Annotated in this window: 44 protein-coding genes and 1 pseudogene; 32 read left to right on the top strand and 13 right to left on the bottom strand. The window is 74.4% G+C overall.

The genetic code is table 11. The features are described from left to right. From ACF09K_RS33480 to ACF09K_RS33465, 4 genes are all read left to right on the top strand, one after another. The coding region (locus ACF09K_RS33480; protein ID WP_392249106.1) for an alpha-glucosidase C-terminal domain-containing protein at positions 1 to 336 on the top strand (336 nt) is incomplete at its 5' end. A 28-nt stretch (positions 337 to 364) separates the two neighbouring features. After that, entirely contained in the window at positions 365 to 1,726 is a 1,362-nt protein-coding gene (locus ACF09K_RS33475) for a maltokinase (RefSeq protein ID WP_392249105.1), read from the top strand. Positions 1,727 to 1,729: 3 nt separating this feature from the next. Beyond that, entirely contained in the window at positions 1,730 to 3,934 is a 2,205-nt protein-coding gene (gene glgB, locus ACF09K_RS33470) for a 1,4-alpha-glucan branching enzyme (protein WP_392249104.1), read from the top strand. Positions 3,935 to 3,990: 56 nt separating this feature from the next. Next, positions 3,991 to 5,079, top strand: a complete 1,089-nt coding sequence (locus ACF09K_RS33465) for a glutamate--cysteine ligase (RefSeq protein WP_392249103.1) — start codon at positions 3,991 to 3,993, stop codon at positions 5,077 to 5,079. Between the two features lie 58 nt (positions 5,080 to 5,137). Here ACF09K_RS33465 and ACF09K_RS33460 read toward each other — a convergent pair whose 3' ends face one another. After that, positions 5,138 to 5,371 carry a DUF6480 family protein gene (locus ACF09K_RS33460; RefSeq protein WP_392249102.1) on the bottom strand — a complete coding sequence of 78 codons (234 nt, stop codon included), beginning with the start codon at positions 5,369 to 5,371 and terminating at the stop codon, positions 5,138 to 5,140. A 171-nt stretch (positions 5,372 to 5,542) separates the two neighbouring features. On the opposite strand from ACF09K_RS33460, the gene ACF09K_RS33455 reads away from it, so the two are divergent. Both ACF09K_RS33455 and ACF09K_RS33450 read left to right on the top strand, forming a co-directional pair. Then, positions 5,543 to 7,447: an AMP-dependent synthetase/ligase gene (locus ACF09K_RS33455; RefSeq protein WP_392249101.1), complete on the top strand. Its 1,905-nt coding sequence runs from the start codon at positions 5,543 to 5,545 to the stop codon at positions 7,445 to 7,447. Positions 7,448 to 7,651: 204 nt separating this feature from the next. Then, the gene (locus ACF09K_RS33450) at positions 7,652 to 8,086 is read left to right on the top strand and encodes an ATP-binding protein (RefSeq protein ID WP_392249100.1); all 435 of its coding nucleotides are present in this window, start codon (positions 7,652 to 7,654) and stop codon (positions 8,084 to 8,086) included. A 53-nt stretch (positions 8,087 to 8,139) separates the two neighbouring features. On the opposite strand, the gene ACF09K_RS33445 is transcribed toward ACF09K_RS33450, so the two are convergent. Next, positions 8,140 to 8,529, bottom strand: a complete 390-nt coding sequence (locus ACF09K_RS33445; protein WP_392249099.1) for an ATP-binding protein — start codon at positions 8,527 to 8,529, stop codon at positions 8,140 to 8,142. A 92-nt stretch (positions 8,530 to 8,621) separates the two neighbouring features. Beyond that, positions 8,622 to 8,993 carry a PRC-barrel domain containing protein gene (locus ACF09K_RS33440; protein ID WP_392249098.1) on the bottom strand — a complete coding sequence of 124 codons (372 nt, stop codon included), beginning with the start codon at positions 8,991 to 8,993 and terminating at the stop codon, positions 8,622 to 8,624. Between the two features lie 656 nt (positions 8,994 to 9,649). Between ACF09K_RS33440 and ACF09K_RS33435 the strand changes: the two genes are divergently transcribed. The 10 genes from ACF09K_RS33435 (at position 9,650) to ACF09K_RS33390 (ending at position 25,975) form a co-directional block, all read left to right on the top strand. After that, positions 9,650 to 13,912 carry a HAMP domain-containing protein gene (locus ACF09K_RS33435; protein ID WP_392249097.1) on the top strand — a complete coding sequence of 1,421 codons (4,263 nt, stop codon included), beginning with the start codon at positions 9,650 to 9,652 and terminating at the stop codon, positions 13,910 to 13,912. Positions 13,913 to 13,970: 58 nt separating this feature from the next. Next, the gene (locus ACF09K_RS33430; RefSeq protein ID WP_392249111.1) at positions 13,971 to 16,625 is read left to right on the top strand and encodes a SpoIIE family protein phosphatase; all 2,655 of its coding nucleotides are present in this window, start codon (positions 13,971 to 13,973) and stop codon (positions 16,623 to 16,625) included. 207 nt (positions 16,626 to 16,832) lie between these two features. Next, complete coding sequence (locus ACF09K_RS33425; RefSeq protein WP_392249096.1) at positions 16,833 to 17,219, top strand: STAS domain-containing protein; 387 nt, start codon at positions 16,833 to 16,835, stop codon at positions 17,217 to 17,219. 232 nt (positions 17,220 to 17,451) lie between these two features. After that, a complete protein-coding gene (locus ACF09K_RS33420; protein ID WP_392249095.1) occupies positions 17,452 to 18,351 on the top strand; it encodes an STAS domain-containing protein in 900 nt (299 codons plus the stop codon). Beyond that, positions 18,348 to 18,764, top strand: coding sequence for an STAS domain-containing protein (locus tag ACF09K_RS33415; RefSeq protein WP_392249094.1), 417 nt, complete (start codon positions 18,348 to 18,350; stop codon positions 18,762 to 18,764). The genes ACF09K_RS33420 and ACF09K_RS33415 overlap by 4 nt, the downstream gene beginning before the upstream one ends. Further along, positions 18,761 to 19,204, top strand: coding sequence for an anti-sigma regulatory factor (locus tag ACF09K_RS33410; protein WP_392249093.1), 444 nt, complete (start codon positions 18,761 to 18,763; stop codon positions 19,202 to 19,204). Before ACF09K_RS33415 ends, ACF09K_RS33410 begins: the two co-directional genes overlap by 4 nt. Further along, positions 19,204 to 20,247, top strand: coding sequence for a SpoIIE family protein phosphatase (locus ACF09K_RS33405; RefSeq protein ID WP_392249092.1), 1,044 nt, complete (start codon positions 19,204 to 19,206; stop codon positions 20,245 to 20,247). Before ACF09K_RS33410 ends, ACF09K_RS33405 begins: the two co-directional genes overlap by 1 nt. Continuing rightward, positions 20,244 to 21,962 (top strand): PP2C family protein-serine/threonine phosphatase, encoded by a 1,719-nt coding sequence (locus ACF09K_RS33400; protein WP_392249091.1) that lies wholly within the window; start codon positions 20,244 to 20,246, stop codon positions 21,960 to 21,962. The genes ACF09K_RS33405 and ACF09K_RS33400 overlap by 4 nt, the downstream gene beginning before the upstream one ends. 337 nt (positions 21,963 to 22,299) lie before the next feature. Beyond that, positions 22,300 to 23,676, top strand: coding sequence for an NAD(P)/FAD-dependent oxidoreductase (locus ACF09K_RS33395; RefSeq protein ID WP_392249090.1), 1,377 nt, complete (start codon positions 22,300 to 22,302; stop codon positions 23,674 to 23,676). 88 nt (positions 23,677 to 23,764) lie between these two features. After that, positions 23,765 to 25,975, top strand: a complete 2,211-nt coding sequence (locus ACF09K_RS33390) for an FUSC family protein (RefSeq protein ID WP_392249110.1) — start codon at positions 23,765 to 23,767, stop codon at positions 25,973 to 25,975. A gap of 508 nt (positions 25,976 to 26,483) precedes the next feature. Here ACF09K_RS33390 and ACF09K_RS33385 read toward each other — a convergent pair. The 5 genes from ACF09K_RS33385 to ACF09K_RS33365 form a co-directional block, all read right to left on the bottom strand. Beyond that, on the bottom strand, positions 26,484 to 26,915 hold the full coding sequence (locus ACF09K_RS33385) for a hypothetical protein (RefSeq protein ID WP_392249089.1): 432 nt from the start codon (positions 26,913 to 26,915) through the stop codon (positions 26,484 to 26,486). Positions 26,916 to 26,943: 28 nt separating this feature from the next. Next, entirely contained in the window at positions 26,944 to 27,783 is an 840-nt protein-coding gene (locus ACF09K_RS33380; RefSeq protein WP_392249088.1) for a DUF1206 domain-containing protein, read from the bottom strand. A 296-nt stretch (positions 27,784 to 28,079) separates the two neighbouring features. Continuing rightward, positions 28,080 to 28,343 carry a DUF5133 domain-containing protein gene (locus ACF09K_RS33375; RefSeq protein ID WP_392249087.1) on the bottom strand — a complete coding sequence of 88 codons (264 nt, stop codon included), beginning with the start codon at positions 28,341 to 28,343 and terminating at the stop codon, positions 28,080 to 28,082. A 76-nt stretch (positions 28,344 to 28,419) separates the two neighbouring features. Continuing rightward, positions 28,420 to 29,259: a SigB/SigF/SigG family RNA polymerase sigma factor gene (locus tag ACF09K_RS33370; RefSeq protein WP_392249086.1), complete on the bottom strand. Its 840-nt coding sequence runs from the start codon at positions 29,257 to 29,259 to the stop codon at positions 28,420 to 28,422. A gap of 343 nt (positions 29,260 to 29,602) precedes the next feature. After that, on the bottom strand, positions 29,603 to 30,016 hold the full coding sequence (locus ACF09K_RS33365) for an ATP-binding protein (protein WP_392249109.1): 414 nt from the start codon (positions 30,014 to 30,016) through the stop codon (positions 29,603 to 29,605). Positions 30,017 to 30,434: 418 nt separating this feature from the next. Between ACF09K_RS33365 and ACF09K_RS33360 the strand changes: the two genes are divergently transcribed. The 3 genes from ACF09K_RS33360 (at position 30,435) to ACF09K_RS33350 (ending at position 32,948) form a co-directional block, all read left to right on the top strand. Continuing rightward, positions 30,435 to 30,656, top strand: coding sequence for a hypothetical protein (locus tag ACF09K_RS33360; RefSeq protein ID WP_392249085.1), 222 nt, complete (start codon positions 30,435 to 30,437; stop codon positions 30,654 to 30,656). Between the two features lie 73 nt (positions 30,657 to 30,729). Beyond that, positions 30,730 to 32,238, top strand: coding sequence for an aminotransferase class I/II-fold pyridoxal phosphate-dependent enzyme (locus tag ACF09K_RS33355; RefSeq protein WP_392249084.1), 1,509 nt, complete (start codon positions 30,730 to 30,732; stop codon positions 32,236 to 32,238). A gap of 254 nt (positions 32,239 to 32,492) precedes the next feature. Next, positions 32,493 to 32,948: a cyclic nucleotide-binding domain-containing protein gene (locus ACF09K_RS33350; protein ID WP_392249083.1), complete on the top strand. Its 456-nt coding sequence runs from the start codon at positions 32,493 to 32,495 to the stop codon at positions 32,946 to 32,948. Positions 32,949 to 33,107: 159 nt separating this feature from the next. Here the strand turns inward: ACF09K_RS33350 and ACF09K_RS33345 are convergent, their stop codons facing one another. Next, positions 33,108 to 33,722, bottom strand: coding sequence for a LysE/ArgO family amino acid transporter (locus ACF09K_RS33345; protein ID WP_392249082.1), 615 nt, complete (start codon positions 33,720 to 33,722; stop codon positions 33,108 to 33,110). Positions 33,723 to 33,791: 69 nt separating this feature from the next. On the opposite strand from ACF09K_RS33345, the gene ACF09K_RS33340 reads away from it, so the two are divergent. Next, complete coding sequence (locus ACF09K_RS33340) at positions 33,792 to 34,691, top strand: LysR family transcriptional regulator ArgP (protein WP_392249081.1); 900 nt, start codon at positions 33,792 to 33,794, stop codon at positions 34,689 to 34,691. A gap of 119 nt (positions 34,692 to 34,810) precedes the next feature. Continuing rightward, positions 34,811 to 35,059 (top strand): WhiB family transcriptional regulator, encoded by a 249-nt coding sequence (locus tag ACF09K_RS33335; protein ID WP_392249080.1) that lies wholly within the window; start codon positions 34,811 to 34,813, stop codon positions 35,057 to 35,059. A 311-nt stretch (positions 35,060 to 35,370) separates the two neighbouring features. Here ACF09K_RS33335 and ACF09K_RS33330 read toward each other — a convergent pair whose 3' ends face one another. After that, positions 35,371 to 36,768, bottom strand: a complete 1,398-nt coding sequence (locus ACF09K_RS33330; protein WP_392249079.1) for a M1 family metallopeptidase — start codon at positions 36,766 to 36,768, stop codon at positions 35,371 to 35,373. Positions 36,769 to 36,923: 155 nt separating this feature from the next. Between ACF09K_RS33330 and ACF09K_RS33325 the strand changes: the two genes are divergently transcribed. Further along, entirely contained in the window at positions 36,924 to 37,271 is a 348-nt protein-coding gene (locus ACF09K_RS33325) for a DUF488 domain-containing protein (protein ID WP_392249078.1), read from the top strand. Between the two features lie 235 nt (positions 37,272 to 37,506). Here the strand turns inward: ACF09K_RS33325 and ACF09K_RS33320 are convergent, their stop codons facing one another. Next, positions 37,507 to 39,186: an FAD-binding dehydrogenase gene (locus tag ACF09K_RS33320; protein ID WP_392249108.1), complete on the bottom strand. Its 1,680-nt coding sequence runs from the start codon at positions 39,184 to 39,186 to the stop codon at positions 37,507 to 37,509. Positions 39,187 to 39,311: 125 nt separating this feature from the next. Next, a pseudogene (locus tag ACF09K_RS33315) lies at positions 39,312 to 39,935 on the bottom strand (TetR/AcrR family transcriptional regulator); the annotation flags it as partial. Between the two features lie 230 nt (positions 39,936 to 40,165). On the opposite strand from ACF09K_RS33315, the gene ACF09K_RS33310 reads away from it, so the two are divergent. Both ACF09K_RS33310 and ACF09K_RS33305 read left to right on the top strand, forming a co-directional pair. Then, complete coding sequence (locus tag ACF09K_RS33310; protein ID WP_392249077.1) at positions 40,166 to 40,924, top strand: MBL fold metallo-hydrolase; 759 nt, start codon at positions 40,166 to 40,168, stop codon at positions 40,922 to 40,924. 9 nt (positions 40,925 to 40,933) lie between these two features. Next, positions 40,934 to 42,169, top strand: a complete 1,236-nt coding sequence (locus ACF09K_RS33305) for a DUF4032 domain-containing protein (protein ID WP_392249076.1) — start codon at positions 40,934 to 40,936, stop codon at positions 42,167 to 42,169. A gap of 34 nt (positions 42,170 to 42,203) precedes the next feature. Here the strand turns inward: ACF09K_RS33305 and ACF09K_RS33300 are convergent, their stop codons facing one another. Next, positions 42,204 to 43,076: a universal stress protein gene (locus tag ACF09K_RS33300; protein WP_392249075.1), complete on the bottom strand. Its 873-nt coding sequence runs from the start codon at positions 43,074 to 43,076 to the stop codon at positions 42,204 to 42,206. A 66-nt stretch (positions 43,077 to 43,142) separates the two neighbouring features. Here ACF09K_RS33300 and ACF09K_RS33295 point away from each other — a divergent pair, with 66 nt between their 5' ends. From ACF09K_RS33295 to ACF09K_RS33260, 8 genes are all read left to right on the top strand, one after another. Then, a complete protein-coding gene (locus ACF09K_RS33295; protein ID WP_392249074.1) occupies positions 43,143 to 43,496 on the top strand; it encodes a VOC family protein in 354 nt (117 codons plus the stop codon). Positions 43,497 to 43,724: 228 nt separating this feature from the next. Next, positions 43,725 to 45,401 carry an FAD-dependent oxidoreductase gene (locus ACF09K_RS33290; protein WP_392249073.1) on the top strand — a complete coding sequence of 559 codons (1,677 nt, stop codon included), beginning with the start codon at positions 43,725 to 43,727 and terminating at the stop codon, positions 45,399 to 45,401. A gap of 11 nt (positions 45,402 to 45,412) precedes the next feature. Next, positions 45,413 to 46,957, top strand: a complete 1,545-nt coding sequence (locus tag ACF09K_RS33285; RefSeq protein WP_392249107.1) for an ATP-binding protein — start codon at positions 45,413 to 45,415, stop codon at positions 46,955 to 46,957. Beyond that, positions 46,954 to 47,307 (top strand): UBP-type zinc finger domain-containing protein, encoded by a 354-nt coding sequence (locus tag ACF09K_RS33280; RefSeq protein WP_392249072.1) that lies wholly within the window; start codon positions 46,954 to 46,956, stop codon positions 47,305 to 47,307. Before ACF09K_RS33285 ends, ACF09K_RS33280 begins: the two co-directional genes overlap by 4 nt. Before the next feature lie 303 nt (positions 47,308 to 47,610). Then, complete coding sequence (locus ACF09K_RS33275; RefSeq protein ID WP_392249071.1) at positions 47,611 to 48,681, top strand: tetratricopeptide repeat protein; 1,071 nt, start codon at positions 47,611 to 47,613, stop codon at positions 48,679 to 48,681. Continuing rightward, on the top strand, positions 48,678 to 49,760 hold the full coding sequence (locus ACF09K_RS33270) for a polyprenyl synthetase family protein (RefSeq protein ID WP_392249070.1): 1,083 nt from the start codon (positions 48,678 to 48,680) through the stop codon (positions 49,758 to 49,760). Before ACF09K_RS33275 ends, ACF09K_RS33270 begins: the two co-directional genes overlap by 4 nt. Positions 49,761 to 49,851: 91 nt before the next feature. Next, positions 49,852 to 50,811 carry a threonine/serine dehydratase gene (locus tag ACF09K_RS33265; protein ID WP_392249069.1) on the top strand — a complete coding sequence of 320 codons (960 nt, stop codon included), beginning with the start codon at positions 49,852 to 49,854 and terminating at the stop codon, positions 50,809 to 50,811. Positions 50,812 to 51,029: 218 nt separating this feature from the next. Further along, positions 51,030 to 52,691, top strand: coding sequence for a protein kinase (locus ACF09K_RS33260; RefSeq protein ID WP_392249068.1), 1,662 nt, complete (start codon positions 51,030 to 51,032; stop codon positions 52,689 to 52,691). The last annotated feature ends 144 nt before the right edge of the window (positions 52,692 to 52,835 follow it).

Raw genomic sequence — 52,835 nt, 5'->3', positions numbered from 1 at the left:
ATGATCGAGATCCGCAAGCAGAACCCCGCCTTCGGCCTCGGCTCCTTCACCGAGCTGCCCTCCTCCAACCCGGCCGTCCTCGCCTTCCTGCGCGAGGCCCCACCGAACGGGGAAGAGGGGGACGACCTCGTCCTGTGCGTCCACAACTTCTCCCGCTTCGCCCAGCCCACCGAACTGGACCTGCGCAGCTTCGACGGGCGCCATCCCGTCGAACTGTTCGGCGGGGTCCGCTTCCCCGCGATCGGTGAACTGCCTTACCTGCTCACCCTCGCAGGGCACGGTTTCTACTGGTTCCGGCTCGCCCGAGCCGCATCCCGCGTCGGCCGGCGCCTGTGAGCGTGCGCCGAGGGAAGGACGCGTCACCATGCAGAAGACCGCATCTCTGAGCCCGGGCAGTGCCGTCGGCGTCCGCTCCACGGGGACCCTCGGGGCACTGCTGCGCGACTGGCTGCCCCGGCAGCGCTGGTTCGCGGGCAAGGACAGGCCCCTCAACGACCTGCGTCTGCTGTCCATGACGGAGCTGTATCCGGGCTGTCTGCACCTGCTGGTGCAGACCGGCCAGTCGGGGGTGCCCTCACCGGGCGGCACTCCCCCGCCGGGTGACTGCTACCAGCTGCTCCTGGGCATCCAGGAGCACCTGTCCCCGCGGCTCGGCCGGGCCCTGATCGGCAGGGTCGAGGAGGGGGCGCTGGCCGGGCTGACCGTGCACGACGCGTTGCAGGACCCCCGGTCGGCGCACCTGCTGCTGGAGCGGCTGCGGCATCCGGGACCGCTGGGGCCGCTGTCCTTCGAGTCCGACCCGTCGGCCCGGGTGCCGGCGGGGCTGGCGCCCCGGCTGCTGGAGGCCGAGCAGTCGAACACGTCGCTGGTCTACGGCGACGCGTTCATCCTGAAGGTGTTCCGGCGGATCCAGCCCGGGGTGAACCCGGACCTGGAGGTGCCGGTCGCGCTGGCGGGGCAGGGATGCGGCCGGGTGCCGGCGCCGGTGGCCTGGTACCGCACGACCCATCCGCAGGAGGCGACGCTCGGCGTCCTCCAGCCGTTCCTGCCCGACGCCTCCGACGGCTGGACGCTGGCCCTGGACGCGCTGGCCCGCAGGGAGGACTTCACCCGGCAGGCCCACGCGCTGGGCGGGGCCACCGCGGAGGTGCACCTCGCGCTGGCCGCGGCCTTCCCCGTCGGACCGCTCGGCGACAACGCGCGGACGGCGGCGGGGATGACCGAGCGGCTGGAGGCCGCCGCCCACCACGTACCGGCCCTGCGCCCCTACGTCCCCGGACTCACCAGCGCCTTCGGCGCCCTGGCCGCCTGCGATCCGGGCCCGTCGGCCCAGCGCATCCACGGCGACCTGCACCTGGGCCAGGTGCTGCACGCCGGACGGGAGTGGTTCGTCATCGACTTCGAGGGCGAACCGTCCCGGCCGCTCGCCGAGCGGCGCAGCGCGCACTCCCCGGTCCGGGACATCGCGGGCATGCTGCGCTCGTTCGACTACGCCGCCCGGCAGCGCCGTCCCTGGCGCCCCGAGTGGGCCCGCCGCTGCCGGGAGGCGTTCTGCGCCGGGTACGCGGAACGCGCCGGCTGGGACCCCCGCAAGAAGCACGCCCTGCTGCGTGCGTACGAAACCGACCGTGCCGTCTACGAGGTGCTGTACGAGGCACGGCACCGTCCCGACTGGCTACCCGTACCCATGGCGGCGATCGAACGACTCGCCGTCCGAGGAGGCTGACCGATGGCTCTGCGTGACTCTTCCCCGCCCGAGTCGGCCGGCCCCCGCCCGCCGGTCGCGCCCGCGCTCGACCCCGCCGACCGGGACCGCCTGCTGGCGGGCGCGCACCACGACCCGCACGCCCTGCTGGGCGCCCACCCGGTGCCCGGCGGCGTGCTGTTCCGGGCGCTGCGTCCCTTCGCGCGCTCGGTCGCCGTCCTGGTGGACGGCGCGCGCACCCCGCTGGTGTCGGAGGGCGACGACCTCTTCGCGGCCGTGCTGCCGCTGACGGAGATCCCCGCGTACACGCTGCTGGTGGCGTACGAGGGGGACGAGTGCGAGGTGCACGACCCCTACCGGTTCCTGCCGGCGCTGGGCGACCTCGATCTGCACCTGATCCGGGAGGGCCGGCACGAGCAGCTGTGGAAGGCGCTCGGTGCCGAGCCGATGACCCACCAGGGCGTCGCCGGCACCCGGTTCACCGTGTGGGCGCCGAACGCCCGGGGGGTGCGGGTCGCCGCGGACTTCACGTACTGGGACGGCACCGCCTTCCCGATGCGTTCCCTCGGGGCGTCCGGGGTGTGGGAGCTGTTCCTGCCCGGGGTCGGCGAGGGCACCCGGTACAAGTTCGAGATCACCTCGCGCCACGGGCACCGCTTCCTCAAGGCCGACCCGATGGCCCGGTGCGCGGAGGTGCCGCCGGACACCGCGTCGATCGTGCACGCCTCGCACCACGCCTGGGACGACGCCGAGTGGATGGCGCACCGGGGGGACGTGCCCGTCCACGTGGCGCCGTTCTCCGTGTACGAGGTGCACCTCCCCTCCTGGCGGCCGGGACTGACCTACCGGCAGCTGGCCGAGGAGCTGCCCGCCTACGTCAACGACCTGGGCTTCACGCACGTGGAGTTCATGCCGGTCGCCCAGCACCCGTTCTCCGGTTCCTGGGGCTACCAGATCACCGGCTTCTACGCCCCGGCCTCGCGGCTCGGCTCGCCCGACGACTTCAAGCACCTGGTCGACGCGCTGCACCGGGCCGGCATCGGCGTGATCGTGGACTGGGTGCCGGCGCACTTCCCCAAGGACGACTGGGCGCTGGCCCGCTTCGACGGGGACCCGCTGTACGAGCCCGGGAACGCGCAGCGGGCCGAGCACCCCGACTGGGGGACGTTCGAGTTCGACCTCGGGCGCACCGAGGTGCGCAACTTCCTGGTCGCCAACGCCGTGTACTGGTGCGAGGAGTTCCACATCGACGGGCTGCGGGTGGACGCCGTCGCCTCCATGCTCTACCTCGACTACTCGCGGGACTCCGGGCAGTGGACGCCGAACGTGTTCGGCGGCCGGGAGGACCTGGACGCGAAGGCGTTCCTCCAGGAGATGAACGCGACGGTCTACCGGCGCTGCCCGGGGGTCGTGACCATCGCGGAGGAGTCCACGGCCTGGGAGGGCGTGACCCGGCCGACCGACAGCGGCGGCCTCGGGTTCGGGCTGAAGTGGAACATGGGGTGGATGCACGACTCGCTGGAGTACATCGCCAAGGAGCCGGTGCACCGCAAGTACCACCACCACGAGATGACCTTCTCCATGGTGTACGCCTACAGCGAGAACTACGTGCTGCCCATCTCGCACGACGAGGTCGTGCACGGCAAGCAGGCGCTGGTGTCGAAGATGCCCGGCGACTGGTGGCAGCGGCGGGCCAACCACCGCGCCTACCTCGCCTTCATGTGGGCCCACCCGGGCAAGCAGCTCCTCTTCATGGGGCAGGAGTTCGCCCAGGGCGCGGAGTGGTCCGAGAGCCACGGCCCGGAGTGGTGGCTGCTCGACGAGGGCTACGGCCCCTCGGCCGACCACCGCGGGGTCCGGGACCTGGTCCGCGACCTCAACACGCGCTACCGCGCCACCCCGGCGCTGTGGCAGCGGGACACCGACCCGGGCGGCTTCCGCTGGGTGCTCTGCGACGCGGCCGAGGACAACGTCTTCGCGTTCCTGCGCCACGACGCCGAAGGCGTCCCCCTGCTCGCGGTCAGCAACTTCTCCCCCGTGGTGCGCCACGACTACCGGCTGGCCGTGCCGGACGACGTCCCCGTCTGGTACGAGGCCCTCAACACCGACGACGCGCGGTACGGCGGCAGCGACGTGCGCCTGCTCGACGGAGTGAAGCCGGAGAACGGGCGGATCGCCCTCACCCTGCCGCCCCTCGCGACGATGTGGTTGACGCCCACGCCCGTGTGAGCGGGGCCGGACGGGGCATCCGGTGCGTACCACCTGCCGGAGAAGGGCTGCATCACGTGCGCACCGTAGGAGTCGAGGAGGAACTCCTCCTCGTCGACCCGGAGACGGGAGAGCCGCAGGCGCTCTCCGCCGCTGTTCTCGCCCGGGCCACCCGGGACCGGGCGGAACAGGACGTCTTCGAGAAGGAACTCCACAACCAGATGCTGGAGTTCGCCACCCAACCGCAGTCGGGCATGGACGAGCTCGGCGAGGAGATCGTCCGCATCCGCGCGGAGGCCGCCCGGCACGCCGGGGAGATCGGGTGCGCCGTGGCGGCGCTCGCGACGTCGCCGCTGCCGGTGCGCCCCTCCGTCGGCATGAACCAGCGCTACCGGTGGATGGCGGAGCAGTACGGCATCGCCACCCGTGAGCAGCTCGTCTGCGGCTGCCACGTCCACGTGTCGGTGGAGTCGGACGAGGAGGGGGTCGCGGTCCTCGACCGGATCCGTCCGTGGCTGCCGGTGCTGCCGGCGCTGAGCGCCAACTCGCCGTTCTGGCAGGGCAACGAGACGGGGTACAGCAGCTATCGCAGCCGGGTGTGGCAGCGCTGGCCGTCGGCCGGTCCGACCGAGCTGTTCGGTTCGGCGGAGCGCTACCACCGGCGGGTGGCGGACATGGTGGCCACCGGAACCGTCCTCGACGAGGCGATGGTCTACTTCGACGCCCGGCTGTCGGCCCGCTACCCGACGGTGGAGGTCCGGGTCTCGGACGTCTGCCTGCGCGCGGACACCGCCGTGCTCGTCGCCGCCCTGGTGCGCGGGCTGGTCGAGACGGCGGCCCGCGAGTGGCGGGCGGGCGTGGAGCCGGTGGACCACGGTGTGAGCCTGCTCCGGCTGGCGGGCTGGCGGGCCGCGAAGTCAGGTCTCACCGGCGATCTGCTGCACCCCGCGACCATGCGGCCCGCGCCTCCCGAGGCGGTGGTGGGGGCCCTCGTCGATCACGTGTCCGAGGCACTGGCCGACCACGGGGACCTGGAACGGGTCCGCGCGGCCTGCGCGGACCTGCTGCGGCACGGCAACGGCGCGACGGTGCAGCGCGAACTGTGGGAGCGCACGGGCAGCCTGCGCGAGGTCGTCACCGGCTGCGTGCGGCACACCCAGGGCTGACCCGCGCGGACGGCACGGCCCGCGCGGGCCACGTGGACGGAGGACGGAGGACGGGGATTCAGAAGATGAGGATCAGGGCGTAGGCCAGGAAGAAGGCCGCGACGAGCACGGCGACGACGATGATCAGGGTGAGCGGGCCCTTGGCCCAGCCCGTGGGGGGATTGTGGGTCTCCCGGGGTCCGGCCTCGGGCATGCTGCTCTCCGCGGGCGGGGTCTCGCCCGGCGGAACGCCGCCACCCGGTTCGAGTCCGGTGCTGCGCTGCGGGTCGGGGTCCGGATTGATGTGGGTCATGTGTCCCGAGTCCCCGGACCGGCGGTCCGCCAACAGTCGGGCGCCGAGATCATCCGCGCGGAATAGTTGTGCGTTCCCGGCCACAACCGCTCCTGCCTGAGCTACATTCGACCCCCGTCGATGACAGTCCTCGTCGACGGAGTCACAGCCCGTACCCGTCAGGAGCAGCGCATGCGCGACGTCGCCCTCGCTCCCCCCGCCGCCTCGCCCCTGACCGGAGGGCTCGCCGACAGCGTTTTCGAGACAGCCGCCCGCACCCCGGCCCTGCCGGTGCTCGCGCGCCGGTCCGCCCGCTCCGGGCCGTGGGAGGAGGTGACGGCCGCGGAACTGCGGGACGAGGTCCTGGACCTGGCCAAGGGGCTCGTCGCCTCGGGGATGTCGCCGGGACACCGGGTGGCGGTCATGGTGCGCACCCGCTACGAGTGGACGGTGCTCGCCCACGCCCTGTGGGCGGTGGGCGCCGAGGTCGTCCCCCTCCATCCGACGTCCTCGCGCGACCAGGTCGAGTGGATCCTGCGGGACGCGGGCTGCGTGGGAGTGGTCGTCGAGGACGAGCAGAGCGTCATGACGGTCGGCTCGGTGTGCGCGGCGCTGCCGGCCCTGCGGCACGTCTGGCAGCTCGACGCCGGGGCGTTCGAGGACCTCGCGCGGCGCGGCGAGGTGATCCCGGGGACCACCGTGGACTCGCTGCGCCGGATCGTGCTGCCGGACTCCACCGCGGTGATCGCGTACACCTCCGGCACCTCGGGCCGCCCGCTGGGCTGCGCGCTCACCCACCGCAGCCTGGCCTCCCCCTGCGACACCCTGCTGGCCGGCTGGGGGAACACCGCGGCGCCGCCCGGGCAGCAGCCGTCCGTCCTCGCCTTCCTGCCGTTCTCCCACGTGTACGGGCTGATGATCCAGGGGCTGTGCCTGCGCGGCGGGATCCTGATGGGCCACGCACCGGACCTGGGCGGGGACGCCCTCTCCGAGGCCCTCCGCTCCTTCCGTCCGACCTACCTGTACGGCGTCCCGTCGGTCTTCGAGAAGATCTACAAGAACTTCCTGCGGGCGGCCCAGGAGGGGGGCCGCGGCGCGCTGTTCGAGCGGGCCGCGGGCACCGCCCGCGACTTCGCGGCGGCCGTCGAACGGCAGCGGCTCGGCCGGGGCCCGGGCCCCGGCCTCGACCTGCGGCTCCAGCACGCCCTGTACGAACGGACGGTGTACCGCAGGCTCCGCGCCGCCCTGGGCGGCCGCGTGCACCGGGCGACGTCGGGCGGTTCACCGCTCCACCGCGACCTGTCCCTCTTCTACGAGGGCATCGGCATCTACGTCCACGACGGGTACGGCCTGACGGAGACCGGCGGCGGGATCACCATGCAGCCGCTCGGCCGGGAGAAGTCGGGGACGGTCGGGCAGGCCCTGCCGGGCACGGAGATCCGGGTGGCCGACGACGGGGAGATCCTGGTGCGCGGCCCGTCGCTGTTCCAGGGCTACGTCAACGACGCCGCCGCCACCCGGGCCGCGTTCCGGCGCGGCTGGCTGGCCACCGGAGACCTCGGCCACGTGGACACCGAGGGCTATCTGACCATCACGGGCCGCAAGAAGGACGTGATCATCACCAGCAGCGGCAAGAGCGTGGCGCCGGCCGTGCTGGAGCAGCGGCTGCGACTGCACCCGCTCGTCCACCAGGCGGTGGTCGTCGGCGACAACCGGCCCTGCGTGGGGGCGCTGATCACGCTGGACCCGGAGTTCCTCGCGCACTGGCGCCGCAACCTGCCGCCGTACGGGGGTGACGGCTCCGGCCGGGAGGCGCGGGAGGAGAACGCGCTGCGGGAGGAGGTCGGGCGGGCGGTGGCCTCGGCCAACAACGCGGTGTCCCGCGCGGAGTCGATCCGGGTCTTCCGGGTCCTGCCGGAGCCCTTCGACCAGGCCAACGGGTTGCTGACGCCGTCGATGAAGCTGCGCCGCGACTCGATCGTGCAGCACTACGCGGCCGAGATCGAGGCGATGTACCAGGCCCGCACGCGGGTGCCGCGGGAGAACCCGGCGGCGGAGGTGCTGAGCTGGGACGACGCCGACAACGTGTTCCGCTGACGGGCCGCGGGCACCCGCCGCACGCCCGGCGCGCCGAGGGGGCCGCGGCGCACGCCCCGCGGCCCCGCGGTCACCGTGCGTGGCCGGGAGCCGCCGCCGGGCGCGGTGTGCGTAGGCCGCGCCGCCCAGGGAACCCTGTGGAGTGGCGACGAGAGAGCCGCACGAGAAAGGACGACGGTCCCGGACAGGGGGCCGCACGACGACATGGCAACCGAGCCCCGTGGCAACAACTCCCCGGCCTCCTGGGCGGTTCCGGGCCGCAGCGCCCGTTTCGCGGGTGACCCGCAGGACGTGACGGGCGCGCGCCTGGCGGCGGAGGACTTCCTCCGCGCCCTCGCCCGCGCGGCCCCGCCCGCGGCGCCGGAGTGCTGGCACGACATCGTGCTGATCGTCACGGAACTGGCCTCCAACGCCGTCCAGTACGCGCCGGGTCCTTTCTCCCTGCACCTGCGGCCCACCTTCGACGGGGTGCACGTGACGCTGCACGACACCAACCCCACGGCGCCGGCCCCGCGTCCCTTCCACCCCGACGCCGGGGGCGGCGGCATCGGCTGGCACCTGATCCACACGCTGTGCAGCCAGGTGAGCGTGGTCTCCGCGGACGAGGGAAAGGACGTACACGTCTTCCTGCCGTGGTGAGCGGGGCGGAGCCGCGGGCACGGATCCGGCCGCGGACCCGTCGGTCAGATCGGTCAGGGGGCCTCGGTCCCGACCGGGACGAACACGGTGACCGTCTTCCCGCCGCAGGGGCGGGGCCGGATGCTGATGTCGCGGGCCAGCCGGAGGATCAGCGGCCAGCCGTAGCCGCTGCCGTGATGGCCGGCGGGAAGGGTGCCGGGGCCGTACGCCGCCTCGGGTACGACGTCGCTGTGGTCGTGGACGGACAGCCGTACCCCGTCGCGTGCCGGGGTCGCCTCGAAGCCGGCCAGGCCGCCGCCGTGCCGGACGGCGTTGGCGACCAGCTCCGAGACGACGAGCAGCAGGTCGATGAGGTCGCGTTCCGCGGCCGGCCGGGCCGCCGCGTCCCAGGCGGCGTCGACCAGGCCGCGGACGTGGGCCCGTGCGGACGCTGCGGTGGTCACCCGGGCGGTCTGAGCCGCCCGGGTGGACAGGGATCCTTCTCCCCTCATGGCACGAACCTCACGACACGACTCTCACGGAAAGCGCGGCACGGTCACGCGGTCGTCGTCCCGTGCGGCATCAGCCGTCGATAGTAGTCGGCGACGGTCGCCAGGTAGTCGGGGTCCATGGTCTCGCTGTCGGTCCGGAAGCGCGGCGCCTCCTTGACCTCGTCCACGGTGCAGGCGACCGAGATCTTCCGTTCGGCCTCGTCGACGGACGTGACGACGCCCACCGGGACGACCGCGCTCCTCCCGAACAGCCAGACGCCGGTGTCGACGACCAGGTGCCACATGCCGTGGTGGCCGTCCTCCCGTTCGATGTGCCCCAGGGTGCCGTCGGTCCCGGTCACCCCGTACCCCGTGAGGTCCTGTCCTTCGACGTGCCCGCTGTCCGGCGGGTAGGACCAGATGGTGTCGATGGTCACGCTGCTCCCTTCTCGCGTTCCACAGCCCTGATACCCGGCCGTCGCGGCCGCATTCGGAGCGCTTCGCGCCCGCCCCGGCCCCCGACCCGTTCGTGCGGTGCAGCGCGGTGCGGGACGGCCCGGCGCGGTGCGGGGCGGCGCGGGACCGGACGGCATGGGCGCGGACACCATGGCGTATCCGTCGCGGCACGGGCGGGGGCAGCAGGGCGGCCCGTGACCGGCGGATCCCGCCCCTCGCGGTTCGCCGAGGAGCGGACGCGGGCCGGGACCGGCGGAGAACCGGGCACCTCCCGGATGCGCGTCTCCCGTCCGGCCAAGCCCCGTCGTGGCGCGGCTGCGGTTCGGCCCGCCGGATGCCGAGGCCGTCTGACGGGCCGTACCCGCGCGGCCCGCCCCGGACACGGAAAGCCAAGACGAGTACCCCGTTTCCGGCCGTGCATGCACGGTGCGCACCCGGTGAATCTTCTGTGTGCCCCGGCCGGCGCGATACTTTGTTCCGTCGCAGGCGGATGGGTTAGCCTGCGGCGTATTTATCTCTTCGCGTACATCCGTGAACTGCGGAAATGCACGCACGACCGGTGAGCGCCGTCTGCCTTGGGACGGCCCGGTTCCGAGCCCCCGTCCGGGGGCTCCTGGGGAGCGGAACGAGGGTACGCATGACCAGCAACGCCACCGAGGCGACCGAGGCACCGGGCGACCAGGAGCTGAGGCGCCTCCTGGCCGGCCTGACCGCCGTACGGGACGGGGACTTCGGCACCCGGCTGCCCGCCGACGGCGAAGGCCTCATGGGCGACATCGCGACCGTGTTCAACGGCATGGTCGACCAGCTCTCCGTCTTCACGTCCGAGGTCACGCGCGTCGCCCGCGAGGTCGGCACCGAGGGGACCCTCGGCGGCCAGGCCGAGGTGCCGGGGGTCTCGGGCACGTGGGCCGACCTCACGGACTCCGTGAACGCCATGGCGGGCAACCTGACGACCCAGGTCCGCGACATCGCCCAGGTGGCGACGGCGGTGGCCAAGGGCGACCTCTCGCAGAAGATCGACGTACCCGCCCGCGGCGAGATCCTCGAACTCAAGAACACCATCAACACGATGGTCGACCAGCTCTCCGCCTTCGCCGACGAGGTCACCCGCGTCGCCCGCGAGGTCGGCACCGAAGGACGCCTCGGCGGCCAGGCGCAGGTGCCCGGCGTGGCCGGTGTCTGGCGCGACCTCACCGACTCGGTCAACTTCATGGCCGGGAACCTGACCGCCCAGGTGCGCAACATCGCCCAGGTGACCACGGCGGTCGCCAAGGGCGACCTGTCGAAGAAGATCGACGTCGACGCCCGCGGCGAGATCCTCGAACTCAAGAACACCATCAACACGATGGTCGACCAGCTCTCCGCCTTCGCCGACGAGGTCACCCGCGTCGCCCGCGAGGTCGGCACCGAAGGACGCCTCGGCGGCCAGGCGGACGTCAAGGGCGTCAAGGGCACCTGGCGGGACCTCACCGACTCGGTCAACTTCATGGCGGGCAACCTGACCGCCCAGGTGCGCAACATCGCCCAGGTGGCCACCGCGGTGGCCAAGGGCGACCTGTCGAAGAAGATCGACGTCGACGCCCGCGGCGAGATCCTCGAACTCAAGAACACCATCAACACGATGGTCGACCAGCTCTCCGCCTTCGCCGACGAGGTCACCCGCGTCGCCCGCGAGGTCGGCACCGCGGGCAACCTCGGCGGCCAGGCCACGGTCCGGGGCGTCTCCGGCACCTGGAAGGACCTCACCGACAACGTCAACGTCATGGCGTCGAACCTGACGGGCCAGGTGCGTTCCATCGCGCAGGTGGCCACGGCGGTGGCGCGCGGCGACCTGTCGCAGAAGATCACCGTGGAGGCCAAGGGCGAGGTCGCCGCGCTGGCCGACGTCATCAACACCATGGTGGACACGCTGTCGGCCTTCGCCGACGAGGTCACCCGCGTCGCCCGCGAGGTCGGCACCGAGGGACGCCTCGGCGGCCAGGCGCACGTGCCGAACGTGGCGGGCACCTGGAAGGACCTCACCGACAACGTCAACTCCATGGCCAACAACCTCACCGGCCAGGTGCGCAACATCGCGCTGGTGACGACGGCGGTGGCCAAGGGCGACCTGTCGAAGAAGATCGACGTCGACGCCCGCGGCGAGATCCTCGAGCTCAAGACGACCATCAACACGATGGTCGACCAGCTCTCCGCCTTCGCCGACGAGGTCACCCGCGTCGCCCGCGAGGTCGGCACCGAGGGACGCCTCGGCGGCCAGGCCGAGGTGGAGGGCGTCTCCGGCACCTGGAAGCGCCTCACCGAGAACGTCAACGAGCTGGCCGGCAACCTCACCCGCCAGGTGCGGGCGATCGCCGAGGTGACGAGCGCCGTCGCCGAGGGCGACCTCACCCGCTCGATCACGGTCGAGGCCTCCGGCGAGGTCGCCGAGCTCAAGGACAACATCAACTCGATGGTGGGGTCCCTGCGCGAGACGACGCTCGCCAACCAGGAGCAGGACTGGCTCAAGACCAACCTCGCCCGGGTCTCCGGTCTCATGCAGGGGCACCGCGAGCTGCCCGTGGTGGCCGAGCTGATCATGGACGAGCTGGTGCCGCTGGTCTCCGCCCAGTACGGGGCCTTCTACCTCGCCGAGGAGGGCGCCAAGGGTCCGGAGCTGCGGCTGGTGGGCGCCTACGGCTACCCCGACGACGACTCCCGCCCGACCCGCATCCCGTTCGGCCGCTCGCTCGTCGGCCAGGCCGCGCGCAGCCGCCGTACGATCATGGTCGACGACCTGCCCGCCGGGTACGTCGTCGTCTCCTCCGGGCTCGGGCAGGTGGAGCCCAGTGCGCTGGTGCTGCTGCCGATCCTGTTCGAGGGGCAGGTGCTCGGGGTCATCGAGCTGGCGTCGGTCACCGCGTTCAAGCAGATCCACCGGGACTTCCTGGAACAGCTCAGGGAGACCATCGGCGTCAACGTCAACACGATCGTGGCCAACGCCCGCACCGACGAGCTGCTCGGCGAGTCCCAGCGGCTGACGGCCGAACTCCAGACGCGGTCCGCGGAGCTGCAGTCCCAGCAGGAGGAGCTGCAGCGCTCCAACGCCGAGCTGGAGGAGAAGGCCTCGCTGCTCGTGGCGCAGAACCGGGACATCGAGGCGAAGAACCTCCAGATCGAGCAGGCGCGGCAGGAGCTGGAGGCGCGCGCGCAGCAGCTGTCGCTGGCGTCGAAGTACAAGTCCGAGTTCCTGGCCAACATGAGCCACGAGCTGCGGACGCCGCTCAACAGCCTGCTGATCCTGGCCCAGCTGCTCGCGCAGAACCCCTCCCGCAACCTGACGCCGAAGCAGGTGGAGTACGCGGGCATCATCCACTCCGCGGGCTCGGACCTGCTCCAGCTGATCAACGACATCCTGGACCTGTCGAAGGTCGAGGCGGGGAAGATGGACGTGTCCCCGGAGCGGGTGCCGCTGCGGCAGCTCATCGAGTACGTCGAGGCGACGTTCCGGCCGATGACGACGCAGAAGAGCCTCGACTTCTCGATCAGCACGGCCGCCGGCGCTCCCGCGGACCTGCTGACGGACGACTCCCGGCTGCGCCAGGTGCTGCGCAACCTGCTGTCCAACGCGGTGAAGTTCACCGAACAGGGTGGTGTGGAGCTGCGTATCGAGCCGGTGTCCGCGGAGGAGGTGCCCGCGGGCGTGGTCAGCGGCGGCACGGTGGTGGCCTTCCGGGTGAAGGACACCGGCATCGGCATCCCCGAGCAGCAGCTCGAGACCATCTTCGGGGCCTTCCAGCAGGCCGACGGCACCACGAGCCGCAAGTACGGCGGCACCGGCCTCGGGCTGTCGATCACCCGGGAGATCGCCCACCTGCTCGGCGGTGCCGTGACGGTGGACAGCGCGCCCGGCAAGGGCAGTACGTTCACGCTGTACCTGCCGGTCGCCCGCGGGGACTTCCAGGAGGTGCTCGCCGGCGTCCGGCCGGCGGAGCGCGACGACGAGGACCCGGCGGACGCGCACCCGCTGGGCCTGCCCGCTCCGGCGGGGGCCGCCCGGCGGCCGCGCCGGCTGCTGGTGGTGGAGGAGCGGCCGCGCGGGCTGCTGACGCTGGTCGCCGAGAGCGTGGTGGCCGACGTCGCGGGCGCCCGGGAGGACGGCACTCCGGCGCCGCCGGTCGACGTCGTCACCGCGGTGGGGGCGCAGGAGGCGGCGGGGGCGCTGGCGGACGAGCCGTGCCACTGCGTGGTCCTGGAGCTGGGGATGCCCGACGCGGAGGCCTCCCGCTTCCTGGAGGCCCTGCGGGGCGACTCGGCCCTGAGCAACGTGCCGGTGCTCGTGCACAGCGGTCACCGCGCGGACTTCGCCCAGGAGGAGGCGCTGCGGTCGTGGTCCGCGGGCCGGCCGCTGGAGTTCCTGTCGAGCCTCGACGAGCTGCGGGAGCGCATCACGCTGCACCTGTCCGCCGAGGAGCCGGGCGACGTCCTCGCCCTGGTCCGCCAGGACGAGCCGCAGCCCGTGGCGCCGCAGCCCGTCGACGACGCCGTCGTGGGCCGGACGGTCCTCGTCGTCGACGACGACGCGCGCAACCTGTTCGCGCTCAGCGGGATCCTGGAGCTGCACGGCATCCGGGTGCTGCACGCGGAGAACGGGCGCGAGGGCATCGAGGCGCTGCGGGCCAATCCGGACATCGCGCTGGTGCTGATGGACGTGATGATGCCGGAGATGGATGGGTACACGGCCACTGCGGAGATCCGCACCATGCCGCAGTACGCCGACCTGCCCATCATCGCGGTGACGGCGAAGGCGATGCCGGGCGACCGGGAGAAGAGTCTCGCCTCGGGGGCCAGCGACTACGTCACCAAGCCCGTGGACACGCACGACCTGATGTCCTGCGTCCGCCGCTGGCTGACCGCCTGAGGGCAGTCCGCCCGTCCGAGCACCAGGCGCACCGGCCGAGGAGTCATCGCACGTGAACATGTCCGAAGAACAGCCCGAGCGGGCCGGGGGCCCGGCCGGGCCGGCCGAGTCCGTGTCGTCGACGGCCCCGGCAGAGCCCGACACCGCGGCACACGCCGCCGTGTCGCGCGTCGCGCACCCCGGCGTGCCGGCCCGCGGCCCGGCCGCGTCGTCCTCGACGGCCTCGTCGTCCGCGCCACCCGGTGCGGCACAGGTCCTCGCCGACGGGTCCGAACCGGCCGGCCCCGCCGACGGGGACCCGGCCGCCGCGCCGCCGGCGAAGGCGACGGCGGACTCCGGCGGCCCGGCGAACGGGCACGCCCCCGCGCCGGCCGGCCGGGAGGAGGAGCCCTCCTCCGTCGGACGTCTGGCGGCCACCGTGGAGCGGCTGCGGCGCGAGGTGCGGGCGGCGCAGGCCGAGGCCGAGGGACGGGCGCTGGTCGAGCTGGCCAAGGGCATCCTCGTGGAGCGGCTCGGCTGCGGGCCCGCGGAGGCGGCCCGGCAGCTCACCGAACTGGCCGGGCAGGCCGGGACGACGCCGCTGGAGTTCGCGGTGGACGTCATCAACCAGGCCGCCAGGGACCGGGTCTCCGAGGTCACCGACGCCTTCCTGGCGGCCGTCACGGGACACGTGGCGGCCGACGAGTCCGCGGCCGTACGGCTGCGGGCGGCCGAGAGCGGGGCGCTGGCGGCCCACGACACGCAGGCCGTCGCCGACTCGCTGCTCCAGCACGCGCTGGGACCGCTGGGCGCGGTGGCGGTGGCGATCTGGGCGGCGGGCTCCGACGGCTCCCTGACCCTCGCCGGCAGCGCCGGCTTCGCCCCCGCCGAGGCCGCCCGCTGGCACTACGTCCCCCCGGACGTCGCCACGGTGGCCCGGCTCGGCCTCACCGAGCACGCGGGGCAGTGGATCGGCTCGCTCGCGCAGACCGGGCTGCCCACCATCGGCCGGCAGGCCCACCCGGAGGGCGGCCGGGTCGCCGTCCCCGCCGGGACCGGCGGCCGGATCCACGGCGTCCTGGAGATCGCCTGGCCGTCGTTCCTGGAGTCGCAGCCGCCCCAGGTGGTGCGCCAGGTGGAGGCGCTCGCGGAGCTGTGCGCGCACACGCTGCAGGCGTACCCCCACGCCCAGGCCGCCGACCGGGAGCCGCGGGTGCTGCCGGACGCCGCCGAGCTGATGGACCTCGCGGACGGCCTGCACGACCCGGCGCTGGTGCTCGTGCCGGTCGTCGACGCGGCGGGGCGGCTGGTGGACTTCCGCATCCAGCACGTCAACGACCACTTCCTCGACCCGGCGGGCCGGCCGCGGGCGGTCGTCAACGGCGCCCTGCTGCTGGAGGCCTACCCGATGGCGGCCGGCGAGAGCGACCTCTTCCAGCGCATCGAGCGGGTCCACGCGACGGGCGAACCGTTCCGGGCCCGCCGCATGAGCCTGACCGCACTCGTCGACGAGGTGCCGCTGTCGGCGGTCGCGGACCTGAGCATCAGCCGGCACGGCACCTGCGTACTGCTCATCTGGCGCATCGAGGACGAGGCGGCACGGCTGGCGAGCCTGCTGCAGCACGCGCAGCGCCTCGGCCGGATCGGCGGCTTCGAGGAGAACGTCCTCACGGGCGAGACGACGTGGAACGGACAGCTGTACGCGCTGTACGGGCGGGAGCCGTCGAACCCCCCGGTGCGGCTCGAGGAACTGGGGGCCCACGCCCACGCGGACGACGCGGTCCCCATCGGCCGCTTCCTGCGCACCCTGCTGCACCAGCTGCGTCCGGCGTCCGTCGCCTTCCGGCTCCAGCGGCCGGACGGGGTGACCCGGCACGTGCGCGTCGTCGCCGAGCCGGTCCTGGACACCGACGGTCAGCTGGTGTCCGTACGCGGCGCGTACCAGGACATCTCCTCCCAGCACTGGACGGAGGTGGCGCTCGCCGCCACCCGCGACCAGCTCGCCCAGACCGAGCAGCAGTCCAGTGAGCGCAACCGGCTGACCCTGCAGCTCCAGAACGCGATCATGCCGCCCACGCGGGCGCCGCTGGACATGGCGGGCCTCCAGGTGGCGGTCCGCTACCGGCCGGCCGAGGAGGAGCAGCTCGTGGGCGGCGACTGGTACGACGCCGTCGTGCTGCCGTCCCGGCTGGTGCTGCTGTGCGTCGGCGACGTGGCCGGGCACGGCATCGAGGCGGCGACCAGCATGGTCGTGCTGCGCAACGCGCTGCGCGGTCTCGCCGTGACCGGCGCGGGCCCGGGCCAGCTGCTGTCGTGGCTGAACATCGTCGCCCACCACCTGACGGGCGCGGTCACGGCGACGGCGGTGTGCGGGCTGTACGACCCGGTGCGGCGCACCCTGCGGTGGGCCAGGGCGGGCCACCTGCCGCCGGTGCTGGTGCGCGGCTCGGGCGCGGCCGCGCTGCCCCTGCTGAGCGGGATGCTGCTGGGTGCCGTACCGGAGACGTCGTACGAGGAGGCGGAGATCGAGCTGGAGACCGACGACACGCTGCTGATGTACACCGACGGCCTCATAGAGCGGCGGGACCGGTCGGTGGAGGAGTCGCTGACGCAGCTGCTGCGCCAGGCCCGCGCGGCGCAGCCGTCGCTGGAGCAGCAGCTGGACCGGCTGCTGACCCACAGCAGGTCCGACACGGACGACGACACCTGCATCGTGGGCATCCGGCTCGGTTAGGGGGTGTCCGGTGGTTCACCCGGCCGGGAAGGCATGACCGTCGCGTTCGGGGGTATCCGCCGGGGCGCGGCGTGAGGCCGGGATCCGCAGGTGGTGAGTGCGGCGCACGGCCGGAGCCGGTGCGCCGCCGGTCCGCCGGCCCCCGGCCACGCGGCGCGGCCGTCCGCCGGTGCGCAGAGCCCGGACCGTAAGTTTTCGGAGGTACTCGTGTCCATTGCCCAGAACCCGCTGTCCGTCGAGGTCACCCTGCCCCGCGAGGACGTGGCCCTGGTCACGGTCGAGGGTCATCTGGACCTCGACACCGCGACCGAGTTCCAGGCCCACCTGGCGAACCAGCTCCATCACGGCCGGCGCCACTTCCTGCTGGACCTGGCGGCGGTGCCGTTCATGGACTCCTCCGGCATGAACATCATCCTGCGGGTCTACCAGGAGGCGCGGGAGCTGCCCGGCAGCGTGCACGTGATCGATCCGACACCCGCCGTGCGCCGGGTCCTGGACCTGACCGGCGTCAGCATCACGGTCCCCATCTCCGACACGGTGGACGACGCCCTGGCCCTCATCGACCGCACGCGGGCCTCGCACGAGACCCCGTAACACCCGGTCGGCCGGCTCGGCCGTACCCCCGCGCGCGCCGCGCGCCTCACGGGGACGCGGCCGACGACCGGCGGACAGTTGCCATTTGACAACTGTGCGGGGCGGGCAAGAGAGTGAGCCGGGCCGGCGGCGGACGCCGCGGTGCCGCGGCATCCGCCCGCCACGGACGAACGCCGTCGCGCACCGGCCGGTTTCCGGTGGGCGACGGCAGGACGCAGAGAGGAGTGACGCAGTGCCGGAGCAAGAAGCGGCCGCACCGCAGGGAACACCGACGGAGGAGGTCGGGGCCTTCCTGGGCCGCCGCCGGGAGCAGATCGCCCAGCGCTGGGCCGACGAACCCCTGTTCCGCGCCGTGTTCACCGTGTCGCGCGACGAGGCGGTGGAGGCGGGCCGCAGCGTCGTGGACGCCCTGGCCCAGGTGACCGCCTCCGGGCGGGTGGAGGACTCCGACAGCGCCGGCTTCACCGTCGTGCGCGAGCAGCTGGCGCGGATGTCCGCGTCCCGTTCCCGGTCCGGGATGAGCACGGCGCAGGTCTCCGGCGAGGTGGACGCCCTGCGGGCGCCGGTCGTGAACCTGCTCGTCGCCGATCTGCCGGACGCGCCCGCGGACCACGTCCGGGAGTGCACGGAGGTCCTGACGGTCCTGATGGGGACCCTGCGGCTCGTCGTCATGGAGACCGCGCTGACGGAGGTCCAGTCCCTCATCGACCGGCAACAGATGCAGCTGCTGGAGGTCGCCACGCCGGTCATCAGGCTGTGGGACGGCATCGTCGCCGTCCCGCTCATCGGCACGCTCGACAGCGCGCGCAGCCAGGTCGTGATGGAAACCCTGCTGGAGGCGGTCGTCGACCAGCAGGCCCGGTACGCCATCCTCGACATCACCGGGGTTCCGACGGTCGACTCGCTGGTCGCGCAGCACCTCATGAAGACCGTCGCGGCGGTACGGCTGATGGGCGCCGAGTGCGTCGTCTCCGGCATCCGGCCCGCGATCGCGCAGACCATGGTGCACCTCGGACTCGACCTCGGCACCGTCATCACCCGGGCCGGGCTCGCCGACGCCCTGGCCTACGCCCTGCACGGGCTGGGCGCCGACATCGTGCAGGCGGCACCCGGCGGTGCGGGCCCGCGGTGAACGACGACCTCTCCCGCGTCGGCGGGGCCCCCGTGCCGGTGCTCAGGCTGGGCGACGTCCTGCTGGTCACCCTTCAGGGGGATCTCTACGACGGCACGGCGGAGCAGCTCCGGCAGGACATCGTGGAGTCGATCGCCCGCAGCCGGGTGACCGGTGTGGTCATCGACATCTCCGGCGTCGAGATCGTCGACTCCTTCCTCGGGCGGGTGCTGGCCGAGATCGCGGCCAACGCCCGGTTGCTGGCCGCGCAGACCGTGGTGGCCGGGATGCGGCCCGCGGTGGCCCTCACCCTGGTGGAACTCGGGCTGACGCTGCCGGGTCTGCGGACCGCGCTGAGCACGGAGGTGGCCCTCGAACTCCTCGGGCGGGCGGACGCCACGGCGGCCGGCGGTCCACGCCGGGAGCGCCGGTGAGCGGGACGGCCGCGGGCGTCGAGACCCGCCTGCCGATCCGCTCCGACCTGGACCTGGTGTGGGTACGGCAGCACGTGCGGCAGGCCGCCGCCGCGCTCGGCTTCGGCCTGGTGGAACAGACCAAGCTGGTCACCGCCGCCAGCGAACTGGCCCGCAACACGCTGGTGTACGGCGGGGGCGGGGAGGTGCGGACGGTGCCGCTGGCCGACGGCCGGGCCAAGGGGCTGCGGCTGGTGTTCTCCGACTCCGGGCCCGGCATCCCGGACGTGGAGCAGGCCCTGCGGGACGGCTTCACCTCCGGCGGCGGACTGGGCATGGGGCTGGGCGGCGCCCGGCGGCTGGTGCACGAGTTCGCCATCGACAGCGCCCCCGGCGCCGGTACGACGATCACGGTGGCCTCCTGGGCGGCCCGGACGCCCCGGCCGCGCGAGGAGGCCTGATGCCCCGGGTGTGGGACGTGCCGGTGCACGACTCGACGCGCGTGCGGGACGCGCGGGTGGCCGCCGAGCAGGCCGCGGCGCTCGTCGGCCTCGACGAGGAGCGCACGGCGGCGGCCGCGCTGGTGGCCACGGAGCTGGCCACCAACCTGCTCAAGCACGCCCGCGGCGGCCAGCTGCTCATCGACCTGGTGCCCCCGCCGGCCGGCCGGGGCGGGGTCGTCGTGCAGATAACGGCCGTGGACCACGGTCCCGGCATGGCCGACGTGCCGGCCGCGTTCGGCGACGGGTTCTCCACGGCGGGCTCGCTGGGCGCCGGGCTGGGGACGTGCCGGCGGGTCTCCGACGGATTCGACCTGCACAGCACCCCGGGGCGCGGCACGGTCGCGCTGGCCCGGCTCGGCGCCGCCGCGCGCGTCGACCCGGACGATCCGGCGCCCGCCCGGGCCGGCGGGGTGAACATCCCCCTCGCCCGCGCCGAGTACTCGGGGGACGCCTGGACCTGGGTGCGGTCCGGCGACCTGCTGACCCTGATGCTCGCCGACGGGCTGGGCCACGGCCCGGAGGCGGCCCGCGCCTCCACGGCGGCCGTGGACGAGCTGCACCGCGGCGCCCACCTCCCGCCCGCCGAGATCCTGCACCGCCTGGACATCGCGCTGCGCGGCACGCGGGGCGCCGCCGTCGCGGTGGCGCAGCTCGACGTGCGGTCCGAACGGCTGCGGTTCGCCGGGATCGGCAACGTGGGGGCGCGGCTGCGCGAGGGCGACTCCTGGCGCCACCTGCTCTCCCGGCCCGGCATCGTGGGCGTGCACCGCCCCACGAGGCTGCCGGAGACCGTGGCGTCCTGGGCTCCCGACCGGCTGCTGGTCCTGCACAGCGACGGGCTGCCCAGCCGCTGGGTGCCGCCCGCCGACCCCCGGCTCGCGACGGCCGACCCCGCGGTGACGGCGGCGGTGACCGTGCGCGACACCAGCAGTTCCGCCCGCCCGGTGCGTGACGACACCGCCGTGGCCGTCCTGTCCCCGACCCCGCCGGACCGCCCATGACGCGCACCTGGCAGATCACCACCGTCACGGACGCGGCGCGCGCCCGGATCGCCGCGGCGCGGCTGGCCGCGGCGTACGGCGTCGTGCCGCTGGAGCGGACCCGGTTGGCGGCCGCGCTCGGCGGGCGGCTGCGCCAGTGCCTGACCAAGGGCGGCAGCTGGCTGCTCGGCCTGGAGTCGGGCGAGGGCCTGCTGCGCGTCGAGGTCGCCCCGCTGCCCGCCGCCGCGGAGCCGCCGTGGTACTTCTGCGTGCCCTGCCCCGAGCCGGCCGACCCCTCGGAGTCCGCCGGGGTGGCGGAGGACACCGGGGTGTTCGCGGAGGCCCTGCTCAACGCCGACGAGGACACCGCCCTGGTGCTGGACCGGCTCGCCGAGCAGGAGGAGCTGGTCGCCTTCCACCGGGAGGAGCTGCACCAGACCAACCAGGGCGTCCTGGCGCTGCACGCCGAGCTGGACGCGGCCGGGCGGGCCCAGCGCGAGGCGTTCGCCGCCGAACGCGCGGCCCGCCAGGAGGCGGAGCGCGCCCGGCGCAGGCTGACGTTCCTCGCGGACGCCAGCGCGGTGCTGACGGCGTCCCTGAACCACGAGGAGATCGTGCGCCGGCTGCCCGAGCTGCTGGTGCCCGAGTACGCGCGCGCGGTGGACGTCTGGCTGTTCGACGCGGAGGACGGCCGGCAGCCTCCCGTCCCGCGCCCGGCGGCCGCGGTGGTCGCCGCCCGCACCGGCCGCCCCCAGTACGCCGCCGCGCACCCCGGCGGGCTGCCCGGCGTCGACGACCAGCCGCCGTCGGCGCTGCGCCCCGACCGGCCGCTGCTGTGCGTCCCCCTGCCGACCCGCGGCGCTCCCCTGGGCGTGCTGACCCTGACGCCGCCGGGCGAGCGCTGGGACCCCGACGACGCCGTCATGCTGATCGAACTGACCCGGCGGGCCAGCATCGCGCTGGACAACGCCCGCCGCTTCGAGCACAACCGGGACATCGCCGAGACCCTCCAGCGCGCCCTGCTCACCGACCTGCCGGCCACTCCCGGCCTGCGTCTGGCGGCCCGCTACCTGCCGGCGACGTACGGGCTGAACATCGGCGGCGACTGGTACGACGCGTTCCGGCAGCCCGACGGCAGCCTGATCACCGTCATCGGCGACGTCACCGGGCACGGGCTGCACGCGGCCGTCATGATGAGCCAGCTGCGCACCGCGCTGCGCGCCTACGCCGTCGACGGCGGCAGCCCCGGCGTGCTGCTGACCCGGCTGCACACCTTCCTGCACCACCTCCAGCCCGACCTGTACGCCACCGCCGTCATCGCCCGCTTCCAGCCCGGGGAGCCGGTGCTGACGTGGGCGGCCGCGGGGCATCCGCCGCCCGTGCTGCGCGGCCCGGACGGGCGGGTGCGCACGCTGGACGCCAAGCCGGGGGCGATGCTGGGCATCCCGATGCACCAGGAGATCGCCGACCACACGGTGCCCCTGGTGCCCGGCTCGACGCTGGCGCTCTACACCGACGGTCTGGTGGAGCGGCGCGCGCAGGGCATAGACCCGGGCATCGAACGGCTCGCGGCGGCCCTCGGCTCCTTCGGCACCGGCGAACTGGACGCGGACCTCGACGGCGCGGCCGACCACATCCTGGACCCGATGCTGAGCGACTCCGAGCGGGACGACGACGTGTGCCTGCTGCTGTGCCACATCGACAGCCTCGTCGGCGGGACGGTGCGGGCGGGCTGACCGCGGCGGCTCCACCGCCCGCGGGTCACCGCCCGCCGCCCGCCGTCCACCGCCCGCAGGGGCCGCCGGGTGGGGGCCGCCGGGCACTCCCCGTCCCCCCGTCCCCCCGTCTCCCGGCCCCCGCTCTCGTCGTGCGCGCCGGCCCGCCCGAAGGGCCGGGCGTCCCCGGGTCGTCGCACGGGTGACGCGGGGCCCCGGGAGAGACGTTCGTCTGCATGCTCCGTCCGGCTGGCACAACCGCTTCGGTCGCGGTGGGATCAGGCAAGGGTGTGCGAAAGGGCCGTCAGGGGGGCACCCGCACAACGTCGAGGCAGACCGCCTGGAGCCGCAGGAAGGGATGGACATCGTGACACGACCCAGGATCCTGGTGGTGGGCGCGGGCTTCGCGGGAGTGGGGTGCGTCCGACGCCTGGAACGCAAACTCGCCGCCGCGGAGGCCGACGTCACCCTGGTGACGCCGTTCGCCTACCAGCTCTACCTGCCGCTGCTGCCGCAGGTCGCCTCCGGGGTGCTGACCCCCCAGTCGATCGCGCTGTCGCTGCGCCGCAGCGAGAAGTACCGCACCCGGATCATCCCGGGCGGAGCCATCGGCGTGGACCTGCGGTCGAAGGTCTGCGTCATCCGGACCATCACCGACGAGATCGTCAACGAACCGTACGACCACATCGTGCTCGCACCCGGCAGCGTCACCCGCACCTTCGACATCCCGGGGCTGACCGACCACGCCTTCGGCCTGAAGACGCTCGCGGAGGCGGCCTACCTCCGCGACCACGTCATCAGCCAGCTCGACCTCGCCGACGCCAGCAACGACCCCGTCGAGCGGGCCGCGCGGCTCCAGTTCGTGGTGGTCGGCGGGGGTTACGCCGGCACCGAGACCGCCGCCTGCCTCCAGCTGCTCACCCACAACGCGGTCAAGCGCTACCCCCGGCTGGACCCGAGCCTGATCAAGTGGCACCTGATCGACATCGCGCCCAAGCTGATGCCGGAACTCGGCGACAAGCTCGGCCGCAGCGCGCAGGAGGTGCTGCGCAGGCGGGGCATCGAGGTGTCGCTGGGGGTGTCCATCGCCAAGGCCGGGGCCGAGGAGGTCACCTTCACCGACGGCCGCGTGGTGCCGACCCACACGCTGATCTGGACCGCCGGTGTCGTGGCGAGCCCGCTGATCGCCACGCTCGGCGCGGAGACGGTCCGCGGGCGGCTCGCGGTCACCTCGCGCATGGACCTGCCCGGCCACGACGGGGTGTTCGCGCTCGGCGACGCCGCGGCCGTCCCCGACGAGGCCAAGGGCCAGGAGGGCGCCGTCTGCCCGCCGACCGCCCAGCACGCGATGCGGCAGGGCAAGGCCGTCGCCGACAACGTCATCGCGCGCCTGCGCGGCCAGGCGATGCGGCCGTACGCCCACAAGGACCTCGGGCTGGTGGTGGATCTCGGTGGCACCGACGCCGTGTCCAAGCCGCTCGGCGTCGAACTGCACGGGCTGCCCGCGCAGGTGGTGGCCCGCGGGTACCACTGGGGGGCGCTGCGCACCGGAGTGGCCAAGGCGCGCGTGCTGACGAACTGGACGCTGAACGCCGTCGCGGGCGACGATTTCGTCCGCACCGGCTTCCAGGCCCGGCGGCCCGCCAAGCTGAAGGACTTCGAGTACACCGACACCTATCTGACGCCCGAGCAGGTGCGGGCCCAGGTGGAGGGCGGGCGCCCCGGGGCCGGCTGAGACGGGCGGGAGAGCACGGAGGGGACGGCCGAGACGGGCGGGAGAGTACGGCGGCGTGAAGGCGGCGGCACCGGCGTGGGCGGCGGGGGTGCGGGACCGGGTGTCGGCATCCGATCCCGGGCTGCTGCGGCTCGCGGCGGGGCTGCGGACGGTCGGTGCGATCACCCTCACGCTGGCCGTGCTGTCCCTGCTGGACGCGGACGTCACGCATCTGGTCGCGGGGGCCGTCGCGGCGATGGTCGCGACGTTCTCCGTCCGGGAGAAGCAGCGGGGCCCGCAGGCGGTGACCCTGGCCCTGGGGCTGCCGGTCGCGCTGGCCTCGGTGTCCCTGGCGGCGCTGCTGAGTTCGCACGTGGTGGCCGGTGACGTCTTCTTCGTCGTGCTCATCTTCTGCGCGGTGTACGGGCGCCGGTTCGGCGACCGGGGCACCGCGCTCGGGCTGATCGGCTTCCAGGTCTACTTCCTGTCCCTGTTCGTGGGCGCCACCCCGGGTCTGCTGCCGGGACTGTGGGGGGTCCTCGCCGTCGCCTTCGCGAGCAGCGCGCTGGCCCGGTTCGTGCTGGTGCCGCAGACGTCGGCGGGGATCCTGCTGCGGCTGCGGCACGCCTTCCGGGCGCGGCTCGCGCAGCTGCTCGACGCCCAGCTGGAACTGCTCGACGCCGGCCCCGACGACGTGGAGAAGGCGCTGGCGCACGTGCGCACGGACACCGCCCGGCTGCACGAGACGGCGATGATGATCCAGGGCCGGCTGGAGGAGGGCACTCCCGACGAGGTGACGGCCCGGCTGGTGCAGCGCCGGATCGCCGACGCGGAGATCGCCGCCGAGCGGCTCGGACTGCTCCTGCTGACGGCACGCAGCGCCGAGCGGGCGGACACCCTGACCCTGCACCTGCCGGGCGCGCCCGTCCCCGAGAGCGGACGGCTGCCGATGCCGGAGGAGGCGACGGACGTGCTCCGCCGCGACCTGCGGGCGCTGCGCCTGCTGGTCCGGCGCCCCGGCGCCGACGGCGCCGGGCTCGCGCAGGTGCGCAACCGCCTGCTGGGCTACCGCGACGAGGAGCACCTGCCGCCCGCCCCGCCGGCCGTGCGGGACGTCTTCCGGGGCGTCGGGGAGAGCGCCCGCGCCGTACTGGGGCTGCGCCTCGCGTTCGACGGGCCGCAGGACGAGTCCGACGACAGCCCGGAGACGGCCCGTTCCCGGGAGGAACTGGACGCGGAGGACGCGGCGATCGGCCGGGAGGAGTCCGGCGAGGAGGACGCGGACCGGCTCACGGGGCTGCGACGGCCGACCACCCGTGCGGCCGTCCAGGTGGCCGTCGGCTCGGCGCTGGCCATCGTCGGCGGCGAACTGCTGTCCGCCCACCGCTGGTACTGGGCGGTCCTCACCTGCTGGATCGTCTTCATCAACACCGCGTCCACCGGGGAGATCCTCGTCAAGGGGTACCGGCGGCTGCTCGGCACCGTCCTCGGCGTGGTCGCGGGGATCGGCCTCGCGGGACTGGTCGGCCACCACACGGGGACGGCGTTCGCGGTGGTCCTGCTGTGCGTGTTCGCGATGTTCTACACCGCGCCCCTGTCGTACACCCTGATGTCGTTCTTCGTCACCGCCGCGCTGGGCGTGCTGTACACGCTGCTGCACACCTACAGCCCGGACGTGCTGGTCCTGCGCGTGGAGGAGACGGCGGTGGGGGTGGCCAGCGGGGTGGTCGCGGCGGCGCTGGTGCTGCCGGTGCGCACGGACCGGCGCACGGACGAACTGCTCACGACCGTCCTGCAGCGGCTGACCGACGTCACCGGGGCCGCCGTGGAACAGCTCAGCGGCGGACCGCCGGCCGAGCTGCTGGACCGGTCCCGGGAACTGGACCAGGCCCTGTCCGACCTGCGCTCCGCGACCCAGCCGCTGACCCATCCGGTCACCCCGCTGCGGACCCGGCGGGACACCGCCCGGTACGTCGTGGCCCTGCTGGAGACCTGCGCCTACCACGCCCGGGCGCTGGCGGCCACGGCCGAGCTGCTGCCCACCCATCCCTCGATCGCGGCGGACCCGCGGCTGCGCGGCGCCGGCCGGCGCATCCTGGGCAACATCGACGCCATCGCCGCGCGCGTCGCCGACGAGCACAGCACCGCCGAGGTCGCCACCGGTCCCAGCGTGGCCTCCCTCCTCGGCCCGGGCGCCTACGGCACCCCCCGCTACGGCCGCGTCACCGACCGCGTCCTGCGCCACCTGCAACGCCTGGACGAGGCGGTGGCGGGCCTGGCCCGGCCGCTGGGGGTTCCGGTGACGTCACCGGGGAGGTGAGGCCGGGCCCGCCCCCGACGGCTGCCGAGGCCCGAGCCCCGGCGCCGGACGAGGACGCGGGGGCGGGGGGCACGGGGCGGGAGGAACGGGGGCACCGGCCGGGCGGGAGGCGGCTCGGGCGGGGCGGCCGAGGCCGATCGGGGGAAGCCTTCCTAGGCCGGTCGGGAGGAGGTGTCCCGCTGCCGGACGGCGGCAGGATCCGGTGGGCCGGCCGGCAGCGGGCTCTCGAAGGCCGGTCCGTCGCCTGCCCGCGCCGTCCGTACCCGTCGGGCGGACGGGGTGCCCGCGCCGCCCGCCCCACGTCGCCCGTTACCCGTTGCCGCCCGTGGGCCGGGCGGGGTGTCCGCGCCGCCCGTACCCGCCGGCGGGGCGGGCGCCCGCAGCGGGCCGGTCGGGCCGGGCCCCGCTCACGCCGCGGCGGCGGCTCCCCTCCCCCGCACAGGACACGGGCGCCCGTCCCGGCGCCGGTCGGCGTCGGGCGGGCGCCCGTGCGGGGCCGCCGGGGCGGTCAGAAATCCGTCGGCAGGCCGCTCGCCGCCGCGATGCCCCGGAGTTCTTCGGTGTCGTTCTGGCGCTGCTGGATGCAGCCGGCGATCTCGGCGAGGCGGCCCGGGTCGGAGGCGGTCTCCGCGTCGGTGACCACGCGGACCGGGCCGGTTCCGTCGACCTGGATCTCGACGAGCTGGTTGTCCAGCCGGCCGGTGACGGCCGTGGCGATGACCAGGGCGGCCTCGTCGCGGATCTCCTGGGGCAGCTCCTCGGTCTCCTGCGGATCGAGCGCGAAGTCGAGGGTCTCGGCGGATCGTTCGTCCAGGGCGCGCAGGGCGGGTGAGACGACCTTGAGCAGCATCGCGAAGTCCTCGCTGTCCATGCGGACGCGCAGGAGGTCGAGGTACATGTCCACGGGCCGTCCGTCCGGCGGGAACTCGGATTCGTTCATGCCCTCCGGGTTCCCACCGACGGCTCCTTCAGACCTTCCGCCAGCGGGCCATCGCGAAGGAGAACAGCCCGAACAGCACCAGACCGGCCGCCACGCAGGCCAGCAGCCACGGCCCGGCGGGCGTCTCGGCGAAGGAGCGCAGGGTGTCGTCGAGCCCCTTGGCCTTGTCGGGCTCGTAGTCGACGGCCGCCCGGACGGCGAAGGCACCGGCCGCCGCGAAGACCAGGCCGCGCGCCGTACCGCCACCCACCCCGGTGACGTCCACGAGGCGGCGCGTCCGCGCGGACATCTCGCCGAGCCGCAGGTGCTTGTGGTACTTGCGCAGGAGGGCCCGGACGCCTATCCAGAGGCCGCCGGCGACGATCCCGACACCGGCCGCGCCGACGATCCACCGGCCCCCGGGCAGTTCGAGCACCCGGGCGGTGACGTCACGCGACTGCTCGTCGCTCGACCCGCCCCCGTCGCCCGATCCGGCGGCGAAGGCGAGCACGGAGTAGGCGACGAAGGAGTAGAAGACGCAGCGTACGAGCGCCAGCAGTCTCTTCTTCGCCTTGCGGCCGTCCGGTCCGGCCGAGCCGAAGACCACCTCGGACAGCCGCCACAGCGCCATGCCGACCAGCCCGATCCCGAGGGCCCACAGCAGGACGGAACCGAAGGGCTGGTCCGCGATCTCGGCGAGGGCGCCCTGCCGGTCGGCCTGCTTCTTCTTGTTCTCGCCGAAGGCGATCTGGAGGGCCAGCGCCCCGACGAGCAGGTAGATCACTCCGCGCGCGGCCAGTCCGGCCTTCGCGGCCCCCCGCGTGACCGAACCCCGCGCGGCGCGCTCGGCCTCCATGCGGCCGTTGCGCGCCAGGGCACTCGCGTTCATGTCAACCTCCTGGAAGAGTCTCGGAGACCCGGATGCCCCGGCTTCGACGCCGTACGCCCGGGCCGTGCACACGGGCCGTACACACGGCCCGCACGCGGGTCACACACGCGGGCCACCCGTACGGGTCGCGGTCGCGGCGTCGCCCGCGCGGCCGTCGTGTGCGGGGACCGCACGTCCGGGGACCGCACCGTCCGGGCGTGCGCACAAGGGCGCCGCGCACACGGAGGCCGCGCACACGGGCGCCCCGCCGCGGGCGGGCCGCGGCGGGGCGTCGGGGGTGTCGGGGTGTCGGCCGGTCAGGCGGCGTACAGGTGCGGCCCGTCGTCGGTGCTGCGGTCGGCGGTGGCGGGGCGGTGGGCGGTGGTGTCGGTGTCGGCGGCCGCGGCGAGCCAGCTCCGGGCCACTTCCAGGGCCCGGGTGACCTCGCGGGTCCCGGTGGAGACGCACAGCGTGTAAGCAAGGTCCTGCGCCCGTGTGCCGGCCGCGGCGGATCCGGTCGCCGCGGCGGCCTCGTACTCGGCGACGAGGGTGCGCAGGACGGCGGGGTGGGGCATCAGCATCGACGACTGCTCCTGGTCCGAAACGGGTGGGGAGACGGAAGGGAAACGGTGGGACACGTACGGCTCTCGGGCCGGTTCAGCGGCGGTCGCCCGGTCGCCCCAGGGCTTCCTGGCGCACCTGGGCGCAGCTGCGGCTGATGAGCCGCGAGACGTGCATCTGGGAGATGCCGAGCCGGTCGGCGATGCGGCTCTGGGTCATGTCCTCGAAGAAACGCATGTAGAGAATGGCCCGCTCGCGTTCCGGCAGCCGGCGCAGGCTCTCCTTGGCGGACTCGCGGTCGACCACGATGTCGTAGGAGGCGTCGGGCCCGCCGAGGGTGTCCGCGATGCTGTAGCCGTCGTCACCGGCGGGGAGTTCGGCGTCCAGCGACAGGGTACTGAAGCTCTCCAGGGCCTCGAGGCCCGCGGCGACCTCGTCCTCGGTGAGCCCGGTGTGGGCGGCGAGGTCGGCGGTCGACGGCTCGGGGGCGCCGGGCGTCTGGGCCAGCTCGCGCCGGGCGACGCGCACCTTGTTGCGCAGTTCCTGGACCCGGCGCGGGACCCGCAGGGCCCACATCCGGTCCCGGAAGTGCCGCTTGATCTCCCCGGTGATGGTGGGGACGGCGTAGCTCTCGAAGGCTCCGCGTTCCGGGTCGAAGCGGTCGACGGCCTTGACCAGGCCGAGTGCGGCCACCTGCCGGAGGTCCTCGACGGCCTCGCCGCGGTCGCGGAAGCGGCCGGCGATCCGGTGGGCCATGGGCAGCCAGGCGGTGACGATCCGGTCGCGCACGGCGTCCCGCTCCGGGCCCTCCTCCATCGTGGTCAGCTGGACGAAGAGGGCGGTGGTGTCGGGGGCGTCGTCGTGGGTCCGGCGGGACTGGGCGGTGGTGTTCGGGGCTGATGCGGCGGGACGGCTTGTCGCCATGTCGATGAGCATGCGGGATCGCTCCTGAACGGTGGAGTCAGGGGGAATGACCACGGGAGGGGCCGTTGCCGTCCGGGGCGCCTGGAGCGCCCCCGAGCGGTCGTACCGCTCCCCTGGGCGCGCCTCCGGTCCGAAGCACGAACCTCCATCTGCCCTGGGTCCGGAGGAACAAACTCCGGTGCCGGGAAACCTCTTCGGAGGGCCGCCGCGACCAGACGGCGGATGTGGAGGCGGGCCGGGACGGCGGACGTGGAGGCGGGGACGGACGGCGGACGTGGAGGCGGGGACGGAAGCGGACTTCCGCGCCGATCGGCGGCGGTCGGGGCCCGGCGACCGCGGAGGGGTCCGCGGCGGGTCAGGCCACGGGGACGACGGCGGTGATGCGCTTGCCGCCGGCCGGCAGGCCGGACACCCGGACGTCGCAGGCCAGCCGGCAGACGATCGGCCAGCCCCGGCCGCCCGGCCGGCGCCGCCCCTGGTCGTCGAGCGGGTCGGTGACGACGGGCAGCCGGTCGCTGCGGTCGCTCACGGAGACCCGCACGGCCCACCCGTCGACGTCCACGTCGAAGTCGGTGATGCCGCCCCCGTGGAGGATGGCGTTGGAGGTGAGTTCCGAGGCGACGAGCAGGGCGTCGGAGAGGGCCTCCTCGTCGTAGGGGCCGCCGGTCGTCGCGCCCCGTCCGTCGAGTGCGCGCCGTATGGCGCTGCGGACGTCGGACGGCCGGCAGGGCCCGTCCCCGTGGCAGTGCACCAGGGGCGGCGCGTCGATGCCGTGCGTGCCGTCGGTGCGATCGGGCCGGCCCGGCCGGTCCGTGCGGTCCGTGCGGTCCGGCCGGCCGGCCTCGCCGGTCGGGTCTGTCGGGTAGGTCGGGTGGGTCGGGTCGATCCTGCTGCTCCGGCCGGTCCGGTGGTTCGCGTTCGCACGCATCCTTTCGGTCTCCTGACGTCCTCGACTGCTCCAGTGGTCTCTCCCCCGCCGGATGTACCCGGCCCCCTCTGTCCGGCTGGCCCCCGAAAGCCCGTCCAAACCTTCCCTACCGGGCATTCGACACATTCGGCGGCGTTCGGCGGCGTTCGACGACATCCGCCAGGTCGTCCAGGTCGTCGGCGACGGCCGGGGCGGTCGTCCGGGGCGGTCGTCCGGGGAACGGGGTCATCGACGGGCCCCGCGGGGGTAGGCGGAGTGCATGACGGATGTCGTGGACTCGGACGAACTGCTGCGGCGCATCCAGCGCGCCAGGGCCCGCGCGCGGGAGGAACTGCGGAACCTGCGGTCGCGGAGCGAGGACCTGGGGCGCACCGATCCGGACGCGGCGCGCGAGGCGCACGTGCGGAGCCTGGCGTACGAGGCGGTCCTGGACGTGCTGGACGAGATCGTGACCCCGGGGCACCGCACGGACGCCTCCTGACCCCGCCCCCACCCGGACAGGGCGGTGCGCACGCGCCCGATTGGCGGGCGGCGGTGCGGGAACCCGGCAGCGCATGTCGGTCGATCACACGCGCGCACCCGTTCTGGAAGCACTCGTCGAGTACCACCGCCAGGGGCGGCTGGCGTTCTCACCGCCCGGGCACAAGCAGGCCCGCGGCGCCGACCCCGACGTGCGGTCGGTGCTGGGCGACGCGGTGTTCCTCGGTGACGTCCTGGCGTCGGGCGGGCTCGACGACCGGCTGACCCGGGGACGGGTCCTGGAACGCGCCGAGGAGCTGATGGCGGACGCCGTCCACGCCGAGCACACCTTCTTCACGACGTGCGGGAGCTCCCTGTCGGTCAAGGCCGCGATGCTGTCGGTGGCCGGGCCGCACGAGAAACTGCTGATCGGGCGGGACGCGCACAAGTCGGTGGTGTCGGGCCTGATCCTGGCCGGGATCGAACCGGTCTGGGTGGAGCCGCAGTGGGACGCCGAGCGGCACCTGGCGCATCCGCCGTCCGCCGCGAGTTTCGAGAAGGCATTCGAGGCCCACCCCGACGCGAAGGGCGCCCTGGTCACCAGTCCGACGCCGTACGGCGCCTGCGCGGACCTGCGGGCGATCGCCGAGGTGTGCCACCGCCGCGGACTGCCGCTGGTCGTGGACGAGGCGTGGGGTGCGCACCTGCCCTTCCATCCGGAGCTGCCGTCCTGGGCGATGGACGCGGGCGCCGACATCTGCGTCACCAGCGTCCACAAGATGGGCAGCGGCCTGGAGCAGGGTTCGGTCTTCCACCTCCAGGGCGACCGTGTCCCGGCGGAGCTGCTGAAGACGCGCGCGGACCTGCTGGGCACGACCAGCCCGTCGACGCTGCTGTACGCCGGGCTCGACGGCTGGCGGCGGCAGATGTGCCTGCACGGCGAGGAGTTGATGGGTACGGCCCTGGAGCTGGCGGCCGAGGTGCGGGCGGCCGTCGAGCAGATCGACGGCATGCACGTCGACGACCGGGCGGACTACTGCGGTCCGGACCTGGCCGACGACTTCGATCCGCTGCCCGTCGTCATCGACCTCGAGGAGCTGGGCGTCTCGGGTTTCCAGGCGGCCGACTGGCTGCACGAGCACCATGCGGTGGACGTCCACCTGAGCGACCACCGGCGGATCGGCGCCCAGATCACCCACGGCGACGACCGGGCGACGACCGGGGAGCTGGTCTCGGCCCTCAAGGACCTCGCGCACGCCGCGCCGGACCTGCGGCCGGCGCCCCGCACGGAGGTGCCGCCCCCGGCCGAACTCCGTCTGGCACAGGCGCTGTTGCCGCGGGACGCGTTCTTCGGGCCGGCCGAGCACGTCCCCTTGTCGAAGGCGGCCGGCCGGGTCGCCGCGGAGCTGATCACGCCGTATCCGCCGGGCATCCCCGCCGTCCTGCCCGGCGAGCGGCTCACCGAGCCGGTGCTGCGCTATCTGCGCTCGGGGCTGGAGGCCGGCATGAACCTGCCGGACCCGACGGACCGGCGGCTCGACACGGTCAGGGTGGTCGCGCGGGACGCGGAGCGAGCGGAACGGGGCCGGCGCTCGGAGAAGTGAAACAGGTCACGTGACCGGGTTTTGAGTGCGCGAAAAGCGCCAGAATGGTTTACGGTTCATCAAGTGGTCGCGGAGTCGAGTTCGTCTCCTCCGCACACCGCATGCGACGGCCCTGGCTGGCTTCCCCCGTCCCGCCAGGGCTTTCGCATGCCCGCCGGCGAAACCTCCCGCCGCCGAGGTGCCCGGGACGCCCGCAGCGGCTGAAATGGATGAGGGAACATCCCGGAACCACCGCCGCCGAGGAGCCCCGTGCCATGACCAGAGCGACGAAGCTGCTGACCGCCCTCCCCCCGCCCCAGCGCGGGCGTCTGATGACCCTCGCCCGCGAGGTGTCCTTCCCGGAGGACACCAGGATCTTCGAGGCGGGCGGCACGGCCGACCGCTTCTGGGTCATCCGCTCCGGCGCGGTCTCCCTGGACCAGCAGGTGACGTCCGTCCAGCGGGTCACCGTCGCCAGTCTCGGCGCCGGCGACCTGCTCGGCTGGTCCTGGCTGTTCCCGCCGTACCGGTGGGACTTCGGCGCGGAGGCGTTCAGTCCGGTCCGCGCCTACGAGTTCGAGGCCCGGGCGGTGCTCAAGCTGTGCGAGGAGGACCCCGCCCTCGGCCTCTCCCTGGTCCGCATCGTGGCCGAGATCCTCGCCCACCGCCTGGAGGCGACCCGGGTCAGACTGCTGGACCAGTACGGCGCGCACCGCCGCCGGGTCCTCTGACCCCGGCGCGAAGCCCCGCACGCGACAGCTCCCCGGCGCGAACACCGCCCGGGGCGGCGGGACGGCGGGGCGGCCCGGCGACGCCGGTGTGGCCGCCCCGGGCGGAAGAACCGGTGAGGTCGCGCGGCTGCGGCTGGGCGGACGCTCAGGCACCGGCGATCAGGCGCCGGCGATCAGGGTGACGCCGAGGGTGATCATCGTGGCGGCGACGAGTCCGTCCAGGACGCGCCAGGCGCCGGGCCGGGCCAGGAAGCGGCCGAGCAGCCGCGCCCCGAAGCCCAGCGCGGCGAACCAGCACAGGCTGGCCGCCGCCGCTCCCAGGCCGAAGGTCCAGCGCAGCGGACCCCGGTCGGCGGCGACGGTGCCGAGCAGGAAGACCGTGTCGAGGTAGACGTGCGGGTTGAGCCAGGTCATCGCGAGGCAGGTGAGGACCGCCCGCCGCCGCGAGCCGGCGGCCTCGCCCGCCGCCTCCAGGGCGCCGCCCGGCCTGAGCACCCGGCGGGCGGCGAGGGCGCCGTAGCAGAGCAGGAAGGCGCCGCCGAGCCAGGCGACGGCGGTGAGGGCGCCGGGCCAGGCCACCACCAGCGCGCCCACCCCGGCCACCCCGAGGGTGATGAGGACGGCGTCGGACAGCGCGCAGATCGCGACGACGGCGAGGACGGCGTCCCGGCGGACGCCCTGGCGCAGGACGAAGGCGTTCTGGGCGCCGATGGCGACGATGAGGGAGAGACCGGTGCCGAAGCCGGCCGCCGCGGCGGCGAGGGAGGTGGACATGGCGTCCACGCTAGGGAGTGCATCACTGCGGGACCAGCTAAAGATTCTTACGTATCATGAGCGATCGTGATGACGGATCTTCCCCTCGACCAGGTGCGCACCCTGCTCGCCGTGGTCGACGAGGGCACCTTCGACGCCGCGGCCGCCGTCCTGCACGTGACGCCGTCGGCGGTCAGCCAGCGGGTGAAGGCACTGGAGCAGCGCACCGGCCGGGTCCTGCTGCTGCGCACCAAGCCGGTGCGGCCGACGGAGTCCGGGGAGATCGTCGTGCGGTTCGCCCGGCAGCTGGCCCGGCTGGAACGCGACACGCGGTCCGAGCTGGGCATGAGCGGTGCCGGGGAGCCGACACGCGTGACGGTGGCGGTCAACGCGGACTCGCTCGCCACCTGGTTCCTGCCCGCCCTCACCGACGTACCGCGCGAGCCCGCGTTCTGCTTCGAACTGCACCGGGAGGACGAGACCCGGACGGCGGAGCTGCTGCGCGAGGGCCTGGTGATGGCCGCGGTGACCTCCTTGCCGGACGCCGTCACGGGCTGCTCGGTCAGGTCCCTGGGCTCGATGCGCTACTTCGCGGCCGCGAGTCCCGGCTTCGCCGCCGCCTTCCTCGACGGCGTACCGCTGGGCGAGGCGCTCGCGCGGGCGCCCGTGGTCACCTTCGACCGCCGCGACGACCTCCAGGACGCGTTCGTACGGCGGCTGCGGCGCGGCTCCGACGGCGCGAGCCGGCTGCGGCACGCCGTGCCGACCTCGGAGGGCTTCCTCGACGCGGTGGCGGCCGGGCTCGGCTGGGGCATGGTGCCCGAGCTGCAGGCCCAGAGGCTGCTGACGGCCGGGCGGCTGGTCTCCCTCGTACCGGAACGCCCCCTCGACGTCCCCTTGTTCTGGCAGCAGTGGAAGCTCGACTCCCCCGCCCTGGCCGCCGTGACGGCCGCCGTCGCGGAGACGGCGGCGAAGACCCTGCGGCGCTGAGCGGGTGGCGGGGCCGCGGCCACCGATCCGTGCGGCGCGGTTTCACTTCGCCCCCGCCGGTGACCCGCTCAGGAGCAAGTATCCGGAACCGCACACGACTTCGATCGCAGGTGACTTCGATGGACGACTGGCGACAGAGCGCCGCGTGCCGCCATGAGGACCCGGAACTCTTCTTCCCGATCGGCACCTCGGGTCCGGCACTGCTGCAGACCGAGCAGGCGAAGGCCGTCTGCCGGGGCTGCCCGGTGCGGGACCAGTGCCTGGAGTGGGCGATGGAGACCGATCAGGGTCTCGGCGTCTGGGGCGGCACGAGCGAGACCGAACGGCGCGCCCTCAAGCGGCGCCTCAAGGCACGCCGCAGTGCGTGATCCCCGCGGGGGCGGGCCGGTGAGCACCGGCCCGCCCCGCGATCGTCCTCCCGCCGGATCCGCCCTTCACCGGCGGACCCGGATCGGCGAGCCGTCAGGACAGCACGACGGGACACCTGGTGTCGCGGGCCGAGTTCTGCGGTGTGGACGATTTCGAGCAGGTCGCGGTGACGGTGGAGGATGCCGCGGTCCACTCCGACTTGCCGGGCGACGGCCGAGACGCTGACCGGGGTGCCGGTGAGGCCGTCGGCGCCGGACGACGCACCGGGGTCGGTGCCGGTCCGCGCGACCGGCGCACGGGCAGCCCCCGCCTAGGGGCGGTCGGGCTTTCCCTGGGCGTACAGCCAGGTCTTGAAGACGTTCCCGAGGTCCTTGCCGGACACCTTTTCCGCCAGGCGCTCGAACTGGGCGGTGGTGCCGTGGCCGTCGCGGTGGGCGGACGCCCAGGCGCGCAGGACGCGGAAGAAGGCGCGGTCCCCGACCGCGGTGCGCAGGGCGTGCAGGGCCATGGCGCCGCGGGCGTAGACGGGCGTGCCGAAGATGTTCGCGCCGCTGCCGGGGTCGCCGGGCGGGAATTCCCACAGGCCGTCGCCCGCCGGGCGGGCGTACAGCGTGTCGAAGGCGGCCTGGGCGCTCGCGCCGCCGTGCTGTTCGTCGTAGAGCCACTCGGCGTAGGTGGCGAAGCCCTCGTTGAGCCAGATGTCCTTCCAGGAGGTGAGGGAGACGGAGTCGCCGAACCACTGGTGGGCGCTCTCGTGGACGAGGGTGCCCAGGTCGGGCGCGCCGTCGTACACGGGCCGGGTCTGGGTCTCCAGGGCGTAGCCGACGTCCGGGGCGTGGTCCACGATCGACCCGGCCGCGCGGTACGGGTACGGGCCGAACAGGCCGCTCCCCCACGCGAGCACGGAGGGCAGCTTCGCCAGCACGGGCTCGGCGGCGGCCGCCTCGCGGGGGTCGACGGCGTCGTAGACGCGGATGCCGTCGCGGGTGGTGTACTGCCGGACCCGGAAGGTGCCGACGGTGGCCGTGGCGAGGTAGGCGGCCATGGGCTCGGCCTGCCGCCAGCGGTAGGTGGTCCGCCCGTGCGCGGTCCGCCGGCCGAGGAGGACGCCGTTGGCCACGGCCGTACGGCCCTCGGGGACGGTGATGGTGAAGTCGTACGAGGACTTGTCGGTGGGGTGGTTGTTCGCGGGGAACCAGGTCATGGCGCCCTGCGGCTCGCCCGCGACGAACGCGCCGTCGTCGGTGGGGATCCAGCCGTCGGGGGAGCCGTCGGGGTCGGTGACCGGGCCGGGGGTGCCGGAGTAGGCGACGGTCACCTGGAAGCGGGCGCCCTTGCGCAGGGCGCGGCGCGGGGTGACGACGAGTTCCTGGCCGTCGCGCCGGTGACCGGCCTTGACGTGGTCGACGGTCAGGGCGGTGACCTTCAGGCCGTTCAGGTCGAGGTCGAAGCGGCTCAGTGCCCGGGTGGCGCGGGCGGTGAGGACGGCCTTGCCGTCGAGGTGGCGGGTGGCCGGGTCGTAACGGAGGGTCAGGCCGTAGTGGTCCACGTGGTAGCCGCCGTTCCCGGCGAGCGGGAAGTAGGGGTCGCCGACACCGGGCGTGCCCACCGGACCGGCCGCGAGCGCGGGGTCGGCGGCCGTGAGCAGTGCCGCCACGGCCACGGGTACGGCCGCGAGGAGGGCAGGGCGTCTGCGGGGGTGTGTCACGTGCGCTCCTGGGGGGGGGTGACTGGTGGTCAAACGTGATCAGACTAGGTGCCGGGCCCTGCGGATTCGCCCCCGTTCAGGTCAAGCCGTGCGGCGCGGGCGGACGGCCCGTGCTTACCCTCGGCACCACCGCCCGCCCCGTGGAGAGGCCGCCCATGAGTGTCCGCGTACGCCGCGTGTACGACCCGCCGGAGCCGGAGGACGGCGTCCGCGTCCTCGTCGACCGGCTGTGGCCGCGCGGTCTGGCGAAGGACGCGGCGGGAGTCGACGAGTGGCCCAAGGCGCTGACGCCGTCGAACGAGCTGCGCCGCTGGTACCACGCGGGCGAGGGCTCGTACGAGGAGTTCGCGCGGCGTTACGAGGCCGAGCTGGCCGGGCCCGAGGCGGAGGAACTCCTCGCCCGCGTAAGGGAGTCGGCGGCCTCGGGGCCGGTGACCCTGCTCACCGCGGTGAAGGAGCCGGAGCACAGCCACGCGGCGGTCCTGGCCCGTCTCCTCGCCTGAGGACGGACCGCCCGCCCGGCCGGGGCCGCCGCCCGGTCCCCGGCCCCCGCCGGTTCGGTGCGGTGTCCCTGCCGGTTCGGTGCGGTGTCCCTGCCGGTTCGGTGCGGCGTCCCCGCCCGTTCGGTGCGGCGTCCCCCGACCAGGGTGCGATGCACCGGTCCGGTCTGGTTCGGTGCGGCGTCCCCGTCGGCCGGGGTGCGGTCCGCCGCCACCGGGGGCGGGTCCGGTCCCGGTCTCACCCTGTCTGCCGTGCCGCCGCCCGTCCCGCCGCGCGTCCCGAGAAGAGGCAGCCGCCGAGGAAGGTGCCCTCCAGGGCGTTGTAGCCGTGGACGCCGCCGCCGCCGAACCCGGCGACCTCGCCCGCCGCGTACAGGCCCTCGACCGGGCTGCCGTCGGCGCCGAGGGCGCGCGAGTCCAGGTCGGTCTGGATGCCGCCGAGGGTCTTGCGGGTGAGGACGTGCAGCTTGACGGCGATGAGGGGTCCGGCCGCGGGGTCGAGGACGGGGTGGGGGGTGGCGACGCGGCCGAGCCGGTCGCCGATGTAGCGGCGGGCGTTGCGGATGCCCTGCACCTGGGCGTCCTTGGCGTACGGGTTGGCCATCTGGAGGTCGCGGGCACGGATCTGGCGGCGCAGGTCGTCGGCGTCGAGCAGCGCCTCGTCCGTCAGGCCGTTCATCTTCTCGACCAGCCGGTCGAGGGTGTCGGCGACGACGAAGTCCGCGCCATGGTCGAGGAAGGCCTGCACGGGGGCGGGCGCGCCCTTGCCGAGGATGCGGTCGCGCAGGACGGCCCTGCGGTCCTTGGCGGTGATGTCGGGGTTCTGCTCGGAGCCCGACAGCGCGAACTCCTTCTCGACGATCCTCCGGGTGAGGACGAACCAGGAGTGGTCGTACCCGGCGATGTCCTCGGTGGTGCGCAGGTGCCGGAGGGTGCCGAGGGTGTCGTAGCCCGGCAGGCAGGGGTCGGGCAGGCGGCGGCCGAGGGCGTCGAACCACATCGAGGACGGGCCGGGCAGGATGCGGATGCCGTGGCCGGGCCAGACGGGGTCCCAGTTGCGGACGCCCTCCGTGTAGTGCCACATGCGGTCGCGGTTGACGAGCCGGACACCGGCCCGGGCGCTGATGTCGAGCATGCGGCCGTCGACGTAGGCGGGGACGCCGGTGACCATCTCGGCGGGCGGGGTGCCGAGGCGTTCGGGCCAGTGGCGGCGGACCATGTCGTGGTCGGCGCCGATGCCGCCGCTGGTGACGACGACGGCCTGGGCGGTCAGTTCGAAGTCGCCGACGCGTTCGCGGCTGGAGGGGACGCCGCGCGGCGAGTCGTCGGGCGCGAGGACCGTGCCGCGCACGCCCCGCACGGCGCCGCCCGCGCCGTCGACGACCAGCTCGTCGACGCGGTGACGGTGGTGGAAGGTGAGCAGCCCGTCCCGGGCGGCCTGCCGGGCGTACCGTACGAACGGCTCGACGACGCCCGTGCCGGTCCCCCACGCGACGTGGAAGCGGGGCACGGAGTTGCCGTGCCCGTCGGCGCGCAGGTCGCCGCGCTCGGCCCAGCCGACGGTCGGCACGAAGGAGATGCCGTGCCCGGCGAGCCAGGTCCGCTTCTCCCCCGCCGCGAACTCGACGTAGGCGCGCGCCCAGCGCACCGCCCAGGAGTCCTCGTCGTCGGTGCGGTCGAACTGCGCGCTGCCCTGCCAGTCGCTCCAGGCCAGGTCGAAGGAGTCCTTGACGCCGAGGCGCCGCTGCTCGGGCGAGTCGACGAGGAACAGCCCGCCGAAGGACCAGAACGCCTGGCCGCCGAGGTTGGCGGCGTTCTCCTGGTCGACCAGGGCGACCCGCCTGCCCCTGCTGGTGAGTTCGTGCGCCGCGACCAGGCCGGCGAGGCCCGCTCCGACGACGATGACGTCCGCGTCCATGGCGACCGTTGCCTTTCTCATTCGGATCTCGTTCGGGTCTCGTCCGGGGTGCTTCCCGGGGCGGCGCTCCGGGTGGCTCCCGGGGGGCGCTCCGGGTGGCGCTCCCGGTGGATCCCGGGGTGGCGCTCCGGGGCGGTGCCGCCTTCGGTCAGCAGCGCGGTGAGGAGCTGCTTGAGCCAGGCGCGGGCGCCGTCCACGTCCTTGTCGAGCAGCAGTTGGGTGGTGACCCCGTCGTAGGCGGCGACCACCGCGCGGGCGGCGGCGTCGGCGTCGCCGAGGACGGCGGGCGGTGCGCCGGGACCGCTGTCGCGGCCGAGCCGGTCGGCGATGGCACCGCGGAGCGTCGCGCGGTGGTCGAGCAGGGTCCGGGCGACGGCCGGGTCGCGGGCGGCGTGCACGAGGAAGTCCGTCTTCACCAGCAGCCAGTCGTGGTCGAGGAGGAGCACCTCGGTGACGCGGTCCACGGACGCGGGCACGTCGAGGCCGGGTCCGTCCCCGGCGAGCGCGTCGGCGACCTGCCGGGCGATGAGGTCGGCGCGCTGCCGGTAGAGGGCGAAGAAGAGTTCGTCCAGGCTGGCGAAGTTGGAGTAGAAGGCGCCCCGGCTGTAGCCGGCGGCCTCACAGACCTCCTCGATGGAGACCCGCCCGAAGCCCTTGGCGGCGAACACCCCGAAGGCGGCGTCGAGGAGGTCGGCCCGGGTGCGCGCCCGACGCCGGGTGACACGCCTCGCCGTCTGTTCCACCGCCATGTCGGACCTCCGTTCGATACGGGAATGTATCCGATGCGTTCGTGTATCGAAAGGCCCGTGACGACGCCGGGGCCGACGTCGCGGACGGCGCCGGCCGGGGCCACGGCCATGACGACCGCCGTGGCCCTGGCGACGTCGACGGCCAGGGCGGCGGCCGCGGCGGCGCCGGAGCACCCGCGGATCTGCTTTGCTGTCCCCGTCGGAGACGGACCTCACCCCACGGGACGATCATGCGGGCAGACGTACGGCAGGTCGCGGACGGCACCTACCTGGTGCACGGCGGCCACACCAACTGGGTGATCCTCACCGAGGGCGACGCCGTCACCCTGATCGACACCGGCTACCCGGCGGACCGGCAGCGGCTGCTGGACTCCCTGACGGTGGTGGGCAGTTCGCCGCGGGCGGTCACCGCCGTCCTCGTCACCCACGCGCACAACGACCACCTCGGGTCCGCCGAGCACCTGCGCACCGTGTACGGCACGCCCGTTCACCTGCATCCGGCCGAGGTCCCGCACGCCCGGCGGGACTTCCTCCAGCAGGTGAGCGTCGGCACGGTGCTGCGCAACGCCTGGCGGCCCGGCGTCCTGCCGTGGACGGTGCACGTGCTGCGCGCCGGCGGCACCGAACAGCACCCGGTCGCCGCCCCGGAGCCGTTCCCCGCCGCCACCGGCGTCACCGGTGCGCTGGACCTGCCGGGCCGGCCCGTGCCCGTGCACACCCCCGGCCACACGGACGGCCACACCGTCTTCCACCTCCCGCAGGCCGGGATCCTCGTCTCCGGTGACGCGCTGGTCAGCGGGCACGCCACCTCGCGGATCCGGGGGCCGCAGCTGCTGCCCGACATGTTCCACCACGAGCGGGCCCGCGCGCTGGCCTCGCTGGACGTGATCGGGTCCCTGGAGGCCGACACCCTGCTGCCCGGCCACGGGCCGGTGCACCGGGGGTCCGTGCGGGAGGCTGCCCAGCGGGCCCGGGAACACGCCGTCTAAGGTCGGGCCATGGCTTTGCAGATCAGTGCCACCAACCCGGAGCACCCGGCCCTCCTGCTGGAACTGCCCTGGCAGCTCCCGCTGGAGGAGTGGCCCGAGGACGTCCTCGTACCGCTGCCGCGCGGCATCTCCCGGCACGTGGTGCGCTACGCCCGTGCCGGCGACGAGGTGATCGCCGTCAAGGAACTGGCCGAGCGCCCGGCGCTGCGCGAGTACGAGCTGCTGCGCGACCTGGACCGGCTGCGCATCCCGGCCGTCGACCCGCTGGCCGTGGTCACCGGGCGCGTCGACACCGCCGGCGACCCGCTGGAGCCGGTGCTGGTCACCCGGCATCTGGGCGGGTCGATGCCGTACCGGTCGATGTTCGAGACGACCATGCGGCCGGCGACCATGCACCGGCTGATGGACGCGCTGGCGGTGCTGCTGGTGCGGCTGCACCTGGCCGGGTTCGCGTGGGGCGACTGCTCGCTGTCCAACACCCTGTTCCGGCGCGACGCGGGCGCCTACGCCGCGTACCTCGTCGACGCCGAGACCGGTGACCTGCACCCGCAGCTGAGCCCCGGGCAGCGCGACTACGACCTCGACCTGGCCCGCGTGAACATCAGCGGTGAACTGCTCGACCTGGAGGCCTCCGGCGCCCTGCACCCGTCGGTGGACCCGGTCGAGTTCGGCAGGGAGATCTGCTCCCGCTACCAGGGGCTGTGGCAGGAGCTGACCCGCACCTCCGTCTACCCGGCGGGCAAGTACCACTACATCGAGCGCCGCATCCGCCGGCTCCACGAGCTGGGCTTCGACGTGGCGGAGATGCAGATCGAGCACTCCTCCAACGGCGACACGGTCACCTTCGTGCCGAAGGTCGTCGACGCGGGCCACCACCAGCGGCAGTTGCTGCGGCTGACCGGTCTGGACACCGAGGAGAACCAGGCCAGGCGGCTGCTGAACGACCTGGAGAGCTGGATGGCCACCCAGGACGACTACGCCCCGGGCGACCCCCTCGCCGCCCGCCCCGAGGTGCTGGCGCACCGCTGGGTGCGGGACGTGTTCCGGCCCACCGTGCGGGCCGTGCCGGTCGAGCTGCGCGGCTCCATGGACCCGGCGGAGATCTACCACGAGCTCCTCGAGCACCGCTGGTACCTGTCGGAGCGCGCACAGCACGACATCGGCCTCGACACGGCCGTGCAGGACTACATCGCCAGGATCCTGCCCCGCGCGCGGGAGACCCTGGAGCCGACGACGCCTGAGTGAGCCGGGCGCCGGACGAGCCCGGCGCCCGCCCGCGTCACTCGTGCGGGACCACGGCGACCGGGCAGTCCGCGTGGTGCAGCACGCCGTGCGCCACCGAGCCGATCCGGGCGCCGACGGCGGTACGGCGGGCCCGCCGGCCGACCACCACCAGCTGGGCCCGCCCGGACACCGACAGCAGCACCTGGCCGGCGCTGCCGATCTCCACGTGTTCCACCACCGGCACGTCCGGGAAGCGCTCGCGCCACGGGGCGAGGGCGTCGGCCAGCGCCTTCTTCTCGTACGGCTCCAGGCCGCCCGCGTCGTCGAGCAGCTTGAGCGAGGCGGGGCTGTAGGAGAACACCGGGGGCAGGGTCCAGGCCCGCACCGCGCGGACGGAGGCGCCGCGGGCGGCCGCCGTCTCGAAGGCGAACCGCAGCGTGGGCGCGCTGTCCTCGGGCGAGCCGTGCTGGCCGACCACGATCTCGTGCCCGGCCACCTCGGAGCTGGCCTTGTCGCCGGCCCGCACCAGGACGACCGGGCGGCGGGTCTCGGCGATCACCTGCTGGCCGACCGAACCGAGCAGGAAGCCGACGACCGCGCCGTGCCCGCGCGAGCCCAGCACCAGCAGTTCCGCCTCCGCCGCGGCGGCGACCAGCGTGTCCGCCGGCTCGCCCTCCGGGACGTCGCTGGTCACCCGCAGCCCCGGGTGGCGTTCCGAGACCTCGGCGACGGCCTCCCGGACGGCGGCCCGCACCCAGTCCCGCTGGGCCTCCCGGTCCGCGACCTCGGCCGCCGCGTCCGGCTGGTACGTCCAGGCGTGCACCACCCGCAGCGCCAGGTCCCGCCGTACGGCCTCCCTGGCCGCCCAGGCCAGTGCCGCCAGGCTCTCTTCCGTTCCGTCGACCCCTGCCGTGATCGGGCCCGTCATCCCGCCGCCTCCCCGCTTCGTGAAATCGATTCGTCGGGTCCAGTCTTCACCACTAATCTGCCGGTCATGACCTTGGAGTGGGAACAGGTGATCGTCGACGCGGCCGATCCGGCCGCGCTGGGGCGCTGGTGGGCCGAGGCCCTCGGCTGGGTCGTGGTCGACGAGGACCCCGACGGGGTCGAGATCAGGCAGACCCCGGACCGGCTGCCGGGACTGCTGTTCCTGGCGGTGCCCGACGCCAAGACGGTCAAGAACCGGCTGCACCTGGACTTCCGGCCCCAGGACCAGCGCGCGGAGGTCGACCGCCTGCTGTCCCTGGGGGCGCGCCGCGCCGACGTGGGGCAGGGCGAGCAGAGCTGGGTGGTGCTGGAGGATCCCGAGGGCAACGAGTTCTGCGTGCTGAGCGCCCGCAAGGGCTGAGACCCGCCCCGGTTCCGACCGCGCGGGCCCGTCCGTCGTCGGCGGACGGGCCCGCGCCGTGTCTTGCCGCGTCGCGTCGCGTCGCGTCGGCCGGTGGTGCCCCGTCCCGTGCCGGGAGCGCACGGCACCGCCGGCCCCGAGCGCACGCGGGCCGTCGACCATACGATGGGCGGGAACCGGCGCGGGGCCCGCCGTGCCGCGAGTCCTGAACCCCGGGGTGGGAGACGCATGGCACAGGCCGCCGAGACCGCGCGGACCGTCATTCTGACCGTGGACGACGATCCCGGGGTCTCCCGCGCCGTCGCCCGCGACCTGCGGCGCCGCTACGGCGCCGCGTACCGGATCGTGCGCGCCGAGTCCGGCGAGTCCGCGCTGGACGCCCTGCGCGAGCTGAAGCTGCGGGGCGACCCGGTGGCCGTGATCCTCGCGGACTACCGCATGCCGCGGATGAACGGCATCGAGTTCCTCGAACAGGCGCTGGACATCCATCCCGGCGCGCGGCGCGTGCTGCTGACCGCGTACGCCGACACCGGCGCGGCGATCGACGCGATCAACGTGGTCGACCTCGACCACTATCTCCTCAAGCCGTGGGACCCGCCGGAGGAGAAGCTCTACCCGGTCGTGGACGACCTGCTCGCGGTCTGGCGCGCCGGCGACCACCGGCCCGTGCCGGCCACCAAGGTCGTCGGGCACCGCTGGTCGGCGCGCTCCTCCGACGTGCGGGAGTTCCTGGCCCGCAACCAGGTCCCCTACCGCTGGTACTCCTCCGACGAGCCGGAGGGGCGTCGGCTGCTCGCCGCGGCCGGCGCCGACGGCCGGCGGCTGCCGCTGGTGATCACCCCCGACGGCACGCCGCTGACCGAGCCGGACATCCCCGAGCTGGCCGCCCGCGTGGGGCTGGCGACGACGCCGGAGGCCGAGTTCTACGACCTCGTGGTGATCGGCGGCGGCCCGGCCGGGCTCGGCGCGGCCGTCTACGGCGCCTCGGAGGGCCTGCGGACGGTGCTGGTGGAGCGGTCGGCGACCGGCGGGCAGGCCGGGCAGAGCTCCCGCATCGAGAACTACCTCGGCTTCCCCGACGGCGTGTCCGGCGCGCAGCTCACCGACCGGGCCCGCCGTCAGGCCACCCGGTTCGGCGCCGAGGTCCTCACCGCGCGCGAGGTGACGGGACTGGAGGCCAACGGCGCCGCCCGCGTCGTACGGTTCTCCGACGGCTCGGCGATCGCCGCGCACAGCGTGATCCTGGCGACCGGGGTGTCGTACCGGCAGCTCCCGGCGCCGGGCTGCGACGACCTGACCGGCTGCGGGGTGTACTACGGCTCGGCGCTCACCGAGGCGGCCTCCTGCCAGGGGCAGGACGTGTACGTCGTGGGCGGCGCCAACTCGGCGGGCCAGGCGGCGATGCACCTGGCGCGGGGCGCCAAGTCGGTGACGCTGCTGGTGCGCGGCGAGTCCCTGGCGGCGTCGATGTCGTACTACCTGATCCAGCAGATCGAGGAGGCGCCGAACATCTCGGTGCGCACCCGCACCGTCGTGGAGGCCGCGCACGGGGCGGAGCACCTGGAGCAGCTCACGCTGCGGGACGTGGACAGCGGGGCGAGCGAACTCGTCGACGCGCAGTGGATGTTCGTGTTCATCGGCGCGGCCCCGCTGACCGACTGGCTGGACGGCACCGTGCTGCGCGACGAGAGCGGGTTCATCCTGGCCGGGCCGGACCTCACCCCGGACGGGCGGCCGCCGGCGGAGTGGGAGCTGGACCGGCCGCCGTACCACCTGGAGACCAACATCCCCGGCGTGTTCGTGGCGGGCGACGCGCGCGCCGAGTCCGCCAAGCGCGTCGCGTCCGCCGTCGGAGAGGGAGCCATGGCCGTCATGCTCGTCCACCGTTATCTGGAGCAGTCGTGAGCGGGACGCCGATGCCCTGCGACCCGGCCGAGGTCGGCACCCTGTTCCTGTTCGAGAAGCTCTCCCCCGAGCAGCTCGGACGGCTGTGCGCCGAGGGGCGGACGGAGCGGTTCGAGGCCGGTCCGGTCTACACCGAGGGCGACCCGGCGACCTGCTTCTACGTGATGATCGAGGGCACGGTGGTGCTGTACCGCCGGGTCGGGGGCGACGACGTCGAGGTCAGCCGCACCTCGCAGCGCGGGGTGTACGCGGGCGCGATGCAGGCCTACCTCGGGGACCGGGTGCCGCAGGTCTACACCAACTCGATGCGGGTGACCGTGCCGACCCGCTTCTTCGTGCTGCCCGCCCGGTCGTTCTCGGACGTCATGCGGGAGTGGTTCCCGATGGCCGCGCACCTGCTGGAAGGGCTGTTCTTCGGCTCGAAGAACACCCAGCGGGCCGTCGGCCAGCGGGAACGGCTGCTGGCGCTCGGCTCGTTGTCGGCCGGACTCACGCACGAGCTGAACAACCCGGCCGCCGCGGCCGTACGGGCCACGGCGACGCTGCGGGAGCGGGTGGCGAAGATGCGGCACAAGCTCGCCGTGATCTCGCAGGGCGCCTACTCCCCCGAGGTGCTCGCCGCACTGATCGAGATCCAGGAGCGCACCGCCGAACGGGTCGCCAAGGCCCCGGTGCTGAGCCCCCTGGAGGCCTCCGACCGGGAGGACGAGCTGACCGACTGGCTCGACGACCACGGCATCCCGGAGGGCTGGCGGATCGCGCCGACGTTCGTGCAGGCCGGACTCGACGTGGACTGGCTGGAGCAGGTCGCGGCGGCCGTGGCGGCCGACATCCTGCCCAGCGCGGTCGGCTGGCTCAACTACACCGTCGAGACCGAGCTGTTGATGGACGAGATCGACGACTCCACCAGTCGGATCTCGCACCTCGTCGACGCGGCCAAGCAGTACGCGCAGCTCGACCGCGCCCCCTACCGGGTCGTCGACGTCCACGAACTCCTCGACAGCACCCTGCTGATGCTGTCCGGGAAGATCGGGCCGCGCATCGAGGTCGTCAAGGACTACGACCGCACCCTGCCGGCCGTCCCCGCGTACCCGGCGGAGCTGAACCAGGTGTGGACGAACCTCGTCGACAACGCGGTCTTCGCCGTCAACAGCGCCGGTGGGGAAGGCACGTTGACCGTGCGGACCGCGCGTGAGGGCGACCGGCTGCTGGTGGAGTTCGGCGACACCGGGCCCGGCATCCCGGCGGACGTCCGCGGCCGGATCTTCGACCCCTTCTTCACCACCAAACCGGTCGGCGAGGGCACCGGCCTCGGCCTGGACATCTCCTGGCGGATCGTCGTCGACAAGCACCACGGCAGCCTCCAGGTCGAGTCCGCGCCGGGCGACACCCGCTTCCGGGTACTGCTGCCGCTGACCGCGCCGGACACCACGACCGGCGCCGGCGCCGATGCCGACACGGACACCGGTGCCGGTACCGGCACCGGCACCGGCACCGGCACCGGCACCGAAGACATCCCCGACACCGCGTCCGACACCGCCGAGGAGCCCGTATGACCGACGCCCACGCCATCGACCCGAGCGTCCCGCCGAGCGGCACCGGCTGCGTCGAGTGCGACGCGGGCGGCGGCTGGTGGTTCCACCTGCGGCGCTGTGCCCGGTGCGGCCACATCGGCTGCTGCGACTCCTCCCCCGCCCAGCACGCCACCGCGCACTGGAAGGCCACCGGGCATCCCCTGGTGCAGAGCTTCGAGCCGGGCGAGGACTGGTTCTGGGACTACGACGGCGACGAGCTGTACGAGTCCGGACCGGAGCTGGCGCAGCCCTCCTCCCACCCCCTGGACCAGCCCGCGCCCGGCCCGGCGGGACGGGTGCCGGACGACTGGGCGCGGTCGCTGAACCGCTGACGCCCTCCCCTCGGCCACCAGCCACCCGGCCGCCCGGCCCGCGGGGCCCGGCCCGCGGGGCCCGGCCCGCTCCCGGGCGGCGCCGCTCGCCGCGGGCCGGCCCGCCGATCCGTCGGCCCGCGACCCGCCGAGTGATCTCTGCCTCACAGGCAACCCGGCCCGCCGTACACACGTCTTGACCGGCGACGACATGCCGCGTCCGGCGACGCCCGCCCCGGCCGTCCCCTTGGCCGGGGCGATTTCCGGACACACTATACACGCCATGTATACACACAGTGCATACATGGTGGCCGAAAGGAATCGATGTACGGCAAGGCTTTCGCCCCGGAGTACCAGGGCGCCCTCACCACCCTGTCCGTGAACTCGTCCCTGGTCGACGTGCTGACCGCCGGGACCGAGCAGTTGGCGGCGGCGGAGCGGGCCGGCGAGCGGGCCGAGGTGGCGCGCTCCGGGCTCGCGGTCGCCGAGGCGCACCGCAGGCTGGGCCAGGTGCGCGAGGCGGACCGGGCCTGGAAGGCGAGCTACCGCGCGGCCCGGGACGCGGACGACGTGGCGGCGATGGCGTGGGCGCTGTGGAGCGGCGGCACCCTGGCCCGGCAGCGGGGCGCCTTCCCGCTGGCCCGGCGGCTGCTGGCGCTGGCGGCCGACCTCGGGGAGCGCGGCGGGGACGTCGTCGTCCGCGGCTACTCGCTGGCCGGGCTCGCGGAGACCGGCCGCATCCAGGGCGACTACGAGGCCGTCGGCAGGCTGCACGAGCAGCTCCTGGCCGAGGCCCGCCGGCGCGGCGAGGCACGGCACACGGTGTGGGCGCTGGAGGGCATCGCGCAGATGCACCGCAACTCCGGGGACTTCGACACCGCCCACGCGCTGTTCCAGGAGGCGGCCGAGATCTCCGCGCGCGCCGAGGACCGGCGGGGGCACGCCTGGGCACTGCGCGGCCTGGCGGACGTCGTCTCCGTGCGGGACGGCGACACCGAGGGCGCCCTCGCCCTGCTGACCGAGGCGGAGACGGCCTGCCGTGCGATGGACCTCACCGGAGCCCTGGCCTACAACCACAAGATGCGCGGCAACGTCCTGTACCGCGCGGCCCGTTACGCCGAGGCGCGGGACCTCTACGAGCAGGCCCTCGCGGAGTTCGGCGCGATGAGCGAGCCGCGCGGGACGGCCCTCGCCCGGCTCGGACTGGCCAAGTCGCTGGCCCGTCTGGGCCGCGACCGCTCCGAGACGGCCGCGGAACTGGCCTCGCTGGCGGCCGAGCTGGAGCGGATCGGACTGCGGCACGCCCGGCAGATGGTGGCACGGGCCGAGGAGGAACTCGGCCTCGTGACGCCCGCCGCCCGTCCGGGTGGCGCGACGGCGGAGGCCGTACGGTGACGGCGCCCTCCCCCACGGCACTCTCCCCTACGGCCTCCTCCCCGACGGTGATCCCGTCGGCGCCGGCGAAGGGGCCGGCCGCCCCCGCCGTCCTCGACCGCTGCCGCACGCTGGTGCGGCCCGCGCTGGCGGAGGCGGTCGGCCGGCTGCACCCGTGGGTGGGCGAGATGGCCGCGTACTCCTTCGGCTGGTGCGAGGTGGGCGGGGCGCCCACCGCCGCGTCGGGCGGGAAGGGGCTGCGGCAGGCCCTCGCCGTGCTCGGCGCCGAGGCGGCGGGAGCGCCCGCGCGGGCCGGGGTCGCCGCGGCCGTCTCGGTCGAACTCGTGCACGCCTTCTCCCTGTTGCACGACGACATCATGGACGGCGACCCCACGCGAAGGCGCCGCCCCACGGTCTGGAAGGCCTACGGCACGGGACCCGCGGTCCTCGCCGGTGACGCCCTGTTCGCCCTGGCCGTCGAGACCCTCGCCGCGGCCCCCGGCGGCGCCGGCGGCGTACGGCTGCTGTCCGGGGCGCTCGCCGGGCTGGTCCACGGGCAGGCCGACGACCTGCTGTTCGCGGCGCGGCCCTGGTCGGGGCCCGAGCGGGTGCGGCCGGACGCGTACCGGGCGATGGCCGAGGGCAAGACCGGCGCGCTGCTGGGCTGCGCGGCCGCGCTGGGCGCCGTGCTCGGCGGGGCCCCCGAGACGGCCGTCACCGCGCTGGACCGGGCCGGACGGCATCTCGGGATCGCCTTCCAGGTGGTCGACGACCTGCTGGGGATCTGGGGCGATCCGGCCGTGACCGGCAAACCCGTCCACGGCGACCTGCGCGCGGGCAAGAAGACCTTTCCGGTGCTGGCGGCCCTGGAGTCCGGCCGGCCGGCGGCCCGGCGCCTCGCCCGGCTGCTGGAGTCGGGGGGCGACCCCGTCGAGGCGGCGGCGCTGGCCGAGGAGGCCGGGGGCCGGGCCGCGGCACTCGCCGAGGCGCGCCGGCAGGTGTCCGCCGTGGAGTCGGCGCTCGCCGGGGCGCCGTTGCGTGCGGGGGCCGCGGACGACCTGCGGTCGCTGCTGGACTTCCTGGTGCGACGTGACCTGTGACCACCTCCCGGACCCCGGTTGACCCGGTCCGCCGCCGCGGGACAGGGTGCGGGGAGCGCGCGCGGCACAGCGCGCGGGAAAGGTGGTCGTCTTGATCGGCATCACGGACATCGAGGCAGCGGCGGAGCGGATCGCCGGGCACGTCGTCCGCACCCCGACCCTCCCGAGCCCCGGGCTCTCCGGGCTGCTCGGTGTCCCCGTCACCGTCAAGCTGGAGCTGCTCCAGCGCACCGGCTCCTTCAAGGCGCGCGGGGCCACGGCGAAGCTGCTGTCGCTCTCCGGGGCGGAGCGGGCGGCGGGGGTGGTCGCGGTGAGCGGCGGCAACCACGGGATCGCGGTGGCGGTCATGGCCGCCGCCCTCGACGTGAAGGCCACGGTCGTCATGCCGCGTTCGGCGCCCGCCCGGGCCGTCGAGATCGTCGAGGAGGCGGGCGCGTCGGTACGGCTGACGGACGGGATGGGCAGCGCCTTCTCGCTCGTCGACGACCTGCGGGACGAGGGGCTGACCCTGGTCCACCCGTTCGACGACCCGGTGGTGGTCGCCGGTCAGGGCACCGTCGGCCTGGAGCTCGCGCGGGACGCCGACGAGCTGACGGACGTCCTGGTCAGTGTCGGGGGCGGCGGGCTGATCTCCGGTGTCGCGGCGGCCCTGCGGGCGCTGCGGCCGGGGGTGCGGATGTGGGGGGTGGAGACCGAGGGCGCGGAGGCGATGGCCGAGGCGCTGAAGGCCGGCGGCCCGGTGCCGGTGGAGGTGTCCTCCATCTCCACCACGCTGAGCGCGCCGGCCGTCGCGCCGCTGACGTACGAGCACGTCTCGGCGCTGGTCGGCGAGGTGCTCGTGGTGCCGGACCGGGAGGCCGTACGGGGCTGTCTGGAGCTGGCCGAGCACGCGAAGGTGTGGACCGAGCCGGCCGCCGGATGCCTGCTGCCGGCCGCCCGGCGGGTCGTGGAGCGGGTGGGCCCCGACGCCCGGCTGGGGCTGGTGGTCTGCGGGGGCAACGCGTCGGCCGCGGACATGGCGTCCTGGGCCGGGCGTTTCGGCCTGGTCTGAGGCCGGGAGACGTCCGCGGCGGCCGCCGCCCGGGAATGCGCCGGGGGCGCCGCGGCGTTTCCGCCCGCCACTCGACGGCCGCCGCCGACGGCGTCCGTGTGCGCCGTTTTTGAATGAAAGACAGAAATCCCGCCGGGTCGCGCCCCCCTTGAACGCGCACCCTCCCGGCCGCCGTACCACTGGGAAAGGTGAGCAGCCGAGGTTCAGCGAGGGATGACATGGTCGAGGCGCACGTCCCCACGCACGAGTCGGTCGCCGGTCGGTACCGGCTCCTCGACGTCGTCCACAGTGAGACGAACCGCGTCAGCTGGTACGGCGAGTACGCCGACGAGCCGGCCGGCTCCCGGCCGTGTCTGGTCACCCGGACCGGACTGCCCGAGGGCCTCGCCGAGGAGGACGCGCGCCGGGCCGCCGAGCGCGTGCTGCGGATGTCCGAGACGATGGCCCGGGTGTGCCCCGGCCGGGTCGCCACCGTCCTCGACGCCCTCGTGGAGGCGGGCTCCCTGTGGATCGTGACCGAGTGGATCGACGGCCTCCCCCTCGGGCAGCTGATCGAGCAGCGGCGTGTGCTGCGGCCCGCCCGTGCCGCCCGGATCGGGCTGGAGCTGCTCGACGTGCTGGAGGCGGCCCACGGCGAGGGCATCACCCACGGCGAACTGAGCCCCGGTCAGGTGTTCGTGCGGACGCGCGGTCCGGTCGTCGTCACCGGCTTCGGCCTCGCGGGCGCGACCCTCGCCCCCCGGCTCGCGGCCCCGGCGTACGCCTCCCCCGAGCAGGCGCGCGACGAACGGATCGGGCCGGCCGCCGACCTGTGGGCGGTGGGCGCGATCCTCTACACGGTCGTCGAGGGCCGGCCGCCCTACCGGGACCGGGACCGGCCGGAGGCCACGCTGAAGGGCGTGGACCGGCTGCCGCTGCGCACGCCCCTGCGGTCCGGTGCGCTCGGACCCGCCGTCCAGGGCCTGCTGCGCAAGGACTCGCGGGAGCGGATGACCCGGTCGACGGCGCGCCGGAACCTCGTCCGCGCCCTGGACGAGGACACGCACGCCGTGCCCGCGCCCCGGCGGCGGCGGACGTCCGCCGTCGCGCGGGTCGCCGGTCCGCACCGGGCCGGGCGGACGGTGGTGGCGGGGACCGCGCTGGCCGTGGTCACGGTGGCGGTCGCCGCGCTGGCCGCGACGGGCGGGCTGCCCGGTGCCGAGCGGACGGCGGCGGACGGCGCGCAGGACCGCCCGGCCGCGACCGGCACCCCGGGCGGCGAGGACGGCGCCGACAGAGTCACCGGCGTGCCGTCGCCGGGTGCCGGCACGCCGTCGTCCGCCCCGCCCCCCGCGGCCTCCCCGGACGCGAGCCCCTCCCCGGCCCCGACCCCGGGCTCGACGGTCGCCTCCCCGTCGGCCGGCGCGGGGGCCCCGCCGGCCGGCTTCCGGGTCCGGCGGGCGCCCGAGGGCTTCTCCGTCGCCCTCCCCGAGGGCTGGACCCGGCTGGGCACCGCGCGCTCCGGGGACCTCGCCTACCGGGTCACCTTCGGCGCCGAGGGCGACCCGCGCACCCTCGCGGTCACCTACAGCGAGCGGGTCGGCCCGGACCCGGTGGCCGTGTGGCGCGAGGACGTGGAGCCGGGGCTGCGCGGGAGGGACGGGTTCGAGCGCATCGGGGCGATCGAGGCGACGACGTACCAGGGGTACGAGGCGGCCGACATGGAATGGCTCGCCGACGTCGACGGCACCCGGGTACGCACCTTCGGCCGCGGTTTCCTGCTCGGCGGGAACCGCGGCTTCTCCCTGCGCTGGACGACCCCCGCCGCCGACTGGGACACCACCGCCAACCGGCGGGCCCTGGACGCCTTCCTCACGACCTTCCGGCCCGCCCCGGCCTGACACGGACGAGAGGCCGCCTAGGGCGTGTTTCGAAAGTAGCGTCGTCTGTCCGAAGGGCAGGCCCGGCGGCGTCTGGTGCGTGCGATCGCAAGGCGGAGGGTCGCCCCGATACTGGTTGTATCGGGGTGATCCCGACAACGCGGC

This window comes from Streptomyces sp. NPDC014882 (assembly GCF_043081325.1).
Lineage (GTDB): Bacteria > Actinomycetota > Actinomycetes > Streptomycetales > Streptomycetaceae > Streptomyces.
The sequence above is the reverse complement of the archived record's forward strand: the minus strand, read 5'-3'. Positions and strand labels throughout refer to the sequence as shown.

Coding starts and splice junctions, on each gene's coding strand:
- ACF09K_RS33260 (WP_392249068.1), top strand. CDS start 51,030: ATGGTCGAGGCGCACGTCCCCACGCACGAGTCGGTCGCCGGTCGGTAC.
- ACF09K_RS33335 (WP_392249080.1), top strand. CDS start 34,811: ATGGACGACTGGCGACAGAGCGCCGCGTGCCGCCATGAGGACCCGGAA.
- ACF09K_RS33305 (WP_392249076.1), top strand. CDS start 40,934: ATGGCTTTGCAGATCAGTGCCACCAACCCGGAGCACCCGGCCCTCCTG.
- ACF09K_RS33360 (WP_392249085.1), top strand. CDS start 30,435: ATGACGGATGTCGTGGACTCGGACGAACTGCTGCGGCGCATCCAGCGC.
- ACF09K_RS33340 (WP_392249081.1), top strand. CDS start 33,792: ATGACGGATCTTCCCCTCGACCAGGTGCGCACCCTGCTCGCCGTGGTC.
- ACF09K_RS33275 (WP_392249071.1), top strand. CDS start 47,611: ATGTACGGCAAGGCTTTCGCCCCGGAGTACCAGGGCGCCCTCACCACC.
- ACF09K_RS33280 (WP_392249072.1), top strand. CDS start 46,954: ATGACCGACGCCCACGCCATCGACCCGAGCGTCCCGCCGAGCGGCACC.
- ACF09K_RS33325 (WP_392249078.1), top strand. CDS start 36,924: ATGAGTGTCCGCGTACGCCGCGTGTACGACCCGCCGGAGCCGGAGGAC.
- ACF09K_RS33430 (WP_392249111.1), top strand. CDS start 13,971: ATGTCCGAAGAACAGCCCGAGCGGGCCGGGGGCCCGGCCGGGCCGGCC.
- ACF09K_RS33475 (WP_392249105.1), top strand. CDS start 365: ATGCAGAAGACCGCATCTCTGAGCCCGGGCAGTGCCGTCGGCGTCCGC.
- ACF09K_RS33310 (WP_392249077.1), top strand. CDS start 40,166: ATGCGGGCAGACGTACGGCAGGTCGCGGACGGCACCTACCTGGTGCAC.
- ACF09K_RS33355 (WP_392249084.1), top strand. CDS start 30,730: ATGTCGGTCGATCACACGCGCGCACCCGTTCTGGAAGCACTCGTCGAG.
- ACF09K_RS33375 (WP_392249087.1), bottom strand. CDS start 28,343: ATGCTGATGCCCCACCCCGCCGTCCTGCGCACCCTCGTCGCCGAGTAC.
- ACF09K_RS33370 (WP_392249086.1), bottom strand. CDS start 29,259: ATGCTCATCGACATGGCGACAAGCCGTCCCGCCGCATCAGCCCCGAAC.
- ACF09K_RS33345 (WP_392249082.1), bottom strand. CDS start 33,722: ATGTCCACCTCCCTCGCCGCCGCGGCGGCCGGCTTCGGCACCGGTCTC.
- ACF09K_RS33380 (WP_392249088.1), bottom strand. CDS start 27,783: ATGAACGCGAGTGCCCTGGCGCGCAACGGCCGCATGGAGGCCGAGCGC.
- ACF09K_RS33435 (WP_392249097.1), top strand. CDS start 9,650: ATGACCAGCAACGCCACCGAGGCGACCGAGGCACCGGGCGACCAGGAG.
- ACF09K_RS33460 (WP_392249102.1), bottom strand. CDS start 5,371: ATGACCCACATCAATCCGGACCCCGACCCGCAGCGCAGCACCGGACTC.
- ACF09K_RS33350 (WP_392249083.1), top strand. CDS start 32,493: ATGACCAGAGCGACGAAGCTGCTGACCGCCCTCCCCCCGCCCCAGCGC.
- ACF09K_RS33320 (WP_392249108.1), bottom strand. CDS start 39,186: ATGGACGCGGACGTCATCGTCGTCGGAGCGGGCCTCGCCGGCCTGGTC.
- ACF09K_RS33290 (WP_392249073.1), top strand. CDS start 43,725: ATGGCACAGGCCGCCGAGACCGCGCGGACCGTCATTCTGACCGTGGAC.
- ACF09K_RS33395 (WP_392249090.1), top strand. CDS start 22,300: ATGGACATCGTGACACGACCCAGGATCCTGGTGGTGGGCGCGGGCTTC.
- ACF09K_RS33295 (WP_392249074.1), top strand. CDS start 43,143: ATGACCTTGGAGTGGGAACAGGTGATCGTCGACGCGGCCGATCCGGCC.
- ACF09K_RS33405 (WP_392249092.1), top strand. CDS start 19,204: ATGCCCCGGGTGTGGGACGTGCCGGTGCACGACTCGACGCGCGTGCGG.
- ACF09K_RS33300 (WP_392249075.1), bottom strand. CDS start 43,076: ATGACGGGCCCGATCACGGCAGGGGTCGACGGAACGGAAGAGAGCCTG.
- ACF09K_RS33400 (WP_392249091.1), top strand. CDS start 20,244: ATGACGCGCACCTGGCAGATCACCACCGTCACGGACGCGGCGCGCGCC.
- ACF09K_RS33385 (WP_392249089.1), bottom strand. CDS start 26,915: ATGAACGAATCCGAGTTCCCGCCGGACGGACGGCCCGTGGACATGTAC.
- ACF09K_RS33285 (WP_392249107.1), top strand. CDS start 45,413: ATGCCCTGCGACCCGGCCGAGGTCGGCACCCTGTTCCTGTTCGAGAAG.
- glgB (WP_392249104.1), top strand. CDS start 1,730: ATGGCTCTGCGTGACTCTTCCCCGCCCGAGTCGGCCGGCCCCCGCCCG.
- ACF09K_RS33450 (WP_392249100.1), top strand. CDS start 7,652: ATGGCAACCGAGCCCCGTGGCAACAACTCCCCGGCCTCCTGGGCGGTT.
- ACF09K_RS33455 (WP_392249101.1), top strand. CDS start 5,543: ATGCGCGACGTCGCCCTCGCTCCCCCCGCCGCCTCGCCCCTGACCGGA.